44 protein-coding genes (2 of these 44 cut by a window edge) are annotated in these 57,671 nt (G+C 42.9%); 22 read left to right on the top strand and 22 right to left on the bottom strand.

Translation table 11 applies throughout. The features are described from left to right. Positions 1-15, top strand: partial view of a pyridoxamine 5'-phosphate oxidase gene (pdxH, locus tag ACFSJY_RS17170; RefSeq protein WP_386037150.1) — the final stretch only. The gene continues 639 nt to the left of window position 1, outside the view; only the last 15 of its 654 coding nucleotides appear in the window; the start codon falls outside the window, past its left edge; its stop codon occupies positions 13-15. Between the two features lie 105 nt (positions 16-120). Here the strand turns inward: pdxH and ACFSJY_RS17165 are convergent, their stop codons facing one another. Next, positions 121-5,706: a hypothetical protein gene (locus tag ACFSJY_RS17165; RefSeq protein WP_386037147.1), complete on the bottom strand. Its 5,586-nt coding sequence runs from the start codon at positions 5,704-5,706 to the stop codon at positions 121-123. A gap of 436 nt (positions 5,707-6,142) precedes the next feature. Then, positions 6,143-14,812 (bottom strand): GLUG motif-containing protein, encoded by an 8,670-nt coding sequence (locus ACFSJY_RS17160; protein ID WP_386037144.1) that lies wholly within the window; start codon positions 14,810-14,812, stop codon positions 6,143-6,145. A gap of 250 nt (positions 14,813-15,062) precedes the next feature. Here ACFSJY_RS17160 and ACFSJY_RS17155 point away from each other — a divergent pair, with 250 nt between their 5' ends. From ACFSJY_RS17155 to ACFSJY_RS17135, 5 genes are all read left to right on the top strand, one after another. Beyond that, the gene (locus tag ACFSJY_RS17155) at positions 15,063-15,317 is read left to right on the top strand and encodes a hypothetical protein (RefSeq protein WP_386037141.1); all 255 of its coding nucleotides are present in this window, start codon (positions 15,063-15,065) and stop codon (positions 15,315-15,317) included. A 342-nt stretch (positions 15,318-15,659) separates the two neighbouring features. Beyond that, complete coding sequence (locus ACFSJY_RS17150) at positions 15,660-16,547, top strand: LysR family transcriptional regulator (protein ID WP_386038442.1); 888 nt, start codon at positions 15,660-15,662, stop codon at positions 16,545-16,547. A gap of 145 nt (positions 16,548-16,692) precedes the next feature. Next, a complete protein-coding gene (locus ACFSJY_RS17145) occupies positions 16,693-17,214 on the top strand; it encodes a hypothetical protein (RefSeq protein WP_386037138.1) in 522 nt (173 codons plus the stop codon). 22 nt (positions 17,215-17,236) lie between these two features. After that, the gene (locus ACFSJY_RS17140) at positions 17,237-17,365 is read left to right on the top strand and encodes a hypothetical protein (protein WP_386037135.1); all 129 of its coding nucleotides are present in this window, start codon (positions 17,237-17,239) and stop codon (positions 17,363-17,365) included. 191 nt (positions 17,366-17,556) lie between these two features. Continuing rightward, complete coding sequence (locus ACFSJY_RS17135; RefSeq protein WP_386037132.1) at positions 17,557-18,282, top strand: YebC/PmpR family DNA-binding transcriptional regulator; 726 nt, start codon at positions 17,557-17,559, stop codon at positions 18,280-18,282. Between the two features lie 58 nt (positions 18,283-18,340). Here the strand turns inward: ACFSJY_RS17135 and ACFSJY_RS17130 are convergent, their stop codons facing one another. Together ACFSJY_RS17130 and ACFSJY_RS17125 are read right to left on the bottom strand one after the other, a co-directional pair. Further along, positions 18,341-19,333, bottom strand: coding sequence for an acyltransferase (locus ACFSJY_RS17130; RefSeq protein WP_386037129.1), 993 nt, complete (start codon positions 19,331-19,333; stop codon positions 18,341-18,343). 26 nt (positions 19,334-19,359) lie between these two features. Next, positions 19,360-21,852 carry an EAL domain-containing protein gene (locus tag ACFSJY_RS17125; protein ID WP_386037126.1) on the bottom strand — a complete coding sequence of 831 codons (2,493 nt, stop codon included), beginning with the start codon at positions 21,850-21,852 and terminating at the stop codon, positions 19,360-19,362. A gap of 287 nt (positions 21,853-22,139) precedes the next feature. On the opposite strand from ACFSJY_RS17125, the gene ACFSJY_RS17120 reads away from it, so the two are divergent. Continuing rightward, positions 22,140-23,162, top strand: a complete 1,023-nt coding sequence (locus ACFSJY_RS17120) for a LacI family DNA-binding transcriptional regulator (protein ID WP_386037123.1) — start codon at positions 22,140-22,142, stop codon at positions 23,160-23,162. 52 nt (positions 23,163-23,214) lie between these two features. Here ACFSJY_RS17120 and ACFSJY_RS17115 read toward each other — a convergent pair whose 3' ends face one another. From ACFSJY_RS17115 to ACFSJY_RS17085, 7 genes are all read right to left on the bottom strand, one after another. Continuing rightward, on the bottom strand, positions 23,215-24,678 hold the full coding sequence (locus ACFSJY_RS17115) for an MFS transporter (protein ID WP_386037120.1): 1,464 nt from the start codon (positions 24,676-24,678) through the stop codon (positions 23,215-23,217). Between the two features lie 281 nt (positions 24,679-24,959). Next, on the bottom strand, positions 24,960-27,275 hold the full coding sequence (gene parC, locus ACFSJY_RS17110) for a DNA topoisomerase IV subunit A (RefSeq protein WP_386037117.1): 2,316 nt from the start codon (positions 27,273-27,275) through the stop codon (positions 24,960-24,962). 175 nt (positions 27,276-27,450) lie between these two features. Further along, complete coding sequence (locus tag ACFSJY_RS17105; protein ID WP_386037114.1) at positions 27,451-28,629, bottom strand: GGDEF domain-containing protein; 1,179 nt, start codon at positions 28,627-28,629, stop codon at positions 27,451-27,453. Next, complete coding sequence (locus ACFSJY_RS17100; protein ID WP_386037111.1) at positions 28,620-30,530, bottom strand: diguanylate cyclase; 1,911 nt, start codon at positions 30,528-30,530, stop codon at positions 28,620-28,622. The genes ACFSJY_RS17105 and ACFSJY_RS17100 overlap by 10 nt, the downstream gene beginning before the upstream one ends. An 88-nt stretch (positions 30,531-30,618) precedes the next feature. Then, positions 30,619-31,035, bottom strand: a complete 417-nt coding sequence (locus ACFSJY_RS17095) for a VOC family protein (RefSeq protein WP_386037108.1) — start codon at positions 31,033-31,035, stop codon at positions 30,619-30,621. Then, positions 31,028-32,230: an organoarsenical effux MFS transporter ArsJ gene (arsJ, locus tag ACFSJY_RS17090; protein WP_386038439.1), complete on the bottom strand. Its 1,203-nt coding sequence runs from the start codon at positions 32,228-32,230 to the stop codon at positions 31,028-31,030. Before arsJ ends, ACFSJY_RS17095 begins: the two co-directional genes overlap by 8 nt. A 1-nt stretch (position 32,231) precedes the next feature. Then, positions 32,232-33,239 (bottom strand): ArsJ-associated glyceraldehyde-3-phosphate dehydrogenase, encoded by a 1,008-nt coding sequence (locus tag ACFSJY_RS17085; protein ID WP_386038436.1) that lies wholly within the window; start codon positions 33,237-33,239, stop codon positions 32,232-32,234. Between the two features lie 142 nt (positions 33,240-33,381). Between ACFSJY_RS17085 and ACFSJY_RS17080 the strand changes: the two genes are divergently transcribed. After that, positions 33,382-33,780 (top strand): cupin domain-containing protein, encoded by a 399-nt coding sequence (locus ACFSJY_RS17080; RefSeq protein WP_386037104.1) that lies wholly within the window; start codon positions 33,382-33,384, stop codon positions 33,778-33,780. Here the strand turns inward: ACFSJY_RS17080 and ACFSJY_RS17075 are convergent. Beyond that, positions 33,764-34,201 carry a CPBP family intramembrane glutamic endopeptidase gene (locus ACFSJY_RS17075; protein WP_386037101.1) on the bottom strand — a complete coding sequence of 146 codons (438 nt, stop codon included), beginning with the start codon at positions 34,199-34,201 and terminating at the stop codon, positions 33,764-33,766. The genes ACFSJY_RS17080 and ACFSJY_RS17075 overlap by 17 nt on opposite strands. A gap of 336 nt (positions 34,202-34,537) precedes the next feature. Here ACFSJY_RS17075 and ACFSJY_RS17070 point away from each other — a divergent pair, with 336 nt between their 5' ends. Next, positions 34,538-35,050 (top strand): PepSY domain-containing protein, encoded by a 513-nt coding sequence (locus tag ACFSJY_RS17070; protein WP_386037098.1) that lies wholly within the window; start codon positions 34,538-34,540, stop codon positions 35,048-35,050. Next, positions 35,040-35,786, top strand: a complete 747-nt coding sequence (locus ACFSJY_RS17065; RefSeq protein WP_386037095.1) for a substrate-binding periplasmic protein — start codon at positions 35,040-35,042, stop codon at positions 35,784-35,786. The genes ACFSJY_RS17070 and ACFSJY_RS17065 overlap by 11 nt, the downstream gene beginning before the upstream one ends. 137 nt (positions 35,787-35,923) lie before the next feature. Here ACFSJY_RS17065 and ACFSJY_RS17060 read toward each other — a convergent pair whose 3' ends face one another. The 6 genes from ACFSJY_RS17060 to ACFSJY_RS17035 all read right to left on the bottom strand — a co-directional run bounded on the left by ACFSJY_RS17060 (position 35,924) and on the right by ACFSJY_RS17035 (position 41,301). Further along, positions 35,924-36,721: a PEP-CTERM sorting domain-containing protein gene (locus tag ACFSJY_RS17060; protein ID WP_386037092.1), complete on the bottom strand. Its 798-nt coding sequence runs from the start codon at positions 36,719-36,721 to the stop codon at positions 35,924-35,926. 203 nt (positions 36,722-36,924) lie between these two features. After that, the gene (gene parE, locus ACFSJY_RS17055; RefSeq protein WP_386037089.1) at positions 36,925-38,811 is read right to left on the bottom strand and encodes a DNA topoisomerase IV subunit B; all 1,887 of its coding nucleotides are present in this window, start codon (positions 38,809-38,811) and stop codon (positions 36,925-36,927) included. Between the two features lie 26 nt (positions 38,812-38,837). Further along, positions 38,838-39,422, bottom strand: a complete 585-nt coding sequence (locus ACFSJY_RS17050; RefSeq protein ID WP_386037086.1) for a YqiA/YcfP family alpha/beta fold hydrolase — start codon at positions 39,420-39,422, stop codon at positions 38,838-38,840. Between the two features lie 9 nt (positions 39,423-39,431). After that, positions 39,432-40,205, bottom strand: a complete 774-nt coding sequence (locus ACFSJY_RS17045; RefSeq protein WP_386037083.1) for a metallophosphoesterase — start codon at positions 40,203-40,205, stop codon at positions 39,432-39,434. 9 nt (positions 40,206-40,214) lie between these two features. Then, positions 40,215-40,667, bottom strand: coding sequence for a DUF1249 domain-containing protein (locus ACFSJY_RS17040; RefSeq protein WP_386037080.1), 453 nt, complete (start codon positions 40,665-40,667; stop codon positions 40,215-40,217). Next, on the bottom strand, positions 40,654-41,301 hold the full coding sequence (locus ACFSJY_RS17035; RefSeq protein WP_386037077.1) for an NUDIX domain-containing protein: 648 nt from the start codon (positions 41,299-41,301) through the stop codon (positions 40,654-40,656). The genes ACFSJY_RS17040 and ACFSJY_RS17035 overlap by 14 nt, the downstream gene beginning before the upstream one ends. A gap of 157 nt (positions 41,302-41,458) precedes the next feature. On the opposite strand from ACFSJY_RS17035, the gene tolC reads away from it, so the two are divergent. Further along, a complete protein-coding gene (gene tolC / locus ACFSJY_RS17030) occupies positions 41,459-42,835 on the top strand; it encodes an outer membrane channel protein TolC (protein WP_386037074.1) in 1,377 nt (458 codons plus the stop codon). A gap of 145 nt (positions 42,836-42,980) precedes the next feature. On the opposite strand, the gene hldE is transcribed toward tolC, so the two are convergent. Further along, positions 42,981-44,408, bottom strand: coding sequence for a bifunctional D-glycero-beta-D-manno-heptose-7-phosphate kinase/D-glycero-beta-D-manno-heptose 1-phosphate adenylyltransferase HldE (hldE, locus tag ACFSJY_RS17025; protein ID WP_386037070.1), 1,428 nt, complete (start codon positions 44,406-44,408; stop codon positions 42,981-42,983). 56 nt (positions 44,409-44,464) lie between these two features. Between hldE and lpxL the strand changes: the two genes are divergently transcribed. Both lpxL and ACFSJY_RS17015 read left to right on the top strand, forming a co-directional pair. After that, complete coding sequence (gene lpxL, locus ACFSJY_RS17020; RefSeq protein WP_386037067.1) at positions 44,465-45,403, top strand: LpxL/LpxP family Kdo(2)-lipid IV(A) lauroyl/palmitoleoyl acyltransferase; 939 nt, start codon at positions 44,465-44,467, stop codon at positions 45,401-45,403. 52 nt (positions 45,404-45,455) lie between these two features. Then, positions 45,456-46,172, top strand: coding sequence for a TcpQ domain-containing protein (locus ACFSJY_RS17015; protein WP_386037064.1), 717 nt, complete (start codon positions 45,456-45,458; stop codon positions 46,170-46,172). A 72-nt stretch (positions 46,173-46,244) separates the two neighbouring features. Here the strand turns inward: ACFSJY_RS17015 and glnE are convergent, their stop codons facing one another. Beyond that, positions 46,245-49,109, bottom strand: a complete 2,865-nt coding sequence (gene glnE / locus ACFSJY_RS17010; RefSeq protein ID WP_386037061.1) for a bifunctional [glutamate--ammonia ligase]-adenylyl-L-tyrosine phosphorylase/[glutamate--ammonia-ligase] adenylyltransferase — start codon at positions 49,107-49,109, stop codon at positions 46,245-46,247. A 91-nt stretch (positions 49,110-49,200) separates the two neighbouring features. Between glnE and ACFSJY_RS17005 the strand changes: the two genes are divergently transcribed. The 9 genes from ACFSJY_RS17005 (at position 49,201) to ACFSJY_RS16965 (ending at position 56,018) form a co-directional block, all read left to right on the top strand. Then, complete coding sequence (locus ACFSJY_RS17005; RefSeq protein ID WP_386037058.1) at positions 49,201-50,238, top strand: hypothetical protein; 1,038 nt, start codon at positions 49,201-49,203, stop codon at positions 50,236-50,238. A gap of 18 nt (positions 50,239-50,256) precedes the next feature. Then, the gene (locus tag ACFSJY_RS17000; protein ID WP_386037055.1) at positions 50,257-51,162 is read left to right on the top strand and encodes a DUF350 domain-containing protein; all 906 of its coding nucleotides are present in this window, start codon (positions 50,257-50,259) and stop codon (positions 51,160-51,162) included. A 23-nt stretch (positions 51,163-51,185) separates the two neighbouring features. Further along, positions 51,186-52,880 carry a polyamine aminopropyltransferase gene (locus tag ACFSJY_RS16995; protein WP_386037052.1) on the top strand — a complete coding sequence of 565 codons (1,695 nt, stop codon included), beginning with the start codon at positions 51,186-51,188 and terminating at the stop codon, positions 52,878-52,880. Between the two features lie 163 nt (positions 52,881-53,043). Beyond that, the gene (locus ACFSJY_RS16990; protein WP_386037049.1) at positions 53,044-53,457 is read left to right on the top strand and encodes a YjfI family protein; all 414 of its coding nucleotides are present in this window, start codon (positions 53,044-53,046) and stop codon (positions 53,455-53,457) included. A gap of 19 nt (positions 53,458-53,476) precedes the next feature. Next, positions 53,477-54,172 carry a PspA/IM30 family protein gene (locus tag ACFSJY_RS16985; protein ID WP_386037046.1) on the top strand — a complete coding sequence of 232 codons (696 nt, stop codon included), beginning with the start codon at positions 53,477-53,479 and terminating at the stop codon, positions 54,170-54,172. A gap of 62 nt (positions 54,173-54,234) precedes the next feature. After that, positions 54,235-54,873, top strand: coding sequence for a hypothetical protein (locus ACFSJY_RS16980; protein WP_386037043.1), 639 nt, complete (start codon positions 54,235-54,237; stop codon positions 54,871-54,873). 1 nt (position 54,874) lies between these two features. Further along, entirely contained in the window at positions 54,875-55,204 is a 330-nt protein-coding gene (locus tag ACFSJY_RS16975) for a hypothetical protein (protein WP_386037040.1), read from the top strand. Between the two features lie 6 nt (positions 55,205-55,210). After that, positions 55,211-55,672, top strand: a complete 462-nt coding sequence (locus tag ACFSJY_RS16970; protein ID WP_386037037.1) for an ion channel — start codon at positions 55,211-55,213, stop codon at positions 55,670-55,672. Between the two features lie 76 nt (positions 55,673-55,748). Further along, positions 55,749-56,018: an Lpp/OprI family alanine-zipper lipoprotein gene (locus ACFSJY_RS16965; RefSeq protein WP_386037034.1), complete on the top strand. Its 270-nt coding sequence runs from the start codon at positions 55,749-55,751 to the stop codon at positions 56,016-56,018. 1 nt (position 56,019) lies between these two features. Here the strand turns inward: ACFSJY_RS16965 and ACFSJY_RS16960 are convergent, their stop codons facing one another. Next, positions 56,020-56,907: a L,D-transpeptidase family protein gene (locus ACFSJY_RS16960; RefSeq protein ID WP_386037031.1), complete on the bottom strand. Its 888-nt coding sequence runs from the start codon at positions 56,905-56,907 to the stop codon at positions 56,020-56,022. 32 nt (positions 56,908-56,939) lie between these two features. Then, positions 56,940-57,671, bottom strand: partial view of a CYTH domain-containing protein gene (locus tag ACFSJY_RS16955; RefSeq protein ID WP_386037028.1) — the 3' portion only. The gene runs 807 nt beyond the window's last position; 732 of the gene's 1,539 nt are visible here — the last part of the coding sequence; its start codon lies beyond the right edge, outside the window; it ends in the stop codon at positions 56,940-56,942.

Raw genomic sequence — 57,671 nt, 5'->3', positions numbered from 1 at the left:
AAACTACATCCGTAACATCTGTCGAATCAAAAAGGTAAACCAAGCTAGATTTAACAGTATAGGTAGTAATAAAAAAGCCTCTTTTCAGAGGCTTTTTTATTAGGTCTAATTCACCTAAGGCTAATTAAAAGCAGGGGGAACAGGCCATTGGTCGTCTAACAGTTGCAAGTTATTCGCTTGAAAGCTATTAATGCGTGTTAGTCCGTGATCAGTAAAGTCACTTACTTGTATTGGGCTTCGTAACTGCGTATTTTCAAAACCCGTTCGATTGGTAAAACTTCTCGTATGTCCAGCGTTCATAATATCGTCAGCAATGACAGGGTTATTGTGTCGATCGCCAGGAATATCGTCCCACAACAAAGCATGCCCTACTTCATGGCTCAACGTTTCCCCGATCAACCGACCAAAAATGATTGCGCCTAAATCAACCAAGGCAGAGTCTGCCCCCACGTCATTGCTAATGCGATCAGTAAGTGCTTGAGTTTCCGTATCTACATCCAAATTACTTGGTTCAAGGTAAGATGCTGGGTAGAGTTCAATTGACTCATTAAAGCGATCACCTGATACAGATCCTGTAGTGACACCTAATAAGGTTGGATGGCTATTTCTAACAACTGCACTGACAACCATATTGGCAGGCACATGTGCAGGTACCGCATCAGTTTCGCCATTTAACTGCCAGATAAGACGAACATTTGCGTTAGCCAGTAAATGACCTGCTGTTGCTTTCATCTCCCTGACAATTGCCGTTTTTTGCCCTGTCATTTGCATAGTGGTTAGCGCATCGTCAAATTCAGCTTCCTCTTCGTTTATCGTTACGCACTGTGGCACTGACATCATAATTTTTGTACTCGCAATGACATTACCTGCTGGGTCAAATAGCTCAAGATCCAAGCCATGTAAACCTGGTATAACGCCTCGAACTGTGGTGTTTTTTGCGGTGGGGTTGTCAATACTCAACGCGCCTGGCGTTGCGCTTGACCAACGTAAGCGAGACTTATTGGGCGCATTTTTGTAATCTGCAGACATATGCACAGCTAAAGACTTATCATTAGCAAATGGCTTGAATGCACGTGTTTCTGGCTCTGCGCTATCACCTCTCAAGATAATGATAGGCTTGGCTGAGTCATGCGCGCTAGCATCAGGTTTAGAGACCTTGATTGACTCTGTTTCACCCTCTGGTGTCGACTTGGTGTACTCTACTTCTTGGTCAGGTGAACTTAAGCCCGTTTTCACCACCTTTTCAGCAATTTGTTTAGCAACAGATCCTTTGTCTCCGTCTTTAGCCTTCGTAATATTTTTAGAAGCATCATTGTATGATGACAACACTTCTTTGATTTGCTCGCTCGCCTCCTTATCCGTTAAGTAGCCGTCTTTATTGAGTTTTTTGATCTGTTCGATTTGCTTAGCACCATCACGTTTTTGGTTACCCATTAATGCAAGGTTTGCAAAGTCTTTTGAAATTGATGCTAAATCAGTGACTTGTTTAGACGTGGTATTGAGGGCATCGATAGCATTTTTCTGTGTGCCTGCGACGCCCGTAATGTCTCTAAATGCATCCCCCTGCCCTAACAATTTATATGCTTCAGCAAGACCTGTAGGATCAGGTGCCGCAGGTGCCGATTGCACGTTAACAATATTGGCTGGCAGGTCTTTTACTTGGAGGCTACCAGGCTCTTGTCGTCGGCTATTCATAGAGATAGCATCAATGCTTGGCGCTTCTCCACAGCATGGCACATCTTCAAAACGCCAGTGACGACTTTCATCGATAGGTTCACAACTATTACATTTGCCCATCACCGACTCCGCATATACACCTTTTGTCGGTACGCTGATTCGATAAGGATCTGGACGAGTGGTGGGTTGATAATAGGTTAACAAATCTTCAACACTTCTAAAGACAGGATCCAACCGCTCGCCTGGTATCACCTTAAGCACCAGGTTATTGCCAACAACACCCATCACTTTGTTTTCGACGACACTAGCGACGCTTCTACCATTACTGTTTGGCGCAATATAACCATCAAGCAAACTAAACAAGCGACTCGCATCGATGCTACTCCAGATAATTTTATGGCTAAGTTCCATATGCTCATTTAGAAACTGTACTAGCGCAGATGCCGCTTCTTGGTCCTCTTTGCGGGGATTTGCCAACTCTCTTTGATTCATGGGGGTGTAAAGCTGAGCAGCGTCTGACGTTGCGCCTAACAACTCTGCAATTTCTGGTGGGAAAAATACGCTAAGCAAGCCCCCATTGAAGATTATGTCATTGTTAATACGGCTATTACGAACAACATAATTGCGAATATATTGCGTGCGGTAACCCAGATTCATACTTCGCAGAATGATCTTTGAGGACGATTTGACCTCTGTCTTTGCTCGCACGACCAAATGCTGAATACGTCTACGAGTAATGGTTTGAATTGAGCCACTTGCAATACCAATCCTCAACGGCGCGCCCCGTCGGTAGGTAGACAACAGCGTCAGATCTAAGTCTAGCTCTTCTTGGGTACCATGTTCGTTGACGGCATATACCGCAAGTGTATCAACAAAACGACGTACGATATCTGGTGCGAATTTTTCTTCAAACAACGCATCTTTCTCTTCATCGCTCAGCGGTACGGGGATTTCTGTAGAAATTGTCCATTCGCCGCCAAACCAAGGGAAGTCCACACTTAAGTCATACCTTTCCATTTTCATGGCCGAATCAATCACAGGATTGAACGGCCTTGACAATTCGAACGACATGGTAAGATAGCCATCAAACGCCATGATTGGATCATCGGCATAGCTGCCTGTTGGCATATCCGCATTGACATAGTTGGTTTCGATGCGCTCAATTGCACCAAAACCACGCCTCAGAGTGCGTCCGTAAATAGTCCGTTCAAGCGTGTGTCGCCAACGCATCACCTTGTCGTGATCGAAATGACTCATCGGCATTGGTACAAACAAACATTCCTGTACATCCACCAAATTTTGTTCAACCGCGTAATGCTTCAATACCTCAAAGTATTCAACGGTCATCGCATGACAATGGTTATTGTTTTTGACGACTTCCGTTTGAGCCGTTACTGTTTCGTTTTGAGTCACCGTTTGCACCACAGTATTGCGTTGACTACGAACACTGGAAGCAGATTGCGACGTACTGTCTTGTAAGCGGCTCATTGCGCTTGATGCTAAGTTTCGTGACGATGACTGAGATGCTGTGGTGGTTGAAGAAGCACCAGAATGCGCGACGCCACCGGCAATACCAAACACGATAGGCTTGATAAAACCGCCCAACCCGCCACCAATGCCAGCTGACGTTGAACTGGTTTTATTGGTTGATTTTGCCTGCATATTCTCATTCAAATTCGCGCTCATTATTTCAGAGATATCACGCTCTCTCGATATATCAGCGGTCAAGTCTTCGGTCACAAGCTGTGCTTCATCACGTCTGGCTTGCTCTTGTCTATCCCAATCTAGAATAGAGATTTTCTTTTCTTGGCAAGGTGCTAATGGCAAGCTGTACAATAGATCACCAAGCGAGTAACCATCCGCTTTCCATTGTTGTTTAAAATGCAAAATATGACCGTGAGCAATAGTGGTGTTCTCATACACCGTTGGCGTTTCATCCCAATCAATACTGGTTTCCACGCTAAGCTCTCTACGGCCTGGATGGTTGCGAATATAGGCTTGCTCTAGTACTTCAACGTAACGCCTGCTGCGAGCAATTTCCCGTTGCAGTTGAATAAGCGTCGATTTAATTTCTTCATAGTTGTCATAGAAATAGCGATCTAACACTTCCATATTGAAGTTAATACCGCTGTTATAGAAGTTATAGTACTCATCAAGCAGTCTGATAAATGCTGTGATACTGTCGAGAAATATCTGATAGTAATCACGAATTTCGATAATTTCTTGCAACGAGAGTATGCGTGTATTTGAGAGCAAATTTTTAATCTGCTCGTATTTTTGCATTAAGCACATGATACCCATGGTTTCACGCACAGGCGCGATAGGACATGGCTCGAAGCCAAGAGCTTGGTGACTTAAATTGTTGGCCAGTTCAATGGCTACTCGACGCAGATTCCCGAGAAGCATCTCTTGACCTTGGGAATCAGGTCGCAAGCTATCGACCGCATGAATAAGCTTTTCTAGCTGTGTGGCCGTTGCTTTTATCTGCTTGGCATCAACTTGCTGACCATTAATCAGCTTTTCAATGTCGAATATTACGGCACGCGCTAACTTTGGTGCTTCTCCGTCTAAATCGACAAACGTGATATTTTTTTTGATATGGCCAAGAATGCTGCTGAGTTCCTCTTTATCCAATCCAGCTTGTTCAGCTAATTGTTCACAGAATGACTTCTCTTCTTGTACCCCATTTTTACCACAATATGCAGCCGCCAGCTTTTGATGAAGCTCTTTAAGTCTTTGTTTACGTTTATTTTGTGCAAGAATGAGTTGAATAATATCGCTGTAATTAAAACGCATACCAGGACTGGTGATCTCCAGTGAATTCAATGCAAATGGCTGATCTTGCCCAATATCTAGCTTGAACACATAATTCATTCTACTCGCCACTATTGGTTGCATTGGTTGAGCCATATTAGTGTCGTGTCCCGTTGCATTGTCGTTTTCTGAGTTTCGGTCAGCGTTTACCCTAAATGCTTTTAGCTTGGTATTACTCTCATCAGAAATTGGTTGGCCCTCATCCACAGAAAAGTTAAGCAGCGACATAGAACCTAACGATGATTTGAGCTTCGCCAAAACGCCGAACGCTAAATCTGATGTAGCGACCAACTTTTTTCTTATCTTTTGCGTTTCATCAGCTCTTATGGTTAACCCTCTTATTTCAGGTTCAGTCGTTCGCACCGTCTGATAAAAACTGAATTCTTCTAGCGTTCTGTTTGGCACTGTAAAATCGACACATGTGCCGCCGACATCTTGAGAAAACGCGGATGAATTGACGAGATCAGCGCCATCGGGCAAGCTTTCAGTGCCTTGTTCACAGCCACAGGATAGGTCGTCACTCAGCGACGATAAATCTGTCGCTAAAATAACGTTAGCAGGTAGCTTATTTTCATCTAACGGTATCGCAATTGGTGTGTTGTCCAGGCCTGCTACTAGACCAACTGCTTGAGTTATCGTGGCATTTGGCGCTCTACCATAAAAATAGCCATCCTTATCCGTTTTCGCTGTCATCACCGCTTTGAACGTATCACTGCTAAATTCAGTGTCATTGCCCTGATGGGTATAGATGATAATTTGTAAGCCAGCATTTTTATGCTCGCCGGATAAGTCAACAACACGCCCTTTGATCTTTCTTATTTGGTCAGTTACTTGCGCAATTTCGCCAAAGATGACTTGTTTAGGGTTGAGCTGAATTTCTAAGGCTTTTGAATTGTCCGTTTGGGTTCTGCCTGAACTGGCAGCTTTGAGGCTGCCATGACTGCAGTACTGTTTAGACAGCAACTCACCACTAGGCGCGTAAATTTCTAAATTTACCGCCTCATCAATGACGAGATTAGCGGGTGGAATAAAAAAACGAAATTTACCGTTTGGTTCTATATCAACGCGATCTTTGCTAAATACGGCATGACCGCTCATTTCTACACTGTAGGTCACTTTAATAAAGTGGCCTTGATATTCATTGGTGATGTCATCTGCTTGAACAGAAAAATCAGCCAAAGGCACTAGCATGCCATTTACACTTAAGGTTTCCATACGCTTATTCCATTATCTTTAACAAAAGTTAGCAAACGAGAATTAATGCGGACCGAAAAGCCAAAAGCTCAACAATAGCGGGGCTATTATTGGATAAGAAAAGAGAAACTAACTACAACACCTTGTGTCGACAACTTACACCCGTACACGCAAAACAGATAATCGGTTCCTTCCTCAACTGCTTTTGGTTTTGGGGTCAAAAAGAATGGGCCCAAGATACTGCTTTTTCCTTGTAAATCCTTACTGCAATACCATTCCTTGAACGCTTGGCTATTTTATAACCAGCAAGCAATTGGTTCAATAACAAAACCGTCCTGATATGGTTACTGGTTGTTTTTGCTATCAATAAAGTTTGTGCTTCTGCGTCATGAACGCTATAAACAAAAGGCCAGCATTGATGCTGGCCTTTTACTATTCGACAATGCTGTCTGTTATTTTAGTCTCCAGTTTGTTGCTTTTTCCGCAGTTGTAGGCAACGCATAACAAACAAAATCAATAACAACCATGCCATAGAACCACCACCGCTACTGCTAGCTGTTTCAGACTCATCTGATGGAGTATCTGACTGGTTAGTAACCATAACGCTAATAGATGCTGTTGATGAAAGCACACCATCACTTACCGTAACAGTAAACTCAAGTGTTGTATTCGCATCAACTTGTGGCAATGTCACCACCAATTCAGCGCTATTCTCCGCGTTGAATGCAGCGCTAGCACCACTTGTTTGTGTCCAAACATAGCTTAACGAGTCGCCGTCTGCATCAGCACTCTCAGCAGTCAAGGTCACGGTGGTTCCTTCAATCGCAGTCGCACTGTCAGACGTAACAGAAACCTGCGGTGCCTGATTGACTTGTTTTACCAAGACATCGATTTCTGTAGTACTTGTTAACTCACCATTGGACAAGGTCAAAACAAATGTAACGGTTTGGTCACTAGCGACTTCAGGTGCAGTAAATGTCAACTCAGCACTTTCATTGTCATCAATAACAACCGGTTCTCCTGCTGTTTGTGTCCAAGAAAACGTCAAGCTTCTTCCTTCAAGATCACGACTAGCGGATGCATCTATCGTGACTTCAGTGCGCTCATCAACTTCTAAGTAGTCAACGACTTCAATAACAGGTGCAGTTGTTCCACTTTGTACAACCACGAGACCTGGATCTTCTACTGACGCATTAACGATATAGTCAGCATCATTCGGACCACCATCTTCGATAATCAACTGAATACAGTTGTCACCTTCATTAAGGCCTACTCTGTATGAAGCGTCGCCAATTGCCGGGCAGTTGCCGTTATCGTCAGACAACGCAGAACTGACACTGTTATTGGCATCTACTACAAAGTTAAACCAGCCATCACGCGCTGTGTATTTGCGATACACCGCTGATGCAGGCAAGTAGAAGCCTTCTGACATCGGAATAACTACACCAACCGATTCACCAGCCTCAATACCGCCGTTGATAACAAAGTTGTACAACGGCGTTTGTGCCACGTAGTTAACGTCAACTGCATCTGCATCACCTTCACTAAGCAATTCTGATAACAGCTCTACTGGGAAGCTGGCAAAGGCAGTATCTGAACCATACAGTGCAGATACATACGACCCCACAGATAACTCGCTACCTACGTTAACTTGCATAGGCTCTGCATTCTCTGCACCCGGTAGCGTATTGTCTGAATCGTCACTATCTAGATAATCCGCAATTCCATCGCCATCAGAATCACCATAGCCTTCTTCTGCATCACTAATACCATCTTGGTCAGAATCATTATCACTGCTTAGTTCTGCCAACTGTTCAACGATAAATTGCAACGTTCGCGTGACAGACAATTGCGCTTCGGTATTGCTTTCAGTTGCGCTCACCTGCAACACATAAGTCCCGATAGCCAGTAAACTTGGGTCAAATTGATAAACAAATGTATCTGTGCCGTTGGCAAGTGCATCACTCTCAGCAACCCAATCAACAGTGTGCGTATCAGTACTGTTTACATCGTTAACGGTAGCGGTGATAGTTGCCACGCCACCGTTAACATCGATAACACTCACATTTTGATTATTCTGGCTGAGGCTTAATCTCAGACGCGGCGCTCTGTTCTCTACAACAACGTTTAATTGCGCGGTGCTTTCTTGACCAATAAAGGCATTAGAGGCACTCATTAGAGACAACGTTAGATCATCTGTGGCTTGCACCTCATCTGGGATTTGTAAGGAAATTGCACCACTTGTCGATGTGATAATTTCTGCATTGCCGCTATCAACAACGTTATTGTTTTGTCGCAACTCGAAACCAACAATGACAGGGTAGCTAGGTGCCTGACCGCTCAACTGAACTGGCAAATCAAGGGCTAAGCCTGCACTTACCCCGCGGCGCCCCACCGTCGTTACTTCTGGTAGAATTTCTACATTCAACGAAGCATTGGCGATGTTACCGCGTTGATCCTGCGCCGATAGTTGAACTTGGTGACTCCCAGATTCAAGACGATTCTCACTATCAATACTTGCATTGATGGCTCCGTCAACCAAATCATTGGCTGTAATATCAACGTAAGACGTAATGTTGGTCAAACGCCCTTCAGCATTTATAGTCAACGTGTCGAGCTCGTCAAAAACGGGTGCTGTTGTATCCACTATTGTGACTAGCTGCGTTGCGAATGATTGGTTGCCGGCTGCATCGGTCGCCGTCCAGGTAATCGAATGCTCACCAACTGGTAAATCTTCCGTTGAGCTAGACACGATTGTCGGTGCAACATCAATATTGTCAGAGACTTCTGGCGCTACCAACGTAACCGATGTGAACTCTCCCGTTGCTTCAAATTCAGCATTCTCTGGCGCTACGATAGTAGGCGCTAAAATATCATCTGGCGTTAGTGGGTTGGCATCTTCCTCATCAGGAATGCCATCACCATCATCGTCAGTATCAGCATTGTTACCGATGCCATCATTGTCAGTATCTACTGATTCATTTGGATCATTCGGGAAGGCATCAGCATTGTCGCCTACACCGTCAACGTCAGAGTCTGCAGACTCCGCAGGATCGTTTGGAAAGGCATCAGACTGGTCGCCAACGCCATCGTTATCAGAGTCTGCAGATTCATTTGGATCATTCGGGAAGACATCTGCATTGTCGCCGACGCCATCGTTATCAGAATCAGTGGTTTCTGATGCATCATTAGGGAAAGCATCTTCAAAGTCGAAGTAGCCATCTTCGTCTGAATCACGGTATAGGTTTCCGCCCAGGATAAGTGCAGGATATTGGTTAGACGTACCAAAGTCCCAATCGCTTGCTGACCACGTCAAATTGAATGGAGAAACACTGCAACTGCTATCACTATTGGATTGTGGACATTGCAATTCAGCGGTCGTATAGGCTAGACCTATGTTGTTATAGCTTGTCGCTTGCGCGGTAGCGTCACTATCCCAAAACGAATCAGTCACAAACAAGGTCGATGAGTCGGTATAACCCAGTAAGCCACCAGTATTAGTATCTAAACCATCATTGGTTGAAATCAGGCCGTAAGCAAACACATTGTCAAAGGACATGTCTGCATCCATTTGGCCAACAATACCACCTAAAATTGAATCACCGTTAAGGCTAACGTCCGAGTATGACTCTTCAACAAGGGTTGTTGTACCTTCCACTAAACCGACGAGTCCACCAAGGATAGTCGGTGCATTAATGCTACCCGCAGCAAACGTGCGGCGAAGTGTACTGACACCTTCTGACTTACCAATCAATCCGCCCGCTATTTCAAGGTCGGTTTCGATACCAGTTTCATCTTCTAAAACAATGTTAACAATCGCAAAGCTGTCATGAACTTCAACACTTTCGGCATCACCAATAAGGCCACCAGCAGAGCTTGTGCCTTGGATGTCTCCTCGGAAACTTACAAAGTCTAACGTTGATGCACCAGACAACTGGCCAAACAAACCACCTACATCGGAGCCCGCATCACCTGTAACTGAAATTGCAGTGATATCACCAGTAGCATGCACTCCATCGGCATCGAGGTCATATAGTCGGCCTGCAACTAGGCCACTATCGTCATTACCGACAATCGTTGCGCTAATATTGATATTACTTAATACAATAGAGTCGCTGCTGGTATTACGTGCCACAAGCACAGCAGAGTTATTCAAACCTGTGATGCTCGTTAGGTTACCGTCGACATTAATGTTTGTTACGCTAATGGTAGAAACATAACCAAGTAGGGCTTGATAGTCTTGATCTGGACGGTTGATATACAAGTTACTTATCGTAAAACCGTTACCGTCGAAATTAGCGCTAAAAGGAAGTTCATCTGTACCAATCGGCTGCCAGCCCTCACCACTATTGTAGTAGTCTTCATCAGCTAAACTGCCGTCACCATCGGTATCGAAATCCAAATCACCCGTTAGCTCATAACCGATACAACCAGTACCATCTGTCAAACCTGCACAACCTGCTGTGTTTCCACTTAAGCTTGTTCCCGCCAGATCATCACGCATAGCATTTAATTCAGCGAGTGTTGAAATTTCTATCAAGCCATCGTCATCAACATCTACGTCATGCTCAGCTGAAGAGCCTGATGCATCATAAGGGTACAAGTCTGAACCATTATCAACACCGTCACCGTCAATATCCGTGTCTGTGTTATCACCTATGTTGTCGCCATCTAAGTCAGACCACTCAGTTGGATCGTTAGGGAAGGCATCTGCATTGTCACCAACAGTATCGTTATCCGAGTCAACCCACTCTGTTGGGTCGTTAGGGAACTCATCGACACTATCGGGCACACCGTCGCTATCTGCATCAAGGTACGTAATACCATTGATAATGGGTGCAGGGTATTGAGATGAGGTACCGAAATCCCAATAGGTTGTACTCCAGTTTGCGTAGATACCAGAATTAGATGTAGGCGTTTGTAATTCTGACGTTGTATAGCCAGTACCTGAGCCACTTGTTGCGTTGCCGCTCGCCTCAGTATCCCAATAAGAATCGGTCACCATGCCAAGCGAAGAACCTGCTAAGCCACCATTGCTGAATGACTGTTTGGCTGAGCCCGTTGAAAAGCTATTGGTTATCGTAGAAGACGAAGAGGTCACACTACCAATTAAGCCACCTGCCGCATTATTCGCTTCCGCATCAACATGGGCAACTACGTTGAGGACATCTGAACCCGACAGCGAACCAATAAAACCACCACCTACAGTGCCAGTCGTTACAACAGAACCATTAGCCAAACAATTTTCAACAGAACCATTAGCAAGTTGTCCAGCCATAGCACCTGACTGGCCAAGCGCAGTAACTTCTACAGTAGCAACACATTGCGAAATCGTTGCGTCATCAATTAAACCTGCGATACCACCCGCATAAGCGCCTGATTTATTACTGTTAACGGAGCCTGTGAAAGACACATTAGTCATCACACTTGGGTTACTTCCGTATAAGTAGCCGACTATGCCAGCAACATAATAACCACTTGCGGTGACTTGGCCATTGATATGAAGGTTGTTGATTGTGGCATTTTGCGCATGTCCAAACAAACCAAGGCCGTCATCATCCCCTGTCAACGATGTGTTATTGATAGACAAATTCGAGATAATGAAGTCATTACCGTCAAATGTGGCAGTAAATGGCACTGTGAAATCGCCAATTGGGGTCCAACCCTCACCTGTGGTGTATGTGTCATTGTTTTCACCATCACCATTTTCATCAAAATTCAAGCTGGAAGTTAGCTCGTAGCCACTGCATACAAGTACTAAATTATTGTCACCACAACCATTTGCACTGTTAAAACTCCCGTCATTGTAAGAAGTACCCGTTAGGTTGTTACGGATGTTATTCAGTGCTTCTAGTGTTGAGATTTCGATTAGGCCATCACCATCAACATCAACATCTAAGTTGTCATCAACACCATCATTGTCAGTATCTGTACCAGACACTTCACTTCGGCCAGCATCATTTGGGTAAGCATCAGATGAATCTTCTACACCATCATTGTCATCGTCTGTATCAGCATTATCGCCGATGCCATCATTGTCAAAATCCGCCCACTCTGCAGGGTCATTAGGGAATACATCACTGTTATCACCAACATTGTCATTGTCTGAATCGAGGTGTTCGGTAGGGTCGTTATCAAGCGCATCTTCAAACGCCCAGTAGCCGTCATTGTCGGCATCACGATAAACGTTGCCGTTATTTACTATTGCTGGATATTGCGAGTCAGTACCAAAGTCCCAGTCCGTTGTTGACCAAGCGGCGTAAATACCAGAATTAGTGATTGGTGTTTGAAGTTCTGACGTTGTATAGCCCGTACCTTGGTTATTCGCGCTCGTAGACTGTCCTGTTGACTCTGTATCCCAGTAAACGTTGCTTTCAGTATAAGGCAGAGGATCTACATCAACTGTTATTCCACCCTCATCTGGCCCTGTCGCAGTCGTTACAGAGATTAATCCGGTCGCAAAGCTATTGGTTATTGATAATCCATATTCGCTATACGCGATGATTCCTGCCGCATAATCTCTGGCAGTGACAGAACCGGATGAAAAACTATCAGAAATACTGATTGTTGCACTATAACCGACTAAACCACCAGCATAGGTATCGGAGCTCAGGACACTGCCTGACACGAAAGAGTTTTCAATAACGTCGCTTTCAGACGCGCCGAAAATACCACCAATGTATGCATCAGCGCCCGATACAGAACCGTTAACGTAACTATAAGTGACTTCGACAAGTTCGGAATCGCCAACTAGTCCACCGACATAGCCATCACCACTGACCGTTCCCGTATAACTGCTGTTTGTGATAGGACTTAGGTTTGACGCATCTACGCCGCCAACCAGGCCACCGATGTAGTTACCACTGGCTGTTACCGATGATGAAACATGGACATTGTTGATGCTGATATCAGTAGAGTAGCCGCTTAGACCACCAACATAGTTCGTGCCATAAACCGCACCACTAAGGGTTAAGCTATCGTAGCTCACTTGGTCGTTTGACGCTTTGTCTCCCGACACAATACCCACTCTGCTTTTACCCGTTACCGAGAGCAAATCACCTGTAAAGACGGTTTCACGAATCTCTGCACCATCGAGTGCTGCAAATAGGCCGACATTATCGGTTGATGATCGGTTGATAAACAAATCAATAATGCTAAAGCCGTTACCATTAAACGTCCCTGAAAATGCGTCAGAATCTGAACCGATGGGTTCCCAACCTAGCCCGGCATTGTAGAAATCATCACTCCCATCAATAGCATTGTCGCCATTAGTGTCGAAATCTAAGTCGTTCGCTAGTTCATAGCCATGACATATCAACAACGTAGAGCCATTGCCACAACCTTGGCTATCGTCGCCGTTGCCATCGTTATAGGCCGTGCCTGCTAGGTTATTGCGAATATTGTTTAGCTCAGCTAATGAGGTGATTTCAATTAACCCATCACCATCATTGTCAACGTCACATGCATCACCAAAACCATCATTATCTGACGACGCTTGGTCAGCATTGCTCACATATTGACAGTTATCATCACCATCTAACACTAGATCGTTATCATCGTCGGTATCAGCATTGTCGCCTAAGCCATCGTTGTCATTGTCTGCCCATTCTGTTGGATCATTAGGGAATACATCGCTGTTGTCGCCAACATTGTCGCTATCTGAATCTAGATATTCTGTTGGATCGTCATCAAAGGCATCTTCAAACGCCCAGTAGCCGTCACTATCGGCATCACGATAGACATTGCCGTTATTTTTTAGTGCTGGGTATTGAGCATCAGTACCGAAATCCCAATCATTCGTTGACCAAGATGCGTATATGCCAGTATTGGAGATAGGTGTTTGAAGTTCAGACGTTGTATAGCCTGTACCTTTATTCTCTGCAGTTGATGATAGGCCTGTAGATTCAGTATCCCAATAACTGCCGCTCACAGTGAACGGATCTCCGCCAGAAGGAGCATCACTCACTAAACCACCAGCATCAGGGTCAGAAAGTGTGGTCGCAGAAATAATACCTGTTGCGTAGCTATTGGTGATGGATAAACCGTATTCACCATAAGCGATGATACCGGCTGCATGATCATTTGCTGTGATATTTCCTGATGAAAAGCTATTGGAAATAGTCGCTTCTGAACCATACCCGATCAAACCTCCAGCATAGCTTGCTGAAGACGTTACGGTTCCGGTAACAAACGAATTTTCTATCACTCCGTCGTATGAACCGCCTAAAAAACCACCTACATAGTCATCAGCGCCAACGGTTGAACCCGTGACATAACTGTAAGTGATCTTAACATTATCTGACTCACCGACCATGCCACCAACATAGCTGTTGCCGCTAACCGCACCGCTAAAACTACTACTGGTAATAAGGCTGACGTTACTAGCATCAGCTTCACCGATAAAGCCACCAACAAAATCAGCAGTCGCAGAAACTTGAGTAGACACGTGCGTATTGGTAACACTCATATCACCAGTCAAACCTTGCAGTGCACCTACTTTACGAACACCAGCAACAGTTCCGCTGATAGTTAAGCTAACAAAAGCTATTTCATCTTCCGAGGCGTGATTACCAGCGACAATACCTACATTAGCATTACCTGTGATAGACAGCAGTTCGCCTGAAATGTCGAGCTCGCGAATTTCGGCACCGTCTAACGCGGCAAACAAGCCAACGTTATTGGTAGAAGGACGATTAATAATAAGGTTAAAAATGCTATAGCCGTTACCGTTGAACGTGCCTGAGAATCCACTCGCTTCCGATCCGATAGGCTCCCAACCTTCGCCTGAATTGTAGTACGTATCTGAACCATCAAAGGCATTGTCACCATTGGTATCGAAATCAAGGTCATTAACTAATTCATAACCACTACAAGCAAGCACTGTAGAGCCATTGCCACAACCTGTACTGTCATCGCCACCACCATCATTGTAGGCAGTACCAGCTAAGTTATTTCGGATATTATAAAGTTCAGCGAGTGTACTAATTTCAATAAGCCCGTCACCGTCAATGTCGACATCAACAGTATCTAATACCGAGTCGTTGTCAGTGTCGGTTGCATATGCAAAAGGCGAAAAATAAGTGAAACAAACAAGCGCTATCGAGGTGGTAAAGCGTTTAAGCAACATGATTAATACCTAACATACAGAATCATCGCTGCTAGAATATCAATCAAATGTGCAAAGATTATGGAGCGCCCGTTCACATTGTGACCACAATGATTCTCAGCGCCTGTTTCGAATATACAACACATTGTTGATAATGTAATAGATTAATACTTTGAAACCCTTTGTTGCAGCTTGACACTAGCCTTAGCGGAAGAATCTTCCATACTCCACTATACTGTTAGCAAGGCAGGCGAATGAAGGAGATGTGGACATGGCAGCGACACCATTGCAGCAACCACAACAGGAACGCAGGCATTCATCCCCAGACAGGCAGTTACTACTTTCTCGTTTAAGCATATCGCAAAAGTATTCTGTAAACAGCTTGAGCCAGTACGGCTATAACTTTGCCTTTGTGCGTGGTGCAGATAGCACTAGCTTGGCAGTGTTGACCAGTGATGGTCATGTAGCAACGGTAAACAGCCAAGGCGAAATAGACACAGACCCAAGCATCATTATTAGGCGTTAGCTTGCGGCTTCATGCGATAGGTGAATTAAATTAACCTGTCAGATGATTTCTTCTCGTTTGTCAGTTTTAGTTAGAGTTACTATTCTAAAATTGTTTTCGAAATCTCCCCCGATTTCTAAACCAATTAGACACTTACTTTATTTGTCAGGGCGCCATTGAGCGCCCTTTTTTTATGCACTGTTGCGCACACAATTGGTGCGAACGTTCCATAATGGCGCATATCAATCTTCACCTTTATAACCAAACTGCTTTTATCCCCATGTTTTTATTATAAAAAACCTCTTGGTCTAAGGTTTGCTTTGTCATGGATTGATTCCAGCATTCTTTATATAATTCATGAGTATTCAAACACCTATACGCGGTTTGCGATCATTTTGTATTGCCGCTAAATGCTTAAGTTTCAAACATGCGGCTTCTCAATTATTTTTAACGCCATCTGCCGTCAGTCATCAGATTAAGCAACTTGAAGATCAGTTAGGCACACAGCTATTCAAACGCCAAACCCGTGCTATCGAGCTCACTAGCGCGGGGAAGCAGTTTTATAATTCTGTTCATCCTATAATCACCGATTTAGAACAAACCATAGCAGACTTCACCAATAGCCAACAAAACCGAACGATTCGTATCAGCCTGCCTGAGTTTTTTGCTAGTGAGCTATTCGTACCTAAGTTAAGTGAATGGGCAGAGCTAAATCCAGACATAAACTTGCAGCTAGAAACGGTAAAATCGGGTTCTCAAACGGCTCCGTTAACAGACCTCTCGATAGTACTTGCAAACGGTAAACCCAATGGAAGCGTGGTTCACGAACTATTCCCTATTCGTTATGTACCGGCCTGTAACAAGAAACTTTATAAAAAGTGGGCCGCACAAGGCTATGACGCATTGAGTTCTGTCCCCCTGATTTTGCACCAGGCTCGTCCTTGGTCATGGCACCAATGGGCTGATAGAAACGACATTGCCGATTTCGATCCAAAGCAAATCATCCAATTTGACAGCATGTTTGGTGTCGCCAGGGCTGCCCAGCAAGGAATGGGCATCGCACTAGTGCCAATGCCAATCAGTAAAGTGTGGTTTAGTGAACAATTACTGGTGAAATTATTTGATGCTGAGCTTGTGACTAACGACAAATACTTCCTGTTACAGCATGAAAATATTGAATCGGCACCTGAGCTCACCACATTTGCAAACTGGGTGAAAGACAACTTTGCGTCAGCCCATTTAAACGAGTAAAAAGCACAAAAAATGGCGTGATGATCAATAGATAAAATTTATTCACTCATCAGGTGTTTTTTTATCGTTTGTCACCATTGCCCCCCTTCCCTAAAGTTAACAGCGTCATCATTTGATGGCGTTTTTTAATTTTTGGAGAAATAAAATGAAGTCATTACTTAAAAAAGTACCAGTGCTAGCAGCGCTAATGGCCGTTAGCAGCCACGCGGTAATTGCTGACACGTCAGCACCTGCTCTAAACGGTATGAAAATAGCTGTGGTTAAAGATGCAATTGGCTCGCAAGATATTGTCGATGGCGATTACGCAGAGGGTCTAACTAAGCTAGCAAGCAGCGATGTTCAAGCATATGACAAAGCAATGGGCATTTGCGTTGCTAACATAAAGCTGAACAACTTAGATGCAGCTGACGTTGCTTGTACATCAGCCATCGAAGAAATTAGCAGCTTAAATGGCCGAGGCCGCCATGCAAAATTCTTAAAGTCCGTTGCCTATAGCAATCGCGCTATCGTTCGCTACCTATCAGAAGACAGTGAAGGTGCGCTTGAAGACTTTACCAGTGCAATGCTCATTAGTGACAACGATATTGTGAAAGACAACTTGCTTACACTAAAACGTATTCGTTTGTCGGCTGAAGAACGTATTGTTGATACTAGCTTGGCAGACTAAGCAAAGACATTAAGGAACGATTATGTTTAACAAATCCATTCAAAAGCTTTGCCAGGCGTTCGATTTTTACTGGCACCTAAAAGATATTAACTTTAGCCAGTGGGATGTTGAACAGCCAAAACAACAATTATTACAACGACAGCAAAGGTAACACTATGCATTCACAGCAGACTAATGCGATTACTGCCGATGTGGTAATCGCATTTTTTCATGCCTGTGAGCTGGAATTCCTAAGATTTGTACATTTTTACATCAGCCTAGCGCTTCGATACTAGAAAAATCCCATCAAGCACTGGTAGAATCTAGCCAGTTTACTAATCGACAACAGAAGAGAATTTTCAGATGGGTCGCGCTTTTCAAAACCGCAAAGAATCTATGGCCAAAACTGCTGGCCAAAAAACTAAAGTTTACTCTAAATACGGTAAAGCTATTTACGCTATTGCTAAAAGTGGCGGTACAGACCCTGATGGCAACTTGGCGCTTCGTAGCCTAATCGACAAAGCAAAAAAAGACCAAGTACCCACACACGTTATTGATAAAGCTATCGACAAGGCAAGCGGCGCTGGCGGTGAAGACTACGCAGAAGCGCGATATGAAGGATTTGGTCCGGGTAACTGTATGGTCATTATCGACTGTTTAACCGATAACGGTAATCGTACTATTAAAGATGTTCGCCAGTGTTTTACTAAAACTAATTCAAAAATTGGTTCTACTGGCACAGTGTCGCATATGTTCGACCATCAAGCTGTGTTTGCCTTTAAAGGTGACGATGATGAAGTAGTGCTTGAAAACCTGATGATGGCCGACATTGACGTAACTGACGTTGAATTAGAAGACGGGATCGTAACAGTATACGCACCACACACTGAATTCTTCAAAATCAAAACAGCATTTGCCGATACTATGCCAGAGTATGACTTAGAAGTAGAAGAAATTACTTGGGTACCACAAACCTATACTGAGGTTGCAGGCGAAGAAGACGTAGCTAACTTCGACAAATTTATTGCCATGCTTGAAGACTGTGATGATGTGCAAAACATTTATCACAATGCTGATGTTGTTCGATAATTACGATTATTGTTAGCATCGTTAAATTAAAAGGGAGCCTAGGCTCCCTTTTTAGTGACTAACTTCCAACTAAATATCGACTTTTTTTGCCAAACACTTTCTGAATCGCATTTATTATAAATACACAAAGCAATAGCACAAAAATAGCCATTACCGAGTAACTCAGTATATCGCCACTAACCTTCCCACCCGACAGTTTGTCATACCCCATTTTCATGCCTGTTAATACATAAGAATGAATAAAGAAAACACCAAAACTTGTGTCTGCGATATTGCTGACAAATTTTGATGTTAGTTTATCGTTTACTTTAAAAAGTAAGCCAATAAAGAAGAAGCACATTGATGTTTTTTGCAGATAATTCCAGTATGTCATCGTTGCATCAGTCGTTGAAAATTCGACAAAAGCAAATAAACAAACAAGTGCACCAAACAACAAAATAGTCTTAGTTTGCCCAAGTATAGGATTAAGTGCTTCCTTGTACCGACTTGCATACATACCCAAAATATACACAGAGAAAAAATGGATGAAACTTTGGTGAGGTAATCCTCTAGCAACAAAACATGAAGTCACAATAGCCAAAGGAATAAGCCAATACAGTTTGCCAGATTTATCACCTTTGACTAGTAGAGGGGCAACTAAATAAAACAAGGTAATCATAGGCACAAACCAGAGTGGTGCTAAATGAATGCCGGTTACATAGAAAAGAATGACCTGCAGCCATTCTGGGTTGTCATAAAAGCCCTGCCACGCAGTTTCACGCACCATAATGGCAACAAATATAACGATCGCAGGTATCGATATCAGCAGATATGGAACAATGACATTTTTAAGCTTAGAGAGGTAATATTTCTTGGTACTGTATTTTGTTGTTAAGTGCTGAAATAGGTAGCCCGCGATAAATACAAACAAGGTACTGCCATTGGATATAAGAATCCTAAGGACTCTTTCTATATCTGAGCCAGCAGGCCATGCAAACGCATCGATAGTATGACCCGCGACAATGAAAAATATCGCTATCGCTCTGAAGTAGTGAATATAACCTAAAAACAAATCTGTCTCCTGTAAATATTATTCCTTTAATTGGCCTTAGGAATAAACTCTCCCTCTAGTGGTCCCGGCCCGCGACCATATCTTTCTGTACCCAGCCAGGCAATGTACTCTGCATGAGGCATCGGCTTGGCGTAATAGAAGCCTTGGCCAATATCACACCCAAATCCTCGCAATGTATCTTCATCTTCTTGACTGTTTATCCCTTCTGCCACGACATCCAACCCAAGACCTTTGGCCATTCGAACAGTTGTTTCAGCAATCGTCATTCGTTTTTTGTCACTGTTGACACCTTCGACAAATTGCCTATCTACTTTAAGCTCTTGAAATGGCAGTTTTGTGATATAGGCTAACGAAGAATAACCGGTACCGAAGTCATCAATGCTAATGGTAAGCCCTAGATTGCTGAGCCTCTCAATGACCTCTAGAGCAAAATCATTATCGGTAATCGTAGCAGATTCGGTTAACTCGAGGGCAACTCGGTTAGCTGGCAATTCTGCAGCTTCCAGCGACTGCTCAATAAATTCATAAAAACCTTCCGACATAATATCTTTACCACTAACATTAATTGACACGACATGGTTTTTATAGCCGCTTTCCAGTATCGCTTTGTGCTGTGTAAAACTCCTTTTCACCACCCAACGAGTGAGTTTATTGATCAACCCCATATCTTCGGCTATGGGAATGAAGACAGCTGGAGAAATAGCTCCTTCCTTTTGATGCGTCCAACGCAATAAACATTCACTGCCACACACGCGCATAGTTTTCAGATCAATCTGAGGCTGATGAAACAACTCAAAATCATCCTTTTCTATCGCTGTGTTCATATCAGCAGCCAGTTGCAAACGGTAACCGGCTTGATCTGACTGATGCTCAGCGAACTCTGCCCAACGAGCATGGCTGAGTTCGGCATCAGTCATGGCAAGTTGCGCTCGATTCAACAATACGTAGGCCTCTGCACCATGCTCAGGATAATGTGACACACCAACTATCGACTTTAATGGAATATCGAGACCTTCAATGCTGTAAGCTTCTTCAACCAAAATATTGATAGAAGATATTAAGGTTTCTAACGGTTGTTGCGCCTTTCGGTGATCAATAAGGATACCCAATGATTTTCCGCCAATCAGTGCGATTTTTTCACCATTTCTGCCGATTTCAATGACCGCGTCGTTGTATACAAACAATGGCGCAAGTTTCTTATACATTCTTTTGAAGAGTGCACGATTCATTGCATCATTCACATAAAGAGAAATACGTTCGATGTGCTCTGGCTTAATGACTAAAACGCTGAGTTGCTTACACCCACTGTCAATTTTCTCATTTATGGCTTTTTCGAGCATAATTTTTCGAGGGATTGACGTTACCCTGTCGTAGCTTATTTCATTGACTCGATCAATTTCGTGGCGTCTCATACGCTCAGCCAGTGCAAATGCCATTAAGGCGATTTCAATAATCACCGCGATAAGAAAAGCATTGCGAGTCAAGAACGAATACTCAATATGATTCAGTAACACTAGCGGTTGAACTGCAGCTCCTATCAATAAAGGGATCCAGGAAAGGAAATAAAATTTTGCCCATGCAAACTGCTTTTTAATCCGTTTGATGACCAAGAACAAACTGAAAAGGTAAAAAACGGGCGGAATACTGAAAAATATTTTAGCTTGTAAGGCGTGAGAAAGTGGCTGAGTTGAAAAGCTCATTGCAATAAGTATCACAACAGTGGCCGTACTAATTTTGTATATTGTCCCTTTAGGCTCATCGTATTTTAAGAAAAATACCGTAAACAGGAGCAAGCTTGAAATCAGGTAATAGTGAAAAAACAGAGAATAACTATTAATCCAGTTTTGTACTGTTACGGGAAATAGCACATAACCGAAGCCATTGACACTGGACAATACCACAAACGAAGAAATGAGGTAGCTAAGGTAAGCTAAATAGACCTTGTCTTTGATAGCGATATAGATAACTAAGTTATAAAGCGCCATCACGACAAAAATACCAATAACGACACCGAACAACAAACGTGTTTGCGACTTTTTAGTGTCAAACTGTTTGTCACTATACCACGTCAGGGCTATATACGGTGGCCCTCCGGTCTCTAGATACAGCAAATATTCTGATGAGGCTAATTCGGCAATCTCAACATTGAGCACAGGAAAAGCGGAATGATAATCTACCGAATTTTTGACGTCATTAAACACGCCATTGGTTGCCTGGTAGACGTTTACTCGCGTTAACATTGTGTTATCAATATGCAAGGTTAGCTGCTGAGAGACGAACTCTTTATTCGTGATCGTAAACTTAACCCAATAACCTATCGTGTCGAGCGAGAACGGAATATCTTCAGGTTCAACCGCTTTGAATGCATTTAAGTTTCTTGTTACAACATCAGCACTAAATTGCCCCTGATCGTCCAATAAGTAAGATGTTGTTATTTTCACACTATCACTGATGTCCGACGCAAACAGCGCGTTTTTTTCTGTGGCATGAAGATAGACGACATAGCAAAACGCAATCATGATGGCACTCAATATAGAGAGCGCTGTCGTTCTCCGGGTATGTTGAAATAAACGCACATGGCTGGACATAAAACTTACAACGTCGCTATGTTAAGGAAAGGGAACAGTATCAGCGCTATTTTAGTGATTCGCAGAGCCGAAATAAAGCTGTGTTCAAATCGCTTGTTAATAATACATCCTCATGTGTAATTATTCGGTTTTTTATTACAATAAATATTAGTCATAATATGTACTTAATGCTGCCTTCACGGTAGTATTTTTTCATGCAAGCTAAATAGGTCGTATTTGTGAAGTCTAAACCTACTTCTTTTGACATCGCGTATCGTGCAGGTGTATCGCAATCAACGGTATCTAGGGCTTTACGTAACAGTTCTTTGGTGAATGAAGAAACTCGCTTGAAAGTGCAGGCGATTGCTAAAGAACTTAATTACAAAGTCGATAAAAATGCCAGTAACTTGCGTTCTCAGCAAAGCAGTACCATTGCATTACTGCTATTCGAAGACCCTACCAATGATGATTCTTCCATCAACCCTTTCTTTTTGTCCATGTTAGGCAGTATAACCAAGGCGTGTTCTGATAAAGGCTACGACTTATTGGTGTCATTCCAACAAATGAATGACGACTGGCATGCTGAGTTTGAAGACTCAAACAAAGCAGACGGTATTATTTTGCTTGGTTATGGTGACTTTGTTGATTATGAAGAAAAACTAGAACAATTAATTGAACAGAATACGCGGTTCGTTCGTTGGGGCGCAGATGTTAAGTCACTGCCTATTGTTTCTGTAGGTTGTGATAATTTTCACGGCGGTTATCAATTGACTGAACACGTGATTATGAATGGTCGAAAAAAGTTTGCCTTTATTGGTGAAGCTTCAAGTCATGCACCTGAATTTTTTGACCGTTACAAAGGACACTGTAAAGCGATAACTGACAACGAATTAACCATTAATAAGAAAGCACAATTCGATGCAATATCCACTGAAGAATCTGGATATAGTGCCGCGTTAAAGTTAATTGAAAGTGGAGAGAGTTTTGATGCATTGTTTGGCGCCAGCGACTTAATTGCTATCGGTGCGATGAGAGCCCTCCAAGACAACAATATTAAAGTGCCAGAGGAAGTTGCCGTAATCGGTTTTGACGACATACCGATGGCAAGTTTCACCTTTCCACCGCTTACCACAGCCAAACAAAACACGAAACTGGCGGGTGAGTTGCTCGTCGACAGTTTAATTAAACTTATTAGTGGCGAAGAAGCCAAAACGACGCTGATGCCGACAAGCTTGATCGTCAGGAAATCGTGCGGCAGCTAACTTGCCAATAATCAAAAAAGGAGGCATTTGCCTCCTTTTTTCTTGGCTTATTTTACTGTTCCGTTTGTTCGTTATCTTTCACAAACACAACAGAGAGTGCCGCTAAGAACATTGCACCACCGGCAAGCATGATTATATTGATGGCGTGATTGTCGAAAATATTGCTCAGTATCCAACCTGATGCAATACCAGAGACTATTTGAGGTGCTGCTATGGTGAAGTTAAATATTCCCATATAAACACCTGTCTTATCCGCCGGTAATGCCCCAGCCAGAATCGCATAAGGCATTGCTAAAATTGCTGCCCAAGCCATACCAATACCGACCATGGAGCATAACAGTCCAAGCGCTCCTTGTGGCACCTCAACTTGCGTAATCAATAAGTCCACGTGAGTTAATGTAGGATCTTGGAAAAGTACAAAACTCATATAGCCTAATCCACCTGCTGCTAGGCTCAACGCATAAGTCAGTCGACGACCAAACGTGTTTGCGAGCTTAGTCAGCAACATGGCAAAAATTACCGAGAACAATGCTTGCGCTGCATACAAAATACCTACCCAATCCCCTGCACTACCTTTTGCTTTCGCAATATCGGCAGGCAATCCGCCAGCTGCGCTAATGTAAGCGGGATCAAACCACTCAACAGCAACCCCCCAAGTATGTTGAGTAATGGCAGCTGGTGTATATGTCCACATGATGAATAAAGCAAACCACGAGAAAAACTGGACCACAGCCAATTGCTTCATAATTGTTGGCATATCTTTGAATAGCTGCCAAAAGCCAGACAAGCGCTCACCCAGTGACTTCTTCGCTTGCTGCTCTTTTGCAACCACTTCTGCATCCATGCCTTTAAATGCATAGTATTGCTCTGGTGGATATTCTTTCGTACGAAGCACGGTCCACAATACCGAGCCAAGTAATACAGTGGCACCAATATAAAACGACCATATGACAGAAGGCGCAACTTCACCTTGCGCAGATATGTTGTCTAAACCAATCACGTTAGTCAGGAAAAACGGCAATATGGACCCAATAACGGCACCAATGTTTATCAACAATGTTTGCACTGAGTAACCGAGGTTTCGTTGCTCAGCAGGCACCATATCAGATACTAAAGAACGGAAAGGCTGGAAGGTTACGTTAAACGCCGCATCTTTGATGGCAAAAATAAAGAGGCCAAAAATCATAGGTGGTATAAACGCGACCACCATAGAGGCATTGGGCAAAAGAGCCATCGCCATTGCTGCGACTATCGCGCCACCAAGAATAAACGGCAATCTACGCCCCATACCGTTCCAGGTTTTATCTGATGCCGCGCCAACAATTGGCTGAACGATGAGGCCCATAATTGGCGCCGCTAACCAAAAGAGTGAAAGCGAGGAAAGGTCTGCCCCCAAGTCTGACAAAATACGGCTAACGTTACCGTTTTGTAGTGCGAAGCCTATTTGCACCCCGAGAAAACCAAAACTGACATTCCAAATCTGCCAGAAACTAAGCTGTGGTTTCTTTGTATTCATTGCATTTCCCAGTTGATGTAATTGTTATAAGAGTTTGAGACTTGCTGTAAACGCGCTAAGCAGCGAGAACCGTTGCCTTTACGTTAGCATTAGATCGAAAAAAAGCACACTCGCTTTCGCTAGTGTGCCCAAAAACGTGTGAACTATACAAATACACTATTAACAAAAGTAACCAAGGGAACAGGTTACGATGTCAGCTTAACAGCATGTCTATATCATCACCTTCATAGTACAGTTTGCCACTAAGCAGTGGCAATTAACTGCATACGTATTCAGTTTGCTTACTCTTCTGACGCCTCTACATCTGCTGATTCTGTCGTAACATCCACATCGTCAGAAACTGGTACAGCAGACTCAATTTCAATACGATCAACCCGCTGCAGCCCTCTTGGCAGCTTATTACCCCGTCGGCCACGTTCACCACGGTAATGCTCAATATCATTTGCTTTTAACGTCAATTTTCTGCGACCAGCATGCAACGTTATCGAGTCCGTAGGCAAAATAACTTCAAGTAAAGTGACGTATTCTTCACGAGCTTTAGCACGAGCCGACGCAATATTGATGATTTTGTTACCTTTACCTTTGCTTAATTCCGGTAAATCAGCAACTGGGAACACCAGCATACGCCCTTCCGTCGTGATAGCTAAGCACAAGCTCTCTTCTTCAATAACCGGCTTAGGCATCATCACTTTAGCATTTGCAGGTAAACTCAATAACGCTTTACCGTTCTTATTTCGGCTTACCATATCGGCAAATTTACCAACAAAACCATACCCAGCATCCGAGCTAAGTAAATACTTACTTTCATCATCAGCCATAACAACTTGTGTAAAAGTTTCACCGGCAGAAAGATTGAAACGTCCGGTTAGTGGCTCTCCTTGGCTACGCGCTGTCGGCAAGCTATGCGCATCTGTGGTATATGCTCGGCCGGTAGAGTCAACGAACACAACAGGTCTATTGCTACGACCTTTGGCAGCGCATAGATACGTATCACCCGCTTTATAACTCATCTGTGCAGGCTCAATGTCATGACCTTTGGCACAGCGTGCCCAACCTTTTTCAGAAACAACAACCGTTACAGGTTCGCTTGGCACGAGATCTTTTTCTGATAACGCTTTTGATTCACCACGCTCAACCAGTTTACTGCGGCGGTCGTCACCATATAGCTCTGCCGCAGCAAGAATTTCTTTCTTAAGCAACGTATTCATACGCGCTTTTGAATTGAGCGTTTTTTCTAACTGTTCACGCTCTTTGTTTAACTCGTCTTGTTCACCACGAATCTTAATTTCTTCCAGCTTAGCTAACTGGCGAAGCTTTATTTCAAGAATTGCGTTCGCTTGAATCTCAGATAAGTTAAAGCGAGACATTAACTCTGCTTTCGCATCGTCATAGGTTCGAATAATCTCGATCACTTCATCAATGTTGAGATAAGCAACCAATAAACCATCTAAGATATGAAGACGAGCAAGTACTTTGTCTAATCGGTATTGCAATCGTCTGCGCGTTGTTTCGCGCCTGAACTCTAACCACTCTGCTAAAATATCTCGTAGGTTCTTTACTGCTGGCTTGTTGTCTAAGCCAATCATATTGAGGTTTACGCGATAATTCTTCTCTAGATCGGTTGTTGCAAATAAGTGCTGCATCAATTGTTCAACATCAACGCGATTTGAGCGAGGTACCACAACGAGGCGAATGGGGTTTTCATGGTCCGATTCATCACGTAAATCCACTACCATAGGCAGTTTTTTCGCCTGCATTTGCTGTGCTATTTGCTCTAAGACTTTCGCACCAGATGCTTGGTGAGGTAATGCTGTAATAACAATTTCACCATGTTCCATCTCATACACAGCTCGCATTTTGATTGACCCACGGCCAGTTTGATAGATTTTGGTGATTTCATCTTTCGGCGTGATGATTTCTGCGTCTGTCGGATAGTCAGGCCCTTGAACGTGTTCAAGTACCTCTTCTAAATCAGCCTTCGGTTTTTCAATGAGGGTAACGCAGGCATTAGCAACCTCTCGCACATTATGTGGCGGAATATCTGTTGCCATACCAACAGCGATACCAGTGATACCATTGAGCAGAATATGTGGTAAACGAGCTGGAAGCGTTTTCGGCTCTTTCATGGTCCCGTCGAAGTTAGGGATCCAATCAACAGTACCTTGCCCAAGTTCAGAAAGCAGCACTTCACTAAATTTAGACAGGCGTGCTTCCGTATATCGCATAGCAGCAAACGATTTAGGGTCGTCGGGCGCGCCCCAGTTCCCTTGGCCATCGACTAATGGATAGCGATAAGAGAATGGTTGAGCCATTAACACCATGGCTTCATAACAGGCAGAATCACCATGTGGGTGGAACTTACCTAGTACGTCACCCACGGTACGTGCTGATTTTTTGTATTTAGCAACCGCTGATAAACCAAGTTCAGACATTGCATAGACAATACGTCTTTGTACTGGTTTTAGCCCGTCACCTATGTGAGGTAGAGCACGATCCATGATGACATACATGGAGTAATTTAGATAAGCTTCTTCGGTAAAGCGTCTTAGCGGAACTTGTTCGACACCGTCAAGACTATACTCGAGCACATCAGACATGAAAATTCTTTCCTAATGTTACTGTTTGCTGCTGTGCTTAATCGCATTTAATGATGGTATCAATGCCATTAAGCCTATTGTTATTATTCACGAGAGTGGATCTGGAGATCCGATGTGATGATCACCCCTAGCTTAGCCGATCTCAGCGTGAGAAAAAATAGCTAGCTACTGTTTTTTAACTTTGCTCGGAGCCTTGATAAAGTTCTATGCAGTTACGGCCTGAGGCTTTAGCCTGATACATGGCTTGATCAGCAGCCTTTATCAAGCAATCAAAGCTCACTTCTCCTTGAGAAAGTGCGGCAACCCCAATACTCACCGTGACTGGGATTTGTTGATTATCGACGGATATGGGGGCTTGTGTGATCTTATCTTTAATGCGTGTGGCAATAGCAAATGCTTCATCTATCGTAGCCTGTGGTAAAACCGCAACAAACTCTTCACCACCTAATCGCGCAAAAATATCGCGAGAGCGCATGACTTCCTGACCCAGCGAAGCAACATGTTTGAGGACTTTATCACCGCTTTGGTGACCAAATTGATCATTGATTCGTTTGAAGTGATCGACGTCCATCACGAGCACGGTCATTTCCGTTTGCTCTATTAATGCTTTGTCGACCAGTTTGTTCGCTTCACTAAACAACGTCGTTCGATTCTTGAGGTGGGTCAGAGTATCTGTTTGACTGAGCCACTCAAGCTGGCGCTTGATACGTAACTGCCTAAAAATTAACAGCACAAAAACAAGGCAAATCCCCACTAAAATAATGACATTGCGCTCTTGAAGTTGCTTTTCCCGTTCAAATTTTTTAATTTCAGTTTGCTTGAGTTTGGTTTGCTGAGCAATGAGTTCATTCATTTGCTGCTTTTGGTCGATTTGATATTTCTCCTCCAAACTTTCAAGCATCACTTTCTCTTTTGCTTCTAAATCGCGTGCATACTTTTTCAAAAACAAGCGCTTGTGTTTGAACGCAAACTCATAATCATTCAGCGCTACATAAACATCAGATAGGCTTTCATGAAACTGATAAAAAAGTGGCTTTATTTGTTGCTCATCAGGAATTGTTTCAACGTATTCGGAGGCACGCGCTAACATTTTTTCAGCAGAGATATAATCCTGTCGGTAAAAAGCCGCAAAACCTCTGACTAAGTTAGCATAAAAGTGTTGTTCTTCACTGGCTAACACAAGCTTATCTAACTCTTCAAAAAGCTCTTTTTCATCAACAAAGGCATGATTTTGAGCCTGTTGTGCAAGCCGCTTAATAACAACCAAATCTTTATCAACTTCTGCAGCCAATGCCTCAAACAACATTGGCATCAAGAGGAGTAGAATTGACGTAAATAAAAATATTATGCGCATACTTGATTACGCCCTTTACTTTTCGCCTGGTAAAGCAGTTCATCAGCATGCTTAAATAACACCTCGAAATCATGGCTATTGATAGAGTTGGCTGTTACCACGCCAATACTTACACTCAACAGCGCCTGATATTCTTGGTTCCAAGATTGCGCTTCTACCGCTTTTCGGAAGGCCTCTGCTTTGCTAAGCGCAGAAGGTAAATCACAGTCAGGAATAATCACTGTAAATTCTTCACCACCAAATCGAGCAAAACATGACGGCGCATTGAACATCGCTTTACCCAGTCGAGCAATAAGCTTGAGCACTTCATCACCCATACTATGCCCGTATGTGTCATTAATGTTTTTGAAAAAGTCACAGTCAATAACGAGTAAAGCCGCATCTTGTTTAGAGTGCCTAGCATGAGTAAGTAAGTCTTCACTACGCTCAATAAAGCATAAACGATTGCTGACGCCTGTAAGCCCATCTGTTCGGGAAACTTTCAATAACTGTTTTTGATTTTTCAATAAGCTATTTAGTAATGCAGCAAAAAGCACCGTAACTAACGCGATACCATAAAGATAAAACTGTTTATTTTCTGCATCTTTTTTAGCTTGCTCTAGCGATAATGACTCAAGCTTATTCTTGCTTTCTAATATATCTTTTTCGATATCAGCGCGGCTACTTTCATACTGCAAGCGCAAATCCGCTACCGCTTCAGTTTGAAGACTTTGAAAGTACTGCATATTTAGATCATAGATACGCAAATAAGTGTCGTACGCCTCTTTGAAGCGTTTCATATCTATGAAAATTTCAGCGCGTTGAACCAGCAAACGGGCTTCGTTAAGTGGCACTAATTTATATCTTTGTTGATGGAAGGCATCCAGTGCTTCGGCAATCGTTTCCAAGGCTTGGTCATAATGTTTCATTTGCTTGAGAATTGCCGATTTTTCGATGAGAAACAGCATCGGCAGATAGTGATGCTCTACTTTAGCGACAAGCTGCTCTGTTTCTTTTAAATGAGACAGCGCCAATTCATACTGTTTGCTTTCATCCGACGCATAAATTTGAGCCAAGCCTATATGCGCACTAAACTGCATTTCAGTGTTATCAAGAGGTGCTAGTTCTTTGAGTAACGTGTTGTATGTGGCAATCGCTTTCTCTTTGTTACCCAACACCCAGTAGCTAATTGCACTATTCCTCAAATTATTAACAGCAGTTAGTTTTTTACCCGCATTCATATAGTGTTGATACGATGCTTCGTAATACTTAATCGCCTTTTCTGTTTCTCTCAAGCTCCCGTACAAAATACCCAGTTCACTGTTTACAAGGCCTTTAAGTTCCTCATCTGAGAGGTTATCAGCAATTGCAAGCGCATCGTTAAGCGATACCAATGCTTCTTGCATCCGATTGGTTTGGTAATATATCGCACCAATATTGGTTAGCCCAATAGCAACTTCTTTCTGGGACTCAAGTGATTCCGCAATTTCAAGCCCAGACAAGTATTGCTCAAGCGCGAGGTCTAAATCGCCTAGAGACTCCATTGAGTAGCCCAAATTATAGGAAAGCTTTGCGATGACAATAGGGGGCGATATAAGGTTTGTTGCCATCGCCAATGCTTTTTCTGCAACAAGCTGAGCTTGGCGATGTTCACCTTTTAACGTGTATGTTTCAGCAAGAACATGGTAGTACTCTAACTGCTCAATGACAGGTGCTCTATCTAGTTGAGGCTCTAGTGCAAGAAGGTCGTTAAGCGCTTTTTCATTATCTACGTGGGTGATTTTATTTATTTCGTCTAATGCGGTCAGTAAAGACGAATATTCAGTGACTGACTGCCACCCGAAAGCACTAGGGGATGCTAGTTGCGCACACCCTAATAAAACAATTATAACCCATTGCTTTATAGCGCTTTTTTCAACCACTTTTATTCTCTTTGTTCTCGGCTTGACCTAGCAGTATATAGAGAATTTTCGAGCAGTCAAAACTTGTCTAAAAAATAGGAAAAGAGTATCAAGTCTGCATAGGCTTCCAATTAAAATCCCAGAAGCTCGCCTCTATTTTATTGCCCTCTGGATCTATCACAAAGCAGCCATAATAAGGTTCGCCATATTCGGGTCGTGGCCCAGGAGCACCATTGCAAATGGCCCCGAGTGAGATCGCCTTGTGATAAAAGTCATTCACTTGCTGGTGTGACTTGGCAACAAAACCAAAATGAACACCGTTACCGGTCGACATTGGTTGCTTGTCGAATGGAATTTGTACCCAAAACTCAGGGTAACCTTTGCCGAACGCTAATGCGTGTTCATACTCACTGACTAAGTCGATATCTAGTATTGAGAGAAGCGGTTGATAAAACGCTTTTGCTTTAACTAAGTCATTCGTGCCTATCGACGCATGACATATTGCACGATTATGATTGTTATCCATCTGTATTCACTTTTACTTTCAAAACAAACACGGCTGCAAACGCCGCTAATATACTTGCTACAATTAAACACACTTCAATGCCATATTGCTGATAAACAAGACCAGAAAAAACAGTGCCTAATAATCGGCCCATCGCGTTTGCCATGTAATAAAAGCCGACATCCATTGAAACACCATCTTCTTTTGCAATGGCAACAACAGCATAACTATGAACTGCAGAATTAACAGCAAACACAGCACCAAAAATAAGTAACCCGGCTACCATAACAGTTGCTAAGTCAAATTCAGTATTGAGCGCGGCAAGCAAAAGCAAAGTCACCACAACGAGCGTCGCTCCCCAAAAGCTTGCTATTTTATTTAGCACTTCAGGCGCAAACTTAATAAGTTTAGGTGTCAGGGCTTGAATACCACCGTAACCAATCACCCATAGCGCCATAAAGGTGCCGACTTGGTGATGCTCCCAACCTAGCTGACTTACAAAAAATACAGGCACTGCGATGACGAACCAAACATCTCTCGCTGCAAATAAACACATTCTCGCTGCTGACAAATAGTTCAACGCTGCAGACTTTGAAAAGATATCTTTGAACTTAGGTTTGTTCTTCGCTTTACCTAAATCTTTTTTGAGCAAAAGCTGGCTTAAAATAACAACAACGAATAAACCCGTCGCCATTGTGAGCATCGCTTGCTGAAAGCCCACTATGGTTAACAGCGCACCGCCCATAAAAAAGCCTAAACCTTTAAGCGTATTTTTAGAGCCCGTAAGAATAGCAACCCACTTGTACAATGCACTTTGCTGATTTTTGGGTACAAGCGTTTTTATACTGCTTTTCGCGCTCATTTTATTGAGGTCTTTAGCAATACCAGATAAGGCCTGTGCAACCATTACCCAAGCTACCGCCAGGTATTTATCTGGCAACGCCAACATAAGTAGCGCCAATACTTGCAGTACCAGCCCCATTTGCATCGTGCGATTCAAACCGATACGCGCACCAAGCCAGCCACCTATAAGATTTGTGACAACCCCAAACAACTCATAAAACAAGAACAGCATGGCTATCGCCAAAGGCGCGTAACCAAGTTGATGAAAATACAACACCACCAACATGCGTAAAGCACCGTCAGTAAGCGTGAACGCCCAGTAGTTACCTGTAACCAATAAGTATTGTTTAACAGATTCAGGCAAGGCCCTCAGCTTAGCTAACACTCAAACCTACCATTTTCATTAATTCAGCAGTGCGATTGGCATAGCCCCATTCGTTGTCATACCAAAGGTACATTTTTAACTGCGTATCGTTAACAACCATGGTAGAGAGTGCATCCACAATTGACGATCGAGGATCGGTTTTATAATCAACGGATACAAGCGGTCTCTCTTCATAACCAAGAATCCCGTTTAACTCTTGCTCTGCTGCGTTTGACATTAACTGATTGATTTCTTCAACCGTTACATTGCGTTCCATTTCAAAAACACAATCAGTAATAGATGCATTTGCCAAAGGCACGCGAACCGCATGGCCATTTAATCGACCTTTCAACTCAGGAAAAATATGGGTAATGGCAGTAGCAGAGCCAGTAGTGGTGGGAATTAAGCTTTGTCCACATGCTCTAGCTCTTCGCAAGTCTTTATGCGGTGCATCTAAAATCGTCTGTGTATTTGTAATATCGTGAATCGTTGTCATGCTGCCGTGCTTAATGCCAATATTTTCTTGCAACACTTTGACAACTGGCGCTAAACAATTTGTGGTACAAGATGCAGCGGTAACAATAGGGTGCTCATCTTTGTTGTAAAGGTGATGATTAACACCCATCACAATGTTGAGAACGCCCTCTTCCTTTACTGGCGCTGTAACCACAACTTTTTTCACTCCTTGTGATAAATATTCTTCGAGCAAAACCTTAGATTTCATCTTGCCCGAAGCCTCAATAACCAAGTCGCACATCGACCAATCGGTCTCAGCGATGGTTTTATTGCGTGTTACCAACAACGATTTATCACCAATATTCATATTCCCATTCTCGTCATTCGCTTGATGTTGCCAAATACCGTGAACAGAATCGAAATTGATCAGATGTGCTAACGTTTTTGCATCACCCGCAGGGTCATTAATTTGAACAAATTCAATTTCAGGCCAATCCCAAGCGGCTCGCATTATTAACCGCCCCATTCGGCCGAAGCCATTAATACCAACTTTAATCGTCATCATAAATTCCCATTTGTTATTCAGGGTTTAACACATCGCTCAAACCGTATATATAAATTTTCATATATACACTTTAAAATTGCAAGAAAAACTCGATTTTTAAAAATGAATTAAAGACAATAAAAAGAAAAAGGACGTACTTATGACTAAATCATTGCTCACTGCCATACTATTGCTGATAAGCAGTTTTACACTCGCACAAAACCTGCAGAGCTATGAAGCACCTAAAAATAACAATAATATCAATGTTATTCCTCTTGGCAGTGATAAGCATGCGTCGGAGTTTTTGATCTTCATCAGAGAGAGTGTGCCGTTACATTATCACGCTGAACACACTGAGCTCGTATACATATTAAGTGGCATGGGCTCTATGCAATTGGGTGACCAAACCATGTCAGTAAAATCAGGTGACTTTATTCGTATCCCACAAGGTACGCATCACAGCGTCACAGTCACATCAAAAGAGCCGCTAAAAGTCCTCTCTGTTCAAACGCCAGAATTTACTGGCAAAGATAGAGTGATGGTCAACTTGCCTGAATAACTTTGGTTAGGTCAAAATACTGCCCCAACCCTAGTGTAAATATCCAAATTCCCCACAAACTATGCTCTAGCGCAACAAGTAACGTGGAGCGCGACATAACGTACGTTTGACAGAAGCAATAACCCGCTGCAGCTGAAAGCAGTACGGCAACCCAGTTACCGTAAATAATATGTGCGAAACCAAACAACACACTGCTCATTAACACACGATGCTCTTTGTTAGGAATAATGCGCTTGTAGCGATGAAATAGAAACGTCCTAAAAATTACCTCTTGTGGAAATGCGGAAAAAACAGGGTACAACAATAACAGCAGTAACCAGGAGTATGGCCAGTTTATTGGCATATAAAATAAGGTTTCAGGGGACAATACAGCATAAACAATGGCACTGAATAAGATAAGTAAAAGAAAGAGTAGTAACATTATCTTTATGCGACTCAAAAAACCCTGTTTATTAGTCAACCTAAAGCGTTTGAATTGCTTATCGGAGAGCAGCAACCACATACAAAACAAACCTAAAACACTAATAATAACAAGTAAGTACTGTGCAATGGATTCACGAAACACATACAACACGCAAGGTAAAATAAGAAATAAAAAGGTAAGTTCAGCCCATCGCATTCGCGACGAGGCAACACATTTACTAGATGTGTGCACTAGCAGCCCCCCTGTAGAATTAGATACACTACGTGCTTATCTTTTCAGTGTAGTCCAACATTTAGCGGTTACCTGTTACAGATTCATTATCAAGAAGGTGATATGAAGTTTTCGAGTTTAAATCGCAGTATTCATAAATGGGGCAGTATTATTATTGCGCTCCCTGTACTGCTCGTCTTAATCACAGGCATTCTTTTACTTGTTCGCAAAGAGTTTGATGTTTTACAACCACCCACGCAAAAAGGTATTTCAATTGAGCCATCAATTACCTTTGACCAAATACTGACTGCCACGTCAACGGTACCTGAAGCCATGGTCGCGAACTGGCAAGATATTGACCGATTGGATGTTCGTCCCGATAAAGGCGTCATCAAAGTGCGCACTAACAGCTCATGGGAAGTTCAATTAGATGCCAGTACGGGCGAAGTGCTGCAAGTGGCCTATCGCAACTCAGAGTTTATCGAAAGCCTGCATGATGGTACTTTTTTCGAAAAGTCAGCCAACTTATGGTTGATGCTACCCGTATCGATTGTGCTTACCTTTTTATGGCTAACTGGCATGTATTTGTTCTTTCTCCCTTACATAAAAAAGTGGCGCAGAAACATTGAAAAGTAAAAGTGTTCTCTTTGTATTGCTCTACTTGTGTAGTTTAATTACGGCGCAGGCAAGTGATATCAGAATAGTAACGGAGCACTTGCCGCCCTACCAATTCGTCAATGAAGGGAATGTTACAGGGCTGTCAGTCGACATTATTAAAGCGCTGCAAAAGATCACAAAAGAGAGTACGGAAATCGAAGCCTTTCCTTGGGCACGCGCTTACCAATTAGCTAAAACGCAACCTAATATACTGATCATGACCTTGTCTCGTTCTGTCAAGCGAGAGCAAGAGTTTCACTGGATAGGTCAAGTCGCATCGATAAGCATGCATGTTTGGCGGCTAAAACATAGAAAAGATGTCGCTCCCAAAAAGCTTGATGATTTACAAAATTACATCATAGGCGCGCAGCTCGGCGATCATCATCAGGAGTCATTGAACAAAATTTTTAATGGTAAGGGGAAAATGAGCCTTACCTCCTCCAAAGCGCAAGAAATAAAAATGCTTTATCGAGAAAGAGTTGATTTGATATTTGGCAACCCTAAGACACTATTACCTCGGGTTGAAAAAGAAGGTTTTGATCCTGACATGATAGAGCCCGTGTTAGAGGTCAGCGAAATATCCGCTCCGCTTTATTTAGCGTTTTCGAAACATACCAATCAAGGAAAAATTGAGGAATACATCGAAGCATTTGAAAAGTTAGAGCAAGAAGGCACTTTAGATGCTCTCCGAAAAAAATGGCTGAACAACAACTAGTGTAGTGTTTTTTAGTTGTTGGCATCAAACTTTAATATAAACTCCAAAATGATAATTTAAATATAAATTCGAACCTGAACTGTTTGAATATAAAAAGCCGGCTTAACGCCGGCTTTTCTTTATTGGAAAGAAGTATCCTACCTGCGAAATTGTCTTCTAATACCAAATAAAGCAAGAGACATCAGCATAATAGAGGCTGGCTCTGGAATTTGAGATGTTGGAGCAGGAGCGCCAGTATTCGCTGTAACCAAATTTTCGAACATTCTAGCATTATCGAATGTGCCTCCCCAACCAGGACTGTTATCCCATACATTTTGATCAGTAATCAGGAAAATGCTTCCCGCACCAATATTTTCAAAAGCCATCATGACACTAGTTTCACCATTGAACAATTCTTCGCCAACCATAAGCACCTCGGCTCCGACACCCACAGTAAGTGGAGCAAACGCTGCATATTCGTATGAATTAACGCCTTGAGTCAATTCATGCGATAATATTTGACCATCACCTACGCTTGCTGTTCGGAAAAAAGCGTCGACAATATCGTTGTTAATTGAAATGGAACTTCCAAGAAAACTTAGAGCGTCATTAATTCTAAGGTTTTGATCTGGAGCAAAGCTTCCATGTTCACCCATAAAAGCGATACGACCACCTAATGCAAGATAGCTTTGCATAGCTAAAAGCTCCGCATTAGAGTACGAGTCACTTGGTTGTGTTGCCCAAAGTAGATCTGTTGTCGATAGATCTATAGTATCTAAGCTACCTGTAGCTATACTAGACGAATGCCCCGCTAGACCATTATAGAAATCGTTAATAGTAGATTTGTTAAAGCCAGAGAGCTCTTCACCCCATACAGTGATTACACCTGCATTTGCAGCTAATGAGCTAAGAACAAGCGCAGAAGCGCCTAGAAGTTTAGAAATTTTGTTAAACATAAATTATCCTTAATATTGAGTTCAGGCTTTCAATGCAAAGTACAGACCATTACTTTAACCTACTGTTTTTCATGTTTTTTATAAACAAAACCACTTCTAAATGTTAAAATTATTGACATGTCGTTAATTTGTTTAATGTCTTTACTTTTTAACTACACAAAAAAGCCAGCATATTGCTGGCTGTTAAAACGTCGAGTTTAATATCAGAACTCTGCCATATCACCTTTCGATTGCAACCAGTCTTTACGGTCACCACTGCGCTTTTTAGAGAGCAACATGTCCATGGTTTCCATGGTTTCGTCATGTTCGTCTACAGTCAGCTGCACTAAGCGACGTGTATTGGGGTCCATCGTCGTTTCTCGAAGTTGCATTGGATTCATTTCCCCTAGCCCTTTGAAACGTTGCACGTTAACCTTACCGCGCTTTTTCTCTGCCTCAATACGGTCAAGCACCCCCTCTTTCTCTGCTTCGTCCAATGCATAAAAGACCTCTTTGCCAACATCAATACGATAAAGTGGCGGCATCGCTACATATACGTGACCCGCTTGAACGAGTGGCAGAAAGTGTTGCGTAAACAATGCACATAGTAATGTTGCGATGTGAAGCCCGTCAGAGTCGGCATCTGCGAGGATACATATTTTTCCGTAACGAAGCGCCGATAAGTCTTCACTATCAGGGTCTATACCGAGCGCAACAGAAATGTCATGCACTTCCTGTGAAGCAAGAATTTGACCTGACTCAACTTCCCACGTATTTAAAATTTTACCGCGCAGTGGCATTACCGCTTGGAACTCACGGTCACGTGCTTGTTTGGCACTACCACCAGCAGAGTCACCTTCCACTAAAAACAATTCTGTTTTATCAGGGTCTTGGCTACCACAGTCGGTTAACTTGCCGGGTAGCGCCGGACCTTGAGTCACTTTTTTGCGAACAACTTTCTTGCTGGCACGCAAACGACGCTGTGCATTCGAAATACAAAACTCCGCAAGTGCTTCAGCAATTTCGGTGTGTTCATTTAACCATAAACTAAATGCGTCTTTGACAACGCCAGTGACAAATGCTGCACATTGACGTGAGGATAAACGCTCTTTGGTTTGACCCGCAAACTGTGGATCTTGCATCTTCACTGAGAGAATGAAGCTACATTTATCCCAAATGTCATCAGGCGTTAGCTTTACTCCACGTGGCACTAAGTTGCGAAACTCGCAGAATTCTCGCATGGACTCAAGTAGACCTTGGCGAAGACCATTTACATGGGTACCACCTTGAATAGTTGGAATAAGGTTTACATAGCTTTCAGAGACTGACTCTCCACCTTCAGGCAACCAAGTCACTGCCCAATCTGCGGCCTCATGTTGAGATGAAAAAGTGCCAATAAAGGGTTCTTCGGGCAGGCTTATATTATCGCCAACCGACTCTTTAATGTAATCACGCAAACCGTCTTGATAACACCAAACGTGTTTTTCACCTTCGTTTTTATCTTGGAATTTTATCGTCAGTCCTGGACATAAAACGGCTTTGGCCTTAAGTAGTCGCTTTAATTTTGTTGTCGAAAATTTGTGTGAGTCAAAGTAGCTCGCATCTGGCCAGAACTTTACTCGAGAACCAGTATTGCGTCGGCCTACGGTACCTGTTTCTGTCAACTCTTGCACTTTTTCACCATGCTCGAATGCCATTTCAAACACTTTGCTATCGCGGCGAACAGTCACTTCAACACGACTTGATAACGCATTTACCACAGAAATACCTACGCCGTGCAAACCGCCCGAGAATTGATAGTTTTTATTTGAAAACTTACCACCAGCATGCAATTTACAGAAGATCAGCTCAACCCCCGACACGCCTTCTTCTGGGTGAATATCGGTTGGCATACCGCGACCGTCATCAATCACTTCTAACGACTGATCTTTATCGAGAATAACGGTAATGTTTTGGGCAAATCCTGCAAGTGCCTCGTCCACAGAGTTATCAATGACTTCTTGACCAAGATGATTTGGTCTGTCGGTATCTGTATACATCCCTGGACGGCGTCGAACCGGTTCAAGACCACTTAAAACTTCAATGGAATCAGAATTATATTGTTCACTCATGGGGTATATTTTCGTCGTTATTCTTGTTAATTCGGAGCTTTTTGGTCGAAAAATTCGCAAATACTAGGCAGCATTTCAGCAAATCCAATAAAACTGTGATCGCCGCCTTCTTGGACAATCAAATCGCTACCACTGAATTTTTCTTTCGCTAGGCGATAATCTAACACTTCATCCCCTGTTTGTACCATGACTTGATACAAGTTTGCAGAGATTTTTTCTTGTTCTACGCTTTTCAAATAATCCATATGTTCTGCTTTTACTTCGTAGCGCTCGTCAGTATATGGATTAACTTGCCAGCCAATATAGTCTGCCAACAGCAAATATGGCTTAATTGCAGGGTTCACAAGCACCGCAGGATATCGATATTTTTCAGCAAAATATTGTGAAAAATATCCTCCTAACGAAGAACCTATTACCCCCCACTTTACATTGGGCTCGGCCTGAATAATTTCTTCTAATTGCGCTATTGCCGCATCGGGTGATGATAGCAATTGCGGACAGCAAAACTGAACAGCGGGAAAGTGAGACGCCAAATATTGCTTAGTAAGTTCGGCTTTCATCGATAACGGAGAAGAATTAAAGCCATGGATATATAAAACTTTTTCAATCATGTGTATGCACTAACTGTATCTGGGCTGACAATGAATAATGTAGGTAAAAACTGCACCGTCGGCGGTAAGCTCAAAAATGCGATAAGCTGGTATTGTTGACTCAGCAACTAAATCGGTTGGATGCTTAGCAAATCTGATTGATGTTGCCGGACAACTGAACAGGGGAAGAGAGTGCTCGCTAGTTATCTCTAGTTGCAAATATATATCTCTATGCACATGTCCACAGCCAATACCCCTTATTTTCGGGTTCGTTGCCAAACTTTTCCCAAATTCAATATCGTTTTGCAGGCCATGACGGTCAATAAAATAACCAACATCAATGGGATGGTGGTGCATAAATACGAATTGATTTTCTTGCACGCAATCACTCGATGCTATGTTCAACAAATCATTGTCCCCGACAATTCCCGCTGGCGTGTCAGATTTACTGTCCAGCAACAATAGTTGCCAATGTGCAAAGTTTGCTCTAGAGGCTATTTGGATATTCTCCGCAGTAAGATATTGCTTCAAAAACATGCGGTCGTCATGATTACCTGGGACAACAAAAATGGGCACATGGCTCAGGTATTTGGACATGATGCTACTGAATAGTTGATATGATGCTGCACTATGATCTTGGGTAAGATCACCAGTAAATATCGCGGCACTCAAATCAGATATTTTGGCAATACTTTCACAGGTAGTGATTAAGTTTTGATAGACATTCGCCCCAAAATGCTCTCGATTTATATCAGCAAATAGATGACTGTCGCTAAACTGCGCGATCTTGAGAGTGGATGACATGTTATCTATCTAACTTGCTAAACTGACTTTAGTTTGACCATGAGCCAAACATACTTGCAGCCACTCTTTAAGAAACGCATTCACTTGCAGTTTTTCGTCAGGTAAAAGCATAACATCGTTAGGGTAATGGTACTTAGGTTTGATATTTCTTATCGCTTGGCTGCTCACTACCTCAGCCGCTTGTGCATCATGATAAAGCCGAATAATCATTTTGGGCGCTAACATCTCAGCGAGCTTTTCATCTACATTTAACTGCTTTTGTTCGATGGTAATTAACGACGTATAACGGGTTACTTCGTTAACGGATATAACGTAATGCAATTTATCTGCTATTGAAAACTCCCGTACCTCACCTACTTCCTCTCTATTTGCCAAAAGCTTAAGTGCAAGCATGTAATTAACGGCGCACAAGTCCATTAAATCAGGCAAATTAGGTCGATAAGCATTGTTATGACGGGTCATTCGTTCTCCATTTTTGTTGCAGCTTATGATGATTCAATGCTAGCCATTGAATCCCAATGATGGTCATACCGTTATTAATTGTACCATCGTTTACCATGCTCAGTGCATCATCGAGGGGTAATTCATGCACTTTAATGTCTTCCCCTTCTTCTTCAAGGCCATACACCCCGCCAACACTTGATGCATCAATAGGGCATACGTATAAATGCAGCTGTTCACTGGTGCCGCCCGGAGAAGATAAATAACTTATCACGTGTTCTAACGTATGTTCTTCTATGGTGAGATCAGCCTCTTCTTTCGCTTCACGCACGGCAACTTCTGTCGGCGACTCACTTTTCCCAAACATGCCCGCAATAAATTCAATTAACCAAGGGTTGCCGCCAGCACGCAATGCACCGCTTCGAAATTGCTCGACTACGACCATAGAGTTACGCACAGGATCATAAGGGATCAAGCAAACCGCATCACCACGCTCAAAAATTTCACGAGACAAAACCCTGCTCATATCGCCGTTAAAGCAGCGATGGCGCAGGGAATATTCATCAATTTTAAAGAAACCTTGATAACGTGTTTCTTTATTAATTAAATCGACATCTTGCTGGCCTAAAATGTGGAATTGGCTTTTGCTTTTCAAGAGAATGTCCTATTATTCAGGTAGTTTGATAATATCTTGTTACATAAGCATAACATTGGTATACACAAATTTAGTTTTGTTAACCAAGCAGCCAAGTTAGCATATCTGTTTAAAAATAAAATAAACGTAACATGTACACCAAAGGAATTACTTGCTCATGAAAAAAACGCTAGCCTCTCTATGTGTAGGGATGTCTTTTGCTATGGGTTCTTCTTCTGTAATGGCAGAAGACTTACTGCAAGCATATCAATATGCGACACAAAATGATCCTGTGATCTTAAAAGCAGCAGCACAATATGAAGCTGCTAAAGAAGGTATAGAGCAAGCGAGAGCCGTTTTACTACCGCAAATCAACGCTTCTGGTAGCTTTACCGATGGTGAATCTGAAGATGTAGCAGGTGCTGACAATAGCTTAGGTCTGCCAGCTGGCAGCATCTACACCATTGAAAGTGAAAATGTCAGTTACGGCGCTTCATTAAATATGGAACTTTACCACCACGACACATGGTTACGTTTAGACAACGCTAAAAAAAGCGCACATCAAGCTGACTTATTTTATCAAGTAGCGCAACAAGACCTCATTATCCGTGTGACTGAAGCTTACTTTAACATTCTTAGTGCCTACGATGATTTAGAGTTTGCTGAAGCACAAAAAGTAGCGATTGAGCGTCAACTTGAACAAACCAAGCAGCGCTTTTCAGTGGGCTTAACAGCGATTACTGATGTTCATGAAGCGCAAGCAGAATATGATGACTCAGTAACGCAAGTTATTCGTGCACAAAACAATATTTACAACACAGAAGAAGCATTACGTGTCCTGACAAATGTATACCCGCGTGATATTTCTATTTTAAACACTGACAGATTCTCTGCATCAAACCCAATGCCTGATAGTGCGAACCAGTGGCAACAAACTGCTGAAGCGAAAAGCATTGATTTAATTGCTCAGAAAGTGTCCGTTGATATCGCGAAAGAAAACATCAATATCGCACGTTCAGGTCACTATCCAACGCTTGACTTGTCTGGTCGTTACACAAACTCTGAGGACACAATTCAAGTTGAAAACTTCCCTGAATTTGAACAACCTGATTTAGATAGTCATTCTATCAGTGTGACATTAACCGTACCTATTTACTCAGGTGGTGCAGTATCTAGCTCAGTGCGTCAAGCACAACATAACTACGTAGCGGCAAGTGAAGATTTAGAGTTCACCTATCGCGATGTTGTTCGTAACACTCGAAATGCATATAACACGGTAATCGCTTCTGTTTCAGGCATCAAAGCGCTTGAACAGTCTGTTTTAAGTGCTGAAAAAGCGTTAGAAGCAACGGAAGCGGGTTTTGAAGTAGGTACTCGTACAATAGTTGATGTATTGGACAGCACACGTAACTTGTACAACGCAAAGCGCAATTTATCAACAACACGTTACGGCTACATCGTATCAGTGCTAGCACTTAAGCGCTCGGCAGGTACGCTGACGGCTAAAGATTTAGAAGACATCAATGCCGGCTTAATGCCTGCTCCAGCAAGCTAATAGGCTTGGAAACATCGACTAGATATGATGTTCACAAATACTAAAAAAGGCAGCCTAGGCTGCCTTTTTTAGTACTCATATATTGGTTCTATTGCCTTTCAGTGTTCGTTTTGAACAACATGTAATCCTGAAAGAGCAACAGACCTTAATCTTCCAAACGAATGGTGTTGATGATTTCCGTAGTTGAGATGCCTTGCTCAAAATTCAGTACTTGCACCTCACCACCAGCCTCAATAACTTCTTTGCCACCCGCAATATCCTCGACTTTGTAGTCACCACCTTTGACTAACACATTCGGTAGAATATTCGCGATGAGGCGCTGAGGCGTATCTTCATTGAACTCCACAACCCAATCGACTGCGCCTAACCCCGCCAATACCGCCATTCGTCTATCCGCTGTATTTACTGGGCGACCTGGGCCTTTTAATCGTGTTACAGAATCATCTGAATTAACAGCAACAATTAATCGAGTCCCCAATGTTTTTGCGTTGGTTAAATAGGAGACGTGTCCAGCATGAAGAATATCAAAACAACCATTTGTCATAATGATTTTTTCACCACGTTTCTTTGCGGCTTCAACTGCGATTTTAAGCTGATCTTCTTTCACAACACCGAAGCCACTTTCTTGCTGGCTATGTAATTCATTAATCAACTCGGCTTCGCTAACCGTGGACGTCCCTAACTTGCCAACAACAATACCCGCGGCAATATTCGCCAGCGCAGCAGCTTGAGTAAATTGGGCTTCAGCAGCAACAGCAAGTGCTAAGGTGGCGATTACAGTGTCACCTGCACCTGTTACATCGTAAACTTCACGTGCTTGAGTAGGCAGATGGAATTCGTCCTGATTCTTGCGAAGTAATGTCATCCCTTGTTCGCTGCGCGTCACTAAGAGCGCTTCTAAATCGAGTTCCACTAAAAGCTGCTGACCTTTTTCTACGATCTCTTGCTCATTGCCGCATGGACCAACAATCGCCTCAAATTCAGACATATTCGGTGTTAATAATGTTGCACCGCGATATTTCGAAAAATCGGTACCTTTAGGATCGACCAGTACGGGAACATTTTGCGCTTTAGCAGCTTTAATCAGCGCTTGCACATCAGACAGGGTTCCCTTGTCATAATCCGAGAGCAGTAACACGTCATGATGAGCCAGTTGCTGCTCTACTTTCATTGAAAATGCATCTTTGTCGACAGAAGCTAGTGACTCTTCAAAGTCCAAACGAATCAATTGTTGATTGCGGCTAACAACGCGTAATTTAGTGATTGTCGGCGCGCTCTCTTGCGCTGCGAAGGCACATGTTACATCGACAGCATTTAAGTGTGTTTCTAAGGTACGAGCTGCATCATCTTCACCGGTGATGCCAGCTAACGTTACCCCGCCCCCTAAAGAGGCGATATTTAATGCAACATTTGCCGCTCCACCCGGGCGGTCTTCATGTTGATTAATTTTTACAACAGGTACTGGTGCTTCAGGCGAAATGCGCTGAGTAGGGCCTTGCCAGTAGCGATCTAGCATGATGTCACCGGCCACTAAAACTCTTGCGCCAGTAAAGGCAGGAATATCTACTTTCATCCTAACTTCCAAAAACTATATAATGTCAACAGTTTATCATGAGTTAAAAAGTTCACGTGAGTAAAAATAAAGTTCTACAGCCAAATTTTAAGCTGTCTTTCCTTCTTCCGCAGTATTGGCTGACATGGTTAGGCGTTTTCATCTTATACAGTATTTCTTGGCTGCCATATAAGTTTCAGCTTTTTCTCGGGCGCCAGCTAGGCAAAGTGATGTACAAAATAGGTGGTAGCCGTAAAAAAGTAGCAGAAACTAATTTGCGACTTTGCTTTCCTGACATGAGCGACCAAGCATTAGAAAAGCTAGTAAAAAAGAATTTCGAAAACACGGGCATAGCCCTGCTGGAAACCGGCATGGGCTGGTGGTGGCCAAACTGGCGAGTCAAACGTAAGGTAGAAGTCAAAGGTGTAGAACACTTAGAACAGGCTCGCAAAGAAGGCAAAGGTGTATTGTTGCTTGCAATGCATTACCTAAGTGTTGAAATTAACTGTCGTGGTGTAGGTTATGCCAACCCTATGGTGGTTTTTTACCGTCCGCACAACAATCCATTAATGGAATTTTTCCAGTATCGAGGTCGCGGAAAATCCAACAAGTACATGTTAGGTAAGCGTGATGTGCGAGGCTTAATTCAAGCGCTTGGTGAAGGCGAAACGTGTGTTTATTTGCCAGATCAAGATTATGGTCGCTCACGCAGTTTATTTGTCCCGTTCTTTGCAGTACCTGATGCAGCGACAACAACAGGGACACTCATATTTGCTCGCCAACCTAATGTTAAAACGCATATGGTTGTGCCAACCCGCAATGAAGATGGTTCAGGCTACACCATAGAAATTCTGCCAGAGCTTGAAAACTTCCCATCAAATGACGATGAAGCAGATGTTATTCGTGTTAATCAAGCACTAGAGCAAGCTATTTCGCGTAAGCCAGATCAATACATGTGGTTGCATCGTCGCTTTAAAACACGACCTAACAAAAGCGACCCATCGTTGTATAAATAGCCATTATTCAGTATGGTAAGCGGTAATTGACGACATAAGTATTACGTATCAAATGAATTTCTGGGTTCGCAACATCATTTTCGCAGCTGTACTCTCCGGGTTAGCCTATTTCCTTCTGGCTAACCATGAGTTATTGCTTGCGCTCGCAGAAGGCTCGGGGGAGCAGGAAGCCAGTCAACCTGTGCAGACTGGCGAAGCGGCTACAGCAGATACAAAAAAGGAAGTAATCGAACCACCTCAACGCTCGAAGAAAAAGCTTTCCTCGAACAAAGCTGCCGAAGGCTTATCCAAATTCTATGCTAACCTTCACGGCTATGGTGAAGAAGATGACGGTCCGAAAATTCGTGATGGTGTTGTTTATTTACCTGATGTAAAGGGTGATATGGAAAAGCTTTTAGAAGGGAAAGCTATGGTCACCCGCCCACTAAAACCGAACTGGCGAGGAACCAAAGAATCTCGTGCTTTTCGTACAGGCCAAACCCTTTTTCAAAAATTATCAGAATACGCAGAGCAAGATGGCTTAGAGGTTATGTGGCGTCTTAATCGTGACTTGCTTATCAAAGACCCTTTCCGTATCAATAAAGGCATTTTAGATACTGCGTATCAAATTGGTGTGGCAATCAGTGGCTATTTCCCTGAAGGGGTAAAAGTATACTTTTGCTACAAACAGCGCACTATTGTATTTGACGATGGGAATAGCGAATATTTAAGTGACCAATGCCGCTTGTTAACATCTAAACAGCAACAACAGCAGTCACGCTACTATTAACTGGAGGGTAGCGTGCAGTGTGGTGGTTTCACCCAGCTTTCACTAAAGCACTGTTTTAAACAATAGCGCCTACTATGTATGCAAATAACGATGATAAATGCTTACAACTGGCGCTGCAATTTCTTTGAACTCCGACGCAGGTAGTGTTGACGCCTCATTTTGCAGCACTGCCCGATGACCTTCATTTCTCAGCTGGCAATAACTATCAACGAGTTGAGAGGATTGCTCTAGCGTCAGAATTTTATGTTTGGCCAGCTGTTCGAAAATCCGAACATTGTCCGAATAGGTCGTTAACGCTGGAAATTCATGGCTAAAGTTGAGCACTAAATACTGTGCAAGAAACTCGATATCGACTAACCCACCTAAACCATGCTTTAAATCAATATCCGTTTCTGTTGATTTATCGATATGTCCACGCATTTTTTCACGCATCTCAACGACATCTTTTTTTAATCCTTCAGGCTCTCTTGCCATCGACAAAATGTTCCGACGAATTGTATTGAATCGCTCAGCAAGTAATTCATGACCATATATGATTCTTGACCGCACTAATGCTTGGTGTTCCCAAGTCCATGCTTCCGTCAGCTGATAATCGGCGAACGAGTCCACATGGATAACAAGAACACCAGAATTGCCCGACGGCCTCAGTCGCATATCAAGTTCGTATAAAATACCGCTGCTCATGCGTGCGTTAAAAATATGCATGATTTTTTGAGCAAGTTTCACATAAAACTGGCTTGATGATATTTGTTTGTCACCGTTGGTGTAATCGTTTGCATCACTGTCATGGATAAAAACTAAGTCCAGATCAGAACCATAACCCAGTTCGATTCCACCCATCTTTCCATAGCCTATGACAGCAAAACCTTTGTGATCGGTACCAGCGGTTGCATTGGGCTGCCCGAATCGCACGGTAAGTTGTTGCCATGCTTGCTGAATGACCTCCGTTAATATAGCTTCGGCCAATGCAGTTAGATGGTCACTTACTTTCATCAACGGTAATACTTCACTGATATCTGCCGCCGCAATACGCAATTGTTGCGCCTGCTTAAACTGACGTAAGCCCTCCATTTGCGATTCAACATCATCTTCGGGAATTCGCAGCATTGAGTGCTGCAAATCTTCGGTATATTGACTCAGCGCCGGCGGGTTATGAAGTAGCTTGGGGTCAATTAACTCATCTAATAGAATAGGAAATTTCGCAATGTACTCTGAAATCCAGTCACTTTTATCACATAGCTTTATAAGTTGAATTAGCGCACCTTCGTTCTCAAACAAAAGCTCTAGGTACGCGGTACGACTGACAATCTTTGCTAAAACCTGCAGCACGCGAGGCACGGCTTTTTCCTTCATCTGTTGATGGTGAAGTCGCCATAAAACCCGGGGCATTAGTTTATCGAAAATTTGCCTTCCACGCTGACCCATAGTGCGCTGATCAATCTCATGTTTAAAGTCATAGAGACGCTGCCAAGTCGATTGTTCTTGCCAGTGCTCAGCAATATCTTGCTGCCATTTGAACTCCTCTCGAGATTCCCATTGGCTCAACCATAAGGTTTCCCAGATACTTTCAATACTTTCTTGGTTAGGTGCTTCTTCGCCAATGAGCAATGAAAACTCTTTATGAACTCCTTCCATGTGAGCTTTGAGCTGCTCAATAAATACCGACCAGCTATCGATTTGCATGGCCGTGATGAGTCTTAATTGATCGAGCGGTAAATCGGGTAAGGTTTGCGTTTGCTTATCATCAAGTGCTTGAATAATGTTTTCTGCACGGCGTAAAAATCGATAGGCGTTCTCAAGTATTTCAGCACTTTTCTGCGGTAGAAGTGATTCATTGACCAACTCTGGTAATACCGTCAGCAAATTCTTCTGCTGCAGCGCTTTAACTCTGCCACCACGTATAAGCTGAAATACCTGAACAATAAATTCAATTTCTCTAATGCCACCAGCACCAAGCTTTATATTATTCGTAAGTTGTTTTCGCCGCACTTCCTGACTGATCATATTCTTCATTTTGCGTAAGCTTTCAATCACGCTGAAGTCGATGTAACGTCGGTAAACAAATGGGCGCAACAAAGTGGATAACTGCTGTGCCTGTTTGCCACCGCCAATCAGCCGAGCCTTAAGCATCGCGTAACGCTCCCAATCGCGCCCTTGCTCCTGATAATAGTCTTCCATTGCAGCAAAACTGAGCACAAGAGGACCACTCTCACCAAATGGTCTTAAGCGCATATCCACGCGGTAGACAAAACCGTCTGCCGTTTGTTGATTCAGAGCACTTATCAATTTTTGCCCAAGGCGCGTAAAGTACGTTTGGTTATCCAAAGTTTTACGAGCGCCTTGTGTCTCTCCCATTTCTGGATAGACAAAAATTAAATCGATATCCGACGAAAAATTAAGTTCTTCGCCACCTAATTTCCCCATCCCGTAAACCAATAACTCTTGCTCTTCTCCATTTGCATTATACGGTGTGCCCCAGCGTGCTTTACAGTGATTTTTTAACCACTTAAGTGCTGACAGTATTAACGCATCAGCAAGCGAGGATAGCCGTTGTAAAGAATTATCTAGAGAGACTTGCCCGACAACATCACTGATTGCGATATGTGCCATAGCCTCTGTTCGATACAACCTGAGAGCCCGGTGCAATGCCAATTCATCGTCACAGGTTGCCAACAATTCTTCTAACTCTTGATGATAATTTGGCAGGTACTCACGATCGAACTCAGCGCCTGAAAATACCTTATACATAACGTCTGGCGCGAGTTCACATGAGCGAAACAGAAAGTCACTCAATGCTAAGCTAGCAATCGCAATAGTTCGCTTGTTATTGTCTAAAGGAGAAAAAGTGGACCAATGTGCTGCTTCTAGTTGAGTAACTCGTTGCTGGCCAAGTAAATTTAACTGTTCATTGTTATTTACTCTGTCACAAATTATCACAATAATTTTCCTTTCATCCACAATGCAGGAGTGATTTAATCTTGGGGCGATAATGACACAACATGGACATATTATGTCATAAGTGTTATTAATGAATAATAACCATAGCATTTTTAAGGATGAGATGGCACACATGCACAAACTAACTATCGCACTGATCACGCTACTGTTTTTGATAACAGGCTGTGGTGATCCTGTGCAAGAGCAACTTGATGCTCAAATTCCATTAACAGAACAACGCGTTAAACAATTAGGTGACATGCTTGATAATAATCAAGTGCGTAACGCAAAATTGATTACTCAGTACGCTGAACATTTAGCTGGCCAAAAACCACAATTTTTGCCACTGATTGACGAGTTTAAGAAGGACGCTGGTACGCAAGGCCCGATGTATCTCGCTTTACTCGACAGGCTCAAAACAGTCAAAGAGCAGCCACAAATGTTCGCGAGCTCTCAGGCACGCTTTGAAGAGCTGTTGAATATTTATCAAGCAGCAGATCCAATCCTATTTTCAGATGCGCTAAGCGACCCACTCAACGTGTTGTCTGATATGTCTGATGGAGAGCTACCTCGTGTGAATGCCATGTCTAAAAGCCAAAGTTTAGCGGCAAATAATGCACAAGATTTTGGCGTGGGCGAACAACTCATCGGTAACCCATCATATGGCCAATGGCAAACTGATAGCAGTGGCACTTCGTTTTGGATGTGGTACGGCATGTATCGCATGTTAGACGATGTGCTTGATATTGATGGCTTTGGCAAGCGTAAACGCAGAGTTTACTACCATAATTGGGGCTCAAAGCGAAATTATAGCTATTACCATGACTATGGACGAACACGGTTTAGCTCACCAACACAGCTACAAAAGCAAAGCCAAATTGAAAATCGAACACGCAAGTCGTTCCAAGGCGGACAGCAGAAGTTTACCAGTGCTTACGGTAAAAACCGCAGCGGTGCTTCTGGTGTATCGAGTCAAAGCAAAACAGCGCAAGCTAGCGCCAACAAATTTAGAACAAACAATGCAAAGAAAAGCACTTATGCGAAAAGCTCAAACTCAAAATATGCAAAAAGTGCGAGTTTCAGAAACAGCAGCAGTAGCACGACGCGCGGATTTCGTCGCGGCAAATAAGCAGCCAGGAGAATTAACATGCTAAATACATTATTGGATATTACTGCACTAAATTCAGAGTTACTGCTGTTTTTAGCAGTTGACTTACTTATTGCCATAGCACTTCTAAGCGCAATGCGTTTCGTCTCAGGCGTCGCAGCTAAGGTAAACACCACCGACGAATTGGCAAAACAAGACAACTTTGCCTTCGGTATCAGTGTCGCCGGTTCAATCGCGGCATTAGGTATTGCGCTGAATGGAGCAATTACAGGCGATACCGCTGAAAGCTTGATGATGGAAGCTATCGGTATGTTGTCATATGGCTTGCTGGGGTTGATTTTAATTAAAGTTGGCCGCCTTGTTCACGACAAATTTGCCCTCAACCAAATCGACAAAACAGAACATATCAAGGCAGGCAATTTGACAATCGGTATCGTCGATGCCGCTGGTGCTATTGCCACCGCTATTGTTATTCGCGCGGTCTTGATTTGGGTTTACGGTGTCGATATCAACACCTTTATCGCCATTGTCAGTGGTTTCGTAGTTTCACAAGCTATGTTGGTCATTGCGACACGCATTAAAGAGCGCCAATACGCGAGCAACAATCAAGGCGATTCACTGCAAGAAGCGTTTGCAAAAGGTCAAGTTGCACTAGCCATTCGTTATGCTGGCCAAGTGATTAGTACTGCGCTAGCCGTTACTGCTGCAAGCTATTTCTTCAGCTACAGCCCTGAAACCTTAGTCGTCAACCTTGTGGGCTGGTTAGCCTTTGGCGTGTTTATGACACTACTGGTCGCTTTATTGACCTATATCGCCAAGAAGTTAATTTTATGGGGTATCAACTTGGTTGAAGAAGTAGACCAACAACATAATATTGGTGTTGCCAGTATTGAGATGGCAATCAGCATTTCAATCGCATTAATCCTTACGGGTTTAATGGCCTAGAAAAATAGGTAACCACACGCAATATGAATAACCAACGTCGTCTGCTAATAGACGATACCATATTAATCCTAACCATGGCCGTTCTGGCTGGCTGTGGTCTGGTTTATGAATATTTACTCTCTCATTACGCTGGCCGAGTACTCGGTGTAATGGAGAGTACCATCTACACCATGATTGGTTTGATGATAGTGTCGATGGGATTAGGGGCATTTGCGGCCCGAAAAATAAAATGCCCGTTTAACGGCTTTGTGTGGCTAGAGGTCATTATCGCCCTGCTTGGTTGCAGCGCCATTTTGTTTATTGGCGGGGCAATTGCTGTTACTCAACTTTTACCACAAGTGGTGGCGGAGACATTTAACCTTCCGCCAGATGCAATGCCAAGAGGAGGGCTTTTTCAAAGTTTGAGCTGGTTAGCTTTGAAATCTCCTTATTTATTTGGATTTTTGCTGGGTTTTTTCATTGGTATGGAAATTCCGCTCATCGCCAAAATCCGTGAAATATCACATCAAAAACACTTGCAGCACAACTTAGGCACCATCTATGGCGCAGATTATATTGGCGCAGGTATCGGTGCGGCAATTTGGGTGCTGTTTTTGCTTGCCATTGATATTAGCAAAGCAGGTGCATTGACCGCTGCACTTAATTTACTCGCTGGCACAGTATTTATCGCGCGTTTTTGGTCACAACTTCGCTGGCGAAAGGTATTAGTGGCGCTGCACCTTTGCCTAGGATTGATGATTCTGGTGGTATATCAGCACGGCAATAATTGGCTTAACCAAATGAATAATTTGTTGTATTTGGATAAGGTCGTTTATACCGATAAAACACGATACCAGCAGCTGACCTTTACTGAGCGTAATATGGGGTTAAATAACGATACCGTTATCAATTTCTATCTCAATGGTCGTTTGCAGTTCTCATCGATAGATGAAGAAATTTATCATGGCTACTTGGTATACCCTGTACTCGCTGGCTCTGCGCGACACGAAAGTGTTTTAATTATTGGTGGTGGAGACGGCCTAGCGTTGAGAGATGTGCTGAATTGGGGCGCACAAGACGTCACTTTAATCGACTTAGATAGCAAATTATTAGACATTTTTTCAAAGCCCGATAACTACCTGCCTGAAGACTTAGCGTTGAAAATAAGTGAACTTAACGAGCACAGTTTAACGGATCCTCGCGTTGACGTTATCGCTGCAGATGCGTTTTTAGCAATAGATGAACTTATTGCCCAAGGTAAGTTTTATGATGCTGTGTTAGTTGATTTACCCGATCCCAGTCACCCCGATCTCAACAAACTTTATTCTGTTAATTTTTATGCGCGATTAGGGCAGCTTTTATCGGCTGACGGCCTTATCGGTATTCAGTCAACTAGCCCATATCACGCCAAAGACAGCTTTATTGCTATCGCTAATACTCTAGCTGCAGCGGGCTTTAGCGATGTCGAGCAATACCATGACAATGTGCCTAGCTTTGGCGAATGGGGATGGACGATAGGCGCAAAGTCAGGGTTATCGCCTAGCCAACGTTTAGCACAGTTGAATGAAATGCCAGTACAACATTCATGGCTTACGCTGCCAATGATGCTGAACGCCTTTGAGTTTCCTAACGGGTTCTACCGAAACCGATCAGAAATTGGCATTAATTATTTGGGTAGCCATACTATCTATCAATTACATCAAAAAGCATGGCGAGATCAGCAGGGCATAACCCAGTAGCTGGCCTTTCTAGACGCATAAAAGTAACAAAACGTAAAAATTAACTTTCACCAGTTGACATATTATGTCGTAGTGCTAGAGTTAACTACATTGACATATTATGTCGATTAGCAACCAGTGACGTGATCGCCACTTTGCTACTTATTACAACATGAGGATACACATGAACATTCATAAGATAGCTGACCATTTAAATGCGCTAGCAGATAACTCTGAAACCGGGATGGTTTTTGACTGTCAGCCAATATCTGGCGAAGTAGACGTCTTACAAGTCACTATTGTGGGGCGTGAAGAGTTACCGGTATTTGTGTCGGTAACCGATGATCAAATTCTTGCTATCACCTACTTATGGGGTGCAGAAGAAGTTAAACCGGATGCAATCAATGAAATGCACACCAGCATGCTGGAAATGAGCATTCCAATGCCTTTATCTTCATTTTCAAAGATTGGCGACAAATATGTCATTTTTGGCGCTCTTTCGATTAGCTCGACGTTTGCAGATATCGAACATGAGCTCGCTGTTTTAAACAACAACGCTGTCGAAATTATTGACGACATGAGCGACTACTTAGTTTAACCATCATTAGGAGCATTTTATGAGTATTTTCAAAAAAATTATGACCGCTGTCCGTGGTGGCGCTACTGAAGTTGGCGAAGCGATTGTTGACGCAAACGGTACGCGTATTTTCGAACAGGAAATTCGCGATGCGGAAAATCACTTAACCAAGGCGAAACGTGACTTAACCAATGTCATGGCACAACAAATGGCAGCAAGCCGCGATGTTGAGCGTCTGCAACGTGAAATTACTGAGCACGAAGGCTACGCTGCCCAAGCATTAGAGAAAGGTGATGAAAGTCTGGCTCTAGCTGTTGCCGAGAAAATCGCGAGCTTAGAAACAGAATTGTCATCACAGCAAACCGCTTTAACTAGCTTCGAGACAAACGCTACGCGTTTGAAAGAATTAGTGCGTAAAAGTGAACGTCAAATCCAAGAACATAAGCGCCAACTTTCTATGGTAAAGACAACTGAAAGCGTGCAAAAAGCGACATCAGCGATTACTGACAATTTCTCGTCTAGCAATTCTAAATTGCTAAACGCTAAAGATTCGTTAGAACGAATCAAAGCGAAACAACAACGCTTTGACGACCAAATGAAAGCTGCTGAAGCACTAGAAGCGGAAACTGGCGACGGTTCTTTAGAAGCACAACTGAAAGCTGCTGGTATCGGCGCCGCTGATAACAATGCAAGTTCAGTATTGGACAGAATTAAAGCCAAGCAAAATAAAGGCTAACTTCCCAACCCGCTCAGCCTTCTCCCGCAGTAATGAGGGCTGAGCTTTTTTAGGGAGATTCAATGAGTTTCTTCAAAAAAATGTTTGGCTCTGAACAAAAGCAAAGGGCCGTTACACAAGTTAAAGATCTGCAAATAAACGATATTGTCGTTTTTACCGACAGCTTCGCCCTACCCAGCCTTCTGCGCGACCAGCAATTTCAAGTCAGCGCTGTTAATTGTTACGAATACGAGCATCGCACCCAAACAGAGTGGGTATTGATCGGTCAAAGTGACGTCGAACTATTTCTGTCGCTAGAGGTAGACGATAAAACATACCTCAAGTTATCACTCAAAGTAGAACATCACGATGTTGAAACACTGTTCAACTTAGATGCATTTTCTGAGGTGTTTGATGAACCAGGTCAGGCGTTTTTGACACGTCAATCAGACAACGACCATACCCAAGGTTGGAGTGGAGAAGAGTACAAGCAGCAAGCCTTTGCACAAGTGGGCTTTTTCCACCGCAAAGACAACCGTGTCACGCAGCTTTCTCAATTCGAAGGAAGTGAGGCTGGTGAACAATTCGAGCTTTACACGCTGTATGACCAGGATGAAACAAGAGGTATTGATATTGAGGTCTGGGAAGATGGCGATACAGATGTCTTCTTGACACTATTTAGACCGACCACAGATATCGTTGATATGTACCCAGGAAGTTAGCATGAGTAATCGCAAAGTACCTGAAAAGTGGCAGTCAAACGTCAAAGCAATGAAGGCAGTGCAAGTCGCTTTTGACATGGATGAACAGTTTCAATTGGCTATTCGACGAGAGGCATTAGAAGCGGGGTTGAGTCCTTCAGATCAGATTCGCACGATATTAGGCTTACCGACAAATAAGAGACCTAAGCGTCCACGATTAACGGTGAGTCTCTCGCCTGACGATTACGAAGTGCTTGCGGAAAAATATGGCTTAGATGCCGATCAGCAACTGGAAATTAAACGTAAACTGATGGATGATTTGATATTGCATGTAAAAACAAATATCGAATAACAACACATGAAAGATAAAATGCGAATGTATACCGTTGATAGTTACGGTATTCGAAATTATAACTCTTTTTACCTTCTGCTTATTACGCTTGTCGTACTTTACATTCTTATCGGTTTATTCTCGATCGCACTTGTGCAGGTAGAGTCTGTCGTCGAGCACAGCAATATTAAAACCTTTAAAGACGCATTTTGGACGCTGCAAATGAGTGCAAGCACCATAGGATTTGGTGATTTCTACCCTGTAACGTTCGCAGGAAGATTAATCGTTGCTGCTATGTTTTATATTGGGGTTGGTATGGTCAGCTTTGTTGGCGCTCAATTTATCAATAAATTTGTCGGCTTTTCCGATACCAACGTCAAGAACCGAGAACTGCGTAAGCAAAACGCTGAAATTCTTGAACACAACAAGCAGCTTGAAGCAAAAGTCGACCAGCTTGTTGCTAAAGTTGAGCAACTTATCGAAAAGTAAGCACTAACCGTATTGCGCTGAGTTTTCGCTATGTCATACTAACCTTGACGGTTAACACGTTGAAAGGGAAATAATTATGATAAAAATGACAGTAATTGCAGTCGCATCAGTAGTACTTTTCACCGGTTGTTCAAATACAGGTGAAATGGGTCATATGACTCGTAAGATTGATAACTTAACAGCCCGTGTTCAAGCACTTTCTGAACAGGTTAACGAACTGAAGGCTCAACAAAAGCAACAAGGTAAGGCTATAGAGACGCTGAACACACAAAGCCACGACGCTGCTATGGCAGTGGAAAAAGCAAATCAACGTTTAGACAATATGGTCGCTACTTACAAAAAGTAAACTAGTCTGAAATCACCTCAAGGACTAAACCAGAAGGTTGCATGTAGTCCTTAAGGTGCTTATCTATCAATTCTTCGCCGACAAACTTTTCCAATAAAACCTGATTTTCCGCTATTTGTTTTTCCTGCTCATCAGACGTTAACGGTTGATGCACTTCAAATAATTTTCTACCACTAGCTTCAAATGACATTTTAAGTGGCTGATCAATAATTTTTACACTCGTATTTAGCGGGACATTGTCGTAAAGCCATCGAATATCATCATCATACATGCGAATACAACCAGAGCTTGCTCGCGTGCCGACACCAAAACGCTGATTAGTGCCGTGAATCAAATATTCGCTGGTTGCCAAGCGAAGCGCATACTTACCGAAAGGGTTATTCGGGCCCGGTAGCACTTCATCTGCCAACTCAATGCCTTTTTCCTCGAGATAGCGTTGTTTCATTTCAGGCCCTGGACGCCAGATAGGATCTTTTCGCTTTTCACCAATGTAAGTTGTCGTTCTAGGCGTTTCTAAACCCAGCCTACCTATACCAACAGGAAAAACATGGACAAGTGGGTGTTCTGGGTCAAAGTAATAAAGCCGTAATTCCGGCAAGTTGACAATTATCCCCTTACGTTCACCAAAAGGAAGTAACATCTGTGCAGGAATAATTACTCGGCTTCCAACAGCGGGTAAATAAGGGTCAATGTTCGGATTGGCTGCCAACAGCGCTAAAAACCCAACATTATATTGTTCAGCTAATACCTGAAAAAAATCACCTTCACCAACAGGGTGGACAACAGGCTGACCGATTAGTCGTTGGTTTTCCGGCGGTAAAATATAAGTCGCCGCTGCAGCACTAATGCTTGCTAAAAAAAAGGGTAAAGACAAGCAAAAGGCGAGCATACTGCTCGCCTTTTTGTTGTAGGAACTGATATTTAACGCCAATATGGTTCCACCTGAATAGCTGATTGATACGACTGGTTAATTACCATAACCAAGTTTTCTATTTTATTAGCGAGCCAGCGAACAAGTTTGTCAGGAATAGCATCGATAGCATTTAACTGTTGCTGAAGCAAAGACAGGGTTGCTAACTCTTCGATACCATAAAATACATCAAGCCATTGGCGACGATATTCAGCTCTTAGTTCACCATTGAATAAACTGCCATACCAACTGCCCGTCAATAAACTCGAATACAAATGGTGCTGCATCACAATGAACTCGAGACTATCTAACTCGTGTTTATTGCCGCTAATCGACACTAAAGCCTTTAGGCTCTTCTCCAAATTTGAACGAGAGAAATCTTCTATTACTCTCGGCTTTTCTGACGGTTTAACCACAGGAGACAGAATAAATTTGAGTAACTTTAACTGCAGTAAGTTAATGACCTTACCAGACAACAGCTGCTTTATCTCTTGTTCATTGGGAAAGCGGCTCCGCTCTAGTTTTAAAGTACTGACAAGTTGATTGCTGTACTCAAGCTTCTTGCGATAATGGCCCGAGCGAAGTGTTAAATCATTGATGTGAATAGCGCTTTCTAGCCAGCTAAAGCTCTCCATCGATTCTTTAACAAGACTGGTAAAGCGATCAAATTTGTCTTGTTCAATAAGCTCTTGATGTAAGCTAAAGCCATGATCAATAAAGGTTAACGCTTGAAAAACGCATTT

Origin of the sequence: Thalassotalea euphylliae, assembly GCF_042682785.1 — a bacterium.
In the GTDB taxonomy this organism is placed as follows: domain Bacteria; phylum Pseudomonadota; class Gammaproteobacteria; order Enterobacterales; family Alteromonadaceae; genus Thalassotalea_F; species Thalassotalea_F euphylliae.
This window is presented reverse-complemented; position numbering and strand designations above follow the sequence as displayed.

Excerpts from the sequence above, each read along its gene's own strand:
- ACFSJY_RS17040 (WP_386037080.1), bottom strand. The coding sequence starts at position 40,667 with ATGACCCGTCATAACAATGCTTATCGACCTAATTTGCCTGATTTAATG.
- ACFSJY_RS17015 (WP_386037064.1), top strand. The coding sequence starts at position 45,456 with ATGAATTTCTGGGTTCGCAACATCATTTTCGCAGCTGTACTCTCCGGG.
- ACFSJY_RS17005 (WP_386037058.1), top strand. The coding sequence starts at position 49,201 with ATGAATAATAACCATAGCATTTTTAAGGATGAGATGGCACACATGCAC.
- ACFSJY_RS17135 (WP_386037132.1), top strand. The coding sequence starts at position 17,557 with ATGGGTCGCGCTTTTCAAAACCGCAAAGAATCTATGGCCAAAACTGCT.
- ACFSJY_RS17075 (WP_386037101.1), bottom strand. The coding sequence starts at position 34,201 with ATGTTACTACTCTTTCTTTTACTTATCTTATTCAGTGCCATTGTTTAT.
- ACFSJY_RS17140 (WP_386037135.1), top strand. The coding sequence starts at position 17,237 with ATGTTTAACAAATCCATTCAAAAGCTTTGCCAGGCGTTCGATTTTTAC.
- ACFSJY_RS16990 (WP_386037049.1), top strand. The coding sequence starts at position 53,044 with ATGAACATTCATAAGATAGCTGACCATTTAAATGCGCTAGCAGATAAC.
- ACFSJY_RS17115 (WP_386037120.1), bottom strand. The coding sequence starts at position 24,678 with ATGAATACAAAGAAACCACAGCTTAGTTTCTGGCAGATTTGGAATGTC.
- ACFSJY_RS17050 (WP_386037086.1), bottom strand. The coding sequence starts at position 39,422 with ATGATTGAAAAAGTTTTATATATCCATGGCTTTAATTCTTCTCCGTTA.
- ACFSJY_RS17145 (WP_386037138.1), top strand. The coding sequence starts at position 16,693 with ATGAAGTCATTACTTAAAAAAGTACCAGTGCTAGCAGCGCTAATGGCC.
- ACFSJY_RS17070 (WP_386037098.1), top strand. The coding sequence starts at position 34,538 with ATGAAGTTTTCGAGTTTAAATCGCAGTATTCATAAATGGGGCAGTATT.
- parE (WP_386037089.1), bottom strand. The coding sequence starts at position 38,811 with ATGAGTGAACAATATAATTCTGATTCCATTGAAGTTTTAAGTGGTCTT.
- ACFSJY_RS17095 (WP_386037108.1), bottom strand. The coding sequence starts at position 31,035 with ATGGATAACAATCATAATCGTGCAATATGTCATGCGTCGATAGGCACG.
- ACFSJY_RS16975 (WP_386037040.1), top strand. The coding sequence starts at position 54,875 with ATGAGTAATCGCAAAGTACCTGAAAAGTGGCAGTCAAACGTCAAAGCA.
- parC (WP_386037117.1), bottom strand. The coding sequence starts at position 27,275 with ATGTCTGATGTGCTCGAGTATAGTCTTGACGGTGTCGAACAAGTTCCG.
- ACFSJY_RS16995 (WP_386037052.1), top strand. The coding sequence starts at position 51,186 with ATGAATAACCAACGTCGTCTGCTAATAGACGATACCATATTAATCCTA.
- ACFSJY_RS16965 (WP_386037034.1), top strand. The coding sequence starts at position 55,749 with ATGATAAAAATGACAGTAATTGCAGTCGCATCAGTAGTACTTTTCACC.
- ACFSJY_RS17060 (WP_386037092.1), bottom strand. The coding sequence starts at position 36,721 with ATGTTTAACAAAATTTCTAAACTTCTAGGCGCTTCTGCGCTTGTTCTT.
- ACFSJY_RS16960 (WP_386037031.1), bottom strand. The coding sequence starts at position 56,907 with ATGCTCGCCTTTTGCTTGTCTTTACCCTTTTTTTTAGCAAGCATTAGT.
- ACFSJY_RS17085 (WP_386038436.1), bottom strand. The coding sequence starts at position 33,239 with ATGACGATTAAAGTTGGTATTAATGGCTTCGGCCGAATGGGGCGGTTA.
- ACFSJY_RS17165 (WP_386037147.1), bottom strand. The coding sequence starts at position 5,706 with ATGGAAACCTTAAGTGTAAATGGCATGCTAGTGCCTTTGGCTGATTTT.
- ACFSJY_RS17125 (WP_386037126.1), bottom strand. The coding sequence starts at position 21,852 with ATGATTGCGTTTTGCTATGTCGTCTATCTTCATGCCACAGAAAAAAAC.
- ACFSJY_RS17000 (WP_386037055.1), top strand. The coding sequence starts at position 50,257 with ATGCTAAATACATTATTGGATATTACTGCACTAAATTCAGAGTTACTG.
- tolC (WP_386037074.1), top strand. The coding sequence starts at position 41,459 with ATGAAAAAAACGCTAGCCTCTCTATGTGTAGGGATGTCTTTTGCTATG.
- ACFSJY_RS16980 (WP_386037043.1), top strand. The coding sequence starts at position 54,235 with ATGAGTTTCTTCAAAAAAATGTTTGGCTCTGAACAAAAGCAAAGGGCC.
- ACFSJY_RS17155 (WP_386037141.1), top strand. The coding sequence starts at position 15,063 with ATGGCAGCGACACCATTGCAGCAACCACAACAGGAACGCAGGCATTCA.
- ACFSJY_RS17080 (WP_386037104.1), top strand. The coding sequence starts at position 33,382 with ATGACTAAATCATTGCTCACTGCCATACTATTGCTGATAAGCAGTTTT.
- ACFSJY_RS17160 (WP_386037144.1), bottom strand. The coding sequence starts at position 14,812 with ATGTTGCTTAAACGCTTTACCACCTCGATAGCGCTTGTTTGTTTCACT.
- ACFSJY_RS16985 (WP_386037046.1), top strand. The coding sequence starts at position 53,477 with ATGAGTATTTTCAAAAAAATTATGACCGCTGTCCGTGGTGGCGCTACT.
- ACFSJY_RS17045 (WP_386037083.1), bottom strand. The coding sequence starts at position 40,205 with ATGTCATCCACTCTCAAGATCGCGCAGTTTAGCGACAGTCATCTATTT.
- ACFSJY_RS17105 (WP_386037114.1), bottom strand. The coding sequence starts at position 28,629 with ATGCGCATAATATTTTTATTTACGTCAATTCTACTCCTCTTGATGCCA.
- ACFSJY_RS16970 (WP_386037037.1), top strand. The coding sequence starts at position 55,211 with ATGAAAGATAAAATGCGAATGTATACCGTTGATAGTTACGGTATTCGA.
- hldE (WP_386037070.1), bottom strand. The coding sequence starts at position 44,408 with ATGAAAGTAGATATTCCTGCCTTTACTGGCGCAAGAGTTTTAGTGGCC.